This is a genomic window from Pseudomonas putida, assembly GCF_022627325.1.
GTDB classification, from domain to species: Bacteria; Pseudomonadota; Gammaproteobacteria; order Pseudomonadales; family Pseudomonadaceae; genus Aquipseudomonas; species Aquipseudomonas putida_X.
In genome coordinates this window covers 400,786-458,456 of the sequence record NZ_JAETZZ010000001.1, presented here as the reverse complement: position 1 = coordinate 458,456, position 57,671 = coordinate 400,786, and the positions used below count along the sequence as shown (strand labels likewise).

Below are 57,671 nucleotides of genomic sequence, written 5' to 3'. Positions count from 1 at the left end.
AGGTACCTACACCGCACATCGGGTCGGCCAGAGCGCCACCCTCGGCGGCGATTCGTGGCCACCCGGCACGGATGAGCACTGCCGCTGCCAGGTTTTCCTTGAGTGGCGCAGCACCCTGCTGCAGACGGTATCCGCGCTGGTGCAGGCTGTGGCCGGAGAGGTCGAGCGAAAGAATTGCCTCGCCACGGTCCAGGCGCAGGTGTACACGCACGTCCGGGTCGACCTTCTCCACCGACGGGCGCAAGCCTTCACGGTTGCGCAGCTTGTCGACGATGGCGTCCTTGACCTTCAGAGCGCCAAAGTGGGTGTTGTCGATGCCCGAGCCATGGCCACTGAATTCGACCGCCAGGGTACCGTCGGCCGCCAGGTGATCGGCCCAGTCGACAGCGTTCACACCGTCGTAGAGGTCGTCGGCGTTTTTCATGTTGAAGCGCTTGAGCACCAACAGCACGCGGTTGGCAAGGCGCGACCAGAGGCACAGGCGGTAGGCGGTTTCCATGTCGGCCGCGCCGCGGATGGCCGAGGTGTGCTCACGCACATCGTCAAGGCCCAGGGCCTTGGCCTCTTCGGCAAGCAGGCCTTCCAGGCCTTTGGGGCAGGTGAGATAAAGTTCGAAACGGTCCGACATGTGTATTCCAGAGCCTTGGGCTATTTGATTGACGAGGTGACGCATCGCCCCGCCGATGTTTGCCCGAACGCCCTTCCAGCAAGCGTCCGAGTGGCCTTTGGCTGCGCGACATGCTGCAGCTGATGGGCCGGGCCGCCTGATCGATCCACTCTCGCCGGTGGCAGAGAGAGCTTAGATCATCAGGCAGTACATTAAATTTCTACCGATTTCAGGGTTGATGTGACCCTTCGTCGCATTACCAGATATTTCTTTCATCGCAGCGCAACGCTGGCGAAATGACGTCAAGGTTCAGCAAACCCCGATCATAGCGGGCTCAACGTCAAACAAGGTTGAGTCGCATTTATTTACTTATCCCCTCACCCTTGGAAACGTTACGTCCTTATGACAAATCGATCATTCCCTCGGTGACTCGCATTCGTTAGAACTGGTCTCAGGCCGCTTCGCAACGAGGTGGCACTTTCAGCCCGCCACGCCGGCAGCGGGCGCAAACCGGCAGAAAGACTCTGCCCGGCCTCGGAGAGGCCGACGGGACATTACAGTCAACAAGTGAGGGCAACACCCTATGAGAAGACTTAAGCGTGATCCGTTGGAAAGAGCATATTCACGTGGCTACCAATACGGGGTCACCGGCAAATCCCGCGAACTTTGCCCCTTCAATCTTCCTTCTGTTCGCCAAGCCTGGATCAACGGCTGGCGTGAAGGTCGCGGTGATAACTGGGACGGAATGACTGGCACCGCTGGCATCCATAGACTCAACGAAAATCACGCCGTTGGCTGAACGAGGACACTGAATTCGAGTCACCATGCACGCCCCATCCGGGCGGCGGGCTAAGGCCCAGGGGCCCCTTGATGGGGCCCTTTTTTATGCCTGCGTGATCATGCCCGCGGCATCGCAGCGATCGCATCCACCGCTTCGCGGATCAGCGCCGGCCCTTTATAGATGAAGCCTGAGTAGATCTGCACCAGGCTCGCGCCAGCGGCGATCTTCTCTGCGGCGTGACGGCCTTCGGTGATACCACCGGCAGCGATGATCGGCATCTTGCCGTTGAGCTCGGCCGACAACACCTTGACGATATGGGTGCTCTTTTCCAGTACCGGTGCACCGGAAAGGCCGCCCGCCTCCCCGCCATACGGCAGGTTTTCAACGCCCTCACGGCCCATGGTGGTGTTGGTGGCGATCACCGCATCCATACCCGATTCCATCAGCGTTGCTGCCACGAGCGCAGTTTCTTCATCACTCATGTCCGGCGCGATCTTTATCGCCAGCGGTACACGCTTGCCATGCTCACCAGCCAGCTGCTCGCGGCGCTCGGCCAAGGCATCGAGCAGTTGCTTGAGCGAATCACCGAACTGCAGGCTGCGAAGGCCTGGGGTATTGGGCGAGCTGATGTTCACCGTTACGTAGCTGGCGTGGCCATAGACCTTGTTCAGGCAGATCAGGTAATCGTCGACCGCGCGCTCAACCGGGGTGTCGAAGTTCTTGCCGATGTTGATGCCCAGCACGCCGCTGTAACGCGCGGCGCGCACCCGCTCGAGCAGGTGATCGACGCCCAGGTTGTTGAAGCCCATGCGGTTGATGATTGCCGTTGCCTCTGGCAGGCGGAACAAACGCGGCTTCGGATTGCCCGGCTGCGCTCGCGGGGTCACGGTGCCGATCTCGACAAAACCGAAGCCCAGCTGGGCAAAGCCATCGATGGCCGCGCCATTCTTGTCCAGGCCTGCCGCCAGCCCAACCGGGTTGGCGAAGTTCAAGCCCATTACCGACACCGGCAATGCCGCCGGCTGCTTGCACAGCGCGCCGTTGAGCCCGAGGCGGCCACCGGCGCCGATCAGGTCCAGGGACAGGTCATGGGAGGTTTCCGGGGAAAGCTTGAACAGCAGCTGGCGGGCCAGGGTATACATGGGCGGGCAAGGCTCGGGGTAAGTGAGGGTGCGATTATAGCCAGCGCGCGGCCGGCATGACAGCGCCTTGGCACATGCGTTGCTACATCGCCTGCACACAGCCTATTCAGTACAGGCGAGGATCTACGTGAATACATCACCCCTGGCATGGGTCAACGGCAGCGACGCACCCGAAAAAACCAGCCTCGACATCGGTTTCATGGCATTGACCGATTGTGCGTCGGTGGTGGTCGCAGCCACCCAGGGCTTCGCCCAGCAACACGGCCTGACCCTGAACCTCAAACGCCAGGGCTCATGGGCAGGCCTGCGCGACAAACTGGCCAGCGGTGAACTGGATGCCGCGCATTGCCTCTATGGCCTGGTCTATGCCGTGCACCTGGGCATCGGCGGGGTACCGGCCAGGGACATGGCGGTGCTCATGGGGCTGAACCAGAATGCCCAGGCCATCAACCTGTCCCCCGCACTTCAACGCAAGGGCGTGACCACACCTGAAGCACTGGCACGCCAGGTGCACCAGCAGGGGGCAAAGCTGACCTTCGCCCAGACCTTCCCCACTGGCACCCATGCCATGTGGCTGTATTACTGGCTGGCAAGCCAAGGTATTCACCCCCTGCACGACGTCAACAGCGTGGTGGTGCCACCGGCGCAGATGATGGCGCACATCCAGGCTGGCCGTATCGATGGCTTCTGCGTCGGCGAACCCTGGGCCGGCGCCGCCGTGGCGCAGGGCCAGGGTTTTACCTTGGCCACCAGCCAGTCGATCTGGGCCGACCACCCGGAAAAGGTCCTGGCCTGCGCCCGCACTTTCGCCGAGCAATACCCCAACAGCGCCCGGGCGCTGATCAAAGCGGTCCTCGCCGCCAGCCGCTTCATTGAACAAAACCAGGAAAATCGCCACGGCACCGCGCAACTGCTCAGTAGCAGCGCCTACCTGGATACGCCCCTTGAAAACGTCGAACCGCGCCTGCTCGGGGTGTATCAGGACGGCCTTGGCAACCACTGGCAGGACCCGCATGCCCTGCGCCTGTTCGATCAGGGGCGGGCCAACGTGCCGTACCTGTCCGATGGCATGTGGTTCATGACCCAGTTCCGTCGCTGGGGGCTGCTGCGCGATGATCCCGACTACCTCGGCGTCGCGCGCCAGGTCCAGCAGATGGCGCTTTACCAGCAGGCCGCCGATGCACTCGGCGTGGCTTGCCCTGGCACGCCGATGCGCAGCAGCGTGCTGATCGACGGTATCGGTTGGGATGGCAGCGACCCCTACGCTTATGCCCGCAGCTTCAGCCTGCATGCCTTGGGCGATACGCCCGATGCCCGTATCGGCCTGTGAGGGGCACCGCCATGCTGCGCATCCTGCTGATCGACGATACCCAGAACAAGCTCGGCCGCCTCAAGGCTGCACTGCGCGAGGCCGGCTTCGAGGTGATCGAGGCGCCAGACTTAACCATCGACCTGCCGGCCTGCGTCGAAATGGTGCACCCGGACGTGGTATTGATCGATACCGATTCACCCGACCGCGACGTGATGGAACAGGTGGTGATGGTCAGCCGCGACCAACCACGGCCAATCGTGCTGTTCACCGACGAGCATGACCCCGGGGTGATGCGCCAGGCGATCCAGGCCGGGGTCAGCGCGTACATCGTCGAGGGTATTCACGCCGCCCGCTTGCAGCCCATCCTGGATGTAGCCATGGCCCGCTTCGAGAGCGACCAAGCGCTCAAGGCCCAGCTGCAGGCCCGCGACCAGCAACTGGCCGAGCGCAAGCGTATCGAGCAGGCCAAGGGCCTGTTGATGAAAATGAAAGACTGCAACGAAGAACAGGCGTACACCCTGATGCGCCGCCAGGCCATGAGCCGCCAGCAGAAGCTGATCCAGGTGGCTGAGCAGATCATTGCCATGCACGAGATGCTGGGCTAGGCAGCGGCCGTACAATGTTGGCCCAGCTCTTGCTGAAGATAGCGCACCGGTAGCCAACGGCGGTTGCCCACAAACCCCGACAAAGACGTCGCTCACCCCTCCACGCCAGTGGGCCGGGTAGCGGCGTCTTTTCGTTTCCGTTGCATTGCCGAGTGAGGTGTTCGATGAGTACCAGCTTCTGGAAATCCGGGCATGTGCCCACGCTGTTCGCTGCGTTCCTGTATTTCGACCTGAGCTTCATGGTGTGGTACCTGCTCGGCCCGCTGGCCGTCCAGATCGCCGCCGACCTGCAACTGAGTGCACAACAGCGGGGCCTGATGGTCGCGACACCCATCCTCGCCGGTGCCGTGCTGCGCTTTGTCATGGGCCTGCTGGTCGACCGCCTCTCACCGAAAACCGCCGGGCTGATCGGCCAGGTCATCGTTATTGTCGCCCTGGCCTGCGCCTGGTACCTGGGCGTGCACAGCTTCGAACAAGCCCTGCTGCTCGGCGTGTTCCTCGGTGTTGCCGGCGCCTCGTTCGCCGTGTCGCTGCCGCTGGCCTCGCAATGGTATCCGCCGCAGCATCAGGGCAAGGCGATGGGCATCGCTGGCGCAGGCAACTCCGGCACCGTCTTCGCCGCGTTGCTGGCCCCGGTGCTGGCTGCAGGCTTTGGCTGGAACAATGTGTTCGGTTTCGCCGTGATCCCGCTGCTGCTAACGGTGGTCGTGTTCGCCCTGCTCGCGCGCAATGCACCACAACGGCCCAAGCCAAAAGCCATGGCCGACTACCTCAAGGCGCTGGGTGATCGCGACAGCTGGTGGTTCATGTTCTTCTACAGCGTCACCTTCGGCGGCTTCATCGGCCTGGCCAGCGCCCTGCCCGGCTATTTCAGCGACCAGTATGGCCTCAGCCCGATCACCGCAGGCTACTACACCGCCGCCTGCGTGTTCGCCGGCAGCCTGATGCGCCCGCTGGGCGGTGCCCTGGCTGACCGTTTCGGGGGCATCCGCACCCTGCTTGGCATGTACAGCGTGGCCGCCATCTGCATTGCTGCCGTGGGCTTCAACCTGCCCAGCGCCACCGCGGCCCTGGCATTGTTCGTCAGTGCCATGCTTGGCTTGGGCGCGGGCAACGGCGCGGTGTTCCAGTTGGTCCCGCAACGCTTCCGCCAGGAAATCGGTGTGATGACCGGGCTGATCGGCATGGCTGGCGGCATCGGCGGCTTCCTGCTGGCAGCCGGGCTCGGCACCATCAAGCAGCACACCGGTGACTACCAGATGGGCCTGTGGCTGTTCGCAAGCCTGGGCCTGCTGGCCTGGTTCGGGCTGCACGGGGTCAAGCAGCGCTGGCGCACCACCTGGGGCTCTGCCGCGGTCACTGCGGCGCGGGTCTGAGGCGAACCGATGAGCCTGCAACTGAGTTTCGCCCAGGCCAGCGCCACCGGCCCGCGCGAGGAGAACCAGGACGCCTTGCGCCTGGTAACCCCGGCGCCCGAGCTTGCCGCCAGCAAGGGCTACCTGTTCGCCCTTGCCGACGGCGTCAGCCACTGTGCTGACGGAGGCCTTGCGGCCCGGGCCAGCCTGCAGGCCCTGGCCATGGATTACTACGCCACCCCCGCAACCTGGGGCGTGGCGCAGGCACTGGACCGCCTGCTGTCAGCACAGAACCGCTGGCTGCGCGCTCAAGGCAGCCAGCCGCTACTGACCACGCTCAGTGCGCTGGTGCTGCGCGGGCGCCGCTTCACCTTGGCACACGTCGGCGATTGCCGCGCCTATCGCTGGCACCACGGCCACCTGCAGTGCCTGAGTGAAGACCATGTGTGGGACCAACCCGGCATGCAGCATGTGCTCAAACGCGCGCTGGGCCTGGACCAACACCTGCTGGTGGACTACCTGGACGGTGAACTGCAGCCAGGCGAATGCTACCTGTTGGTCAGTGACGGAGTATGGGCCAGCCTGGGTGACCAGCACATCCAGGCCGTGCTGCGCGAGCAACCCGACTTGCAACTGGCTGCAGATACACTGGTCGCCAGCGCCCATCACCATGGCAGCCAGGACAATGCCAGTGCCCTGCTGGTACGGATCGAACAAGTAGGCACGGCCAACCTTGGCGACACCTTGGTCCAACTGCAGCAATGGCCGTTGCCCCGCGAACTGCGCGAAGGCCAGGTAATCGATGGCTGGCAGGTCGAGGCGCGGCTGGCGCACAGTCGCCAATCGCTGTTGTACCGCGTGCGCGACGGCCAAGGCCAGCCGTGGCTACTGAAAACCTTGCCTGCCGAACGCGAACAGGAGCCGGGCGCTGCACAGGCGCTGTTGCTCGAAGAATGGTTCCTGCGCCGCGTAGCCGGCCGCCATTTCCCCGAACTGCACGCCGCCAGCCAGCGCCAGCACCTGTACTACGTGATGCGCGAGCACAGCGGCCGAACCCTCGCCGCACAACTGGCCGAGCAGGGCCCGTTGCCGCTGGCCCAGTGGCTGGAAGTGGCCCGCCAGTTATTGCAGGCCGTCGGCGTGCTGCACCGGCGCAACCTGCTGCACCGTGACATCAAGCCCGATAACCTGCACCTGGGCACAGACGGCCAACTGCGCCTGCTGGACTTCGGCCTGGCGTACTGCCCGGGGCTGTCCGAAGACCCATGCCACGAACTACCCGGCACGCCCTCCTACATCGCCCCGGAAGCCTTCGAAGGCCAGCCGCCGAGCCCGCGCCAAGACCTGTATGCCGCGGGAGTGACGCTCTACCACCTGCTGACCGGGCATTACCCCTATGGGGAGGTCGAAGCCTTCCAGCGCCCACGCTTTGGCCAACCGGTCAATGCGGCGCGCTATCGCCCCGACTTGCCAGAGTGGCTGCAGCACAACCTGCAACAAGCCGTGGCCACGGACCCGGCGCAACGCTTCGAAACCGCCGAACAGTGGTTACTGCTGCTCGAACGTGGTGACCGCCAGACGCTGCACAGCCATCCACGCCCATTGCTGGAACGCGAGCCGCTGAAGGTCTGGCGCACCCTGGCCCTACTGTCGCTGTTGCTCAACCTGATATTGCTGTTCAGCCTGTTCAAGGGCTGAGCACGCCTTGCCGATGAGGAAACCCTGATGAATGCAAAAGTCTGGCTGGTCGGTGCCGGCCCCGGTGACCCCGAACTGCTCACCCTCAAAGCGGTGCGGGCGCTGCAACAGGCGCATGTGGTGATGATCGACGACCTGGTCAACCCGGCCGTGCTGGAACACTGCCCGCAGGCACGGGTGATTGCCGTGGGTAAACGGGGTGGCTGCCGCTCCACACCCCAGGCGTTCATTCAGCGCCTGATGCTGCGCCATGCGCGCCAAGGTCGCTGCGTCGTGCGGCTCAAAGGCGGCGACCCGTGCATTTTTGGCCGTGGCGGCGAGGAGGCTTCGTGGCTGCAAGGGCATGGCATCGAGGTCGAAGTGGTCAATGGCATCACTGCTGGCCTGGCCGGCGCGACCCAGTGTGGCATCTCGCTAACCGCTCGCGGGATCAGCCGTGGGGTAACGCTGGTGACCGCACACACACAGGATGACAGCGCGCTGAACTGGGCCGCGCTGGCACAGGGTGGCACGACCCTGGTGGTGTACATGGGCGTTGCGCGGCTGGAGCAGATCCGCCAGGGCTTGCTGGACGGCGGCATGGCGCCGGGGATGCCGGTGGCGATGATCGAGAACGCGTCACTGCCCGAGCAGCGCGAGTGGCGCAGCGACCTGCGGGGTATGCTGGAGGCTGCGAGAGCATTCAACTTGCGTAGCCCGGCAATCCTGGTGATTGGCGAGGTAGCAGGGAACGTGATGGCCCACCCGTGGATGGCGGCAGCCGGGTGATGCGGTGTTTTCAGGCCTGAAGGCTTGCCTGGAAACTACACATTGCAGATAAAGAAAAACCCGGCCGAGGCCGGGTTTTTCATTGAAGCTTCAACCAATTACTTGGCTTGGGCTTCTACCTGAGCTTCAACGCGACGGTTGATAGCACGGCCTTCTTCGGTGGCGTTGTCGGCAACCGGACGGGTTTCGCCGTAGCCAACCGAGTCAACGCGAGTCGACTCAACACCGTACTGCTGGGTCAGCACTTCTTTAACAGCGTTGGCACGACGCTCGGACAGCTTCTGGTTGTAAGCGTCTGGGCCCACGGAGTCAGTGTGACCTTCAACCACGGTGGTGGTTTGTGGGTACTGCTTCATGAAGTCAGCCAGGTTCTTGATGTCGCCGTAGCTGTTAGGCTTGACGACCGACTTGTCGAAGTCGAACTTGACGTCCAGCTCAACGCGAACGACTTCGGCAACAGCCGGGCAGCCATCAGCGTCAACGGTAACGTTGGCCGGGGTGTCTGGGCACTTGTCGACGTTGTCGCAAACGCCGTCGTTGTCGCTGTCGGAGCAGACTTCAGCAACTGGGGCAGGCGCCGGAGCAACTTTGCCACCGCTGCCACCGAAGTTCAGACCCACACCAACGGTCGGGCCCCACTCGGTGTTGCCGTTGTCGATGTTGTACATGGCTTCAACGCCGGCACGGGCGAAGAACATGTCGGTGATGTACCACTTGGCGCCAGCGCCAACGTTGGCGAAGGTGGAGTGGTCACGGCCGCTACGAGTGGCCTGGCCCAGGCTCTCGTGAGCGAAACCAGCGGAAACGTACGGACGCAGAGCGTCGCCAACGGTACCGAAGTGGTAGGTAGCGTCGAGCTTGGCTTTGGAACCTTTGATGTCTTTGTTGAAGACTTCGCCACGAGCGTTGTGAGTCTCGTTGTAGCCCAGGTCCAGGGAGACGTCATCGGTCAGGAAGTAACCGAGGCGAACACCAGGATTGGTGCCGTCGTTCTTGAAGTTACGCTCGCTGTCGTAGTACTGCTTGGTGACGTTGCCTTCAATCTCGACAGCGCCTTGGCCTTGAGCCAGAACGCCGAACGAAGTAGCTGCTACGAGCGAGCCAATGGCCAAGCCCAAGGTGTTTTTCAATTTCATCCGTTAAATCCCCATCTGGTGATAGTTAAGCAGTCCCACCAAAATCCGGCGGACAACTCGACGGCAAGTCTAGCAGACCTCGCCGATTCGTTAGAGATATTCGCAAGGGGCTAAGTTTCATCCAAACCTGCAAATTTCTCTCTAAGCTTGTCCAGCGCACGCTTGTAGCGCATTTTCGTTGCGCTCAGGCCCATGTGCATGATGTCCGCGATCTCCTGAAACTCCAGTTCCGCAACAAAGCGCAACACCAGAATTTCCCGGTCGATCGGGTTCACATACACCAGCCACTTGTCCAGACCGCCCTTTTCTTCGGGTTTCGGTGCCTTGTCTTCAGACGCCTCTTCAACAGGGTCAAGACTCAAGGCATCCATCAACCGACGTTTGCGGCGCTCCTTGCGGTACTGGGTGATGCATTCGTTATAGGTAATGCTGTAGAGCCAGGTCTTGAACTTGGATTTACCCTCGAAGTTCTTCAGACCGTAAAGCACCTTGAGCATCACCTCCTGACAGACATCGTCAGCATCCCGGTCGTTCCCCAAATAACGCGCGCACACGTTGAACAGGGTCCGCTGGTAGCGCCGCATGAGCTCTTCATAGGCGCGGGTAACGTGGTACAGCTCCTCATGCGAACGCGCCACCAACTCCTCGTCGGTGAGCTCGCGCGGGTCGTAACGCATGGGCGGCGAATGAACTTTATTCAAAACGGATCTGGCCGACAGTCAGGTCAATGTCACCGCTCGGCCACGTGGGCGGATTTCAGCGGCGGCATACATTAACAGCTTTTGGACAATTAGCGGCTATTGACGCGCTGCTCGAGCAACACTCGATTAGCCAGCGACACTAATTCGCCATCATCGGTCAGCAACGTCGTCTTGACCGTGCCGATCTCCTCGATCTGCCCCTCGACCTCTCCAATTCGCACCTGCTGGCCGACCTGGTAAAGCTCACGCACATAGATACCGGCCAGAATCTGCCCAGCGATTTCGCGACTGCCAAGCCCCATCGCAAGCGCAACGGCCAGACCAACGGTAATCAGCCCGATCACGATCACGTGGTTGAGCAGGTCGGTCTTGACCTCAAGCTGGCTGATCGCCACCGAGATGCTGATGATGATCACCAAGCCTTGGGTGATGCGCCCAAGGCCTGCGGAGTATTCCAGGCCGATGCCTTCGGCAGCACCACGCACCAGGCCATTGGCCACTTGCGCCAGCAGCACGCCAACCAACAGCACCAACGCTGCGCCAAACACCTTGGGCAGGTACAGGGCGAGCATGTCGAGGGTGGCAGACACCCGCTCAAGGCCAAGGGATTCGGCGGCAGAAACCAGGAAAATCAGCAAGACGAACCAGTAGACGATCTTGCCGATCAAGGTCGAGATCGGCACCTGAATGCCGCCACGGCTGAGCATTTTGGTCAGGCCGGTGCCGGCCATCAGGCGATCCAGGCCGAACTTGGCCAGCAGCTTGGACAGCAGCGTATCGAGCAGCTTGGCCACCACGAAACCGAGCAGCACCACCACCAGCGCGCCGAACAGGTTGGGGATGAAGTTCGCCACCTTGGTCCATAGGGCGGTCATGGCAGTGACCAGGCTCTGGGTCCAGAGATCGAGTTCCATATTCAATCGGCCTTATCAGCTTTGCTGCCAGCGGCAGCGTTACGGGCAGAAGTGCGGCGCACCGGCGCGACATGCGCCGAGCCATTGTTCACGGCGATCAGCAGCGCCTGGCTCCAACGGCCAAGCAGGCTGAACAGGTCACCGGCGCCGACCTGGCGGTTGGCGGTTTTCAGCACGCGACCCAGGCACGCAGCGTCGTCTCGGTCTTCACCGGATGGCGACGCGTTGAGCAGGTCACGCAGGGATTGTTCAAACGGATCGTGCATGTGCACCTCGCGCAATGTCAGTCAGAGACGAGAGCGGCGGGCGATGGGTCACACATCGGCCGATGTCGGGGCCCGCTTGCCGGCGATAAGCCCGGTACATTCCAATGAGCATTCAAACCCACCGCAGCCGTCTGAACAGCCACCACTGCCCCACCGCAAGGCCGAGCACGACGATGCAGGCAAGCAGGAAACCATAGGGGTTTTCCGCGCCCGGAATGCCGCCGACATTGATCCCGAGCAACCCGGTGACGAAGCTCATGGGCAGGAAAATGCAGGTGATGATGCCCAAGCGGTACATGGTTCGGTTCATCCGCTCGCTGCGCCGCCGGTCTTCGCTTTCCAGTAGCAGTGCGGCCCGCTCACGGGCCAGCTCCAGCTCTTCGAGGTAACGGATCAGGCTGTTGTTCAGCTCGTTCCAGTAGTCAGCGTCCGCATCGGCGAACCAACTCCACCGGCTGCGCGACAGCTGGGCATAGATTTCCCGCTGTGGGGCGAGAAAACGCCGCAGGCCAGCGGCCCGACGACGAATCTGTTGCAAGCTGCCATGTTCAGGACTGTACCGTTCGTCGGATTCGACTTTCTCTTCTTCCAGATCGACCAACTCCGACAGATCGTTGACCAAACCCTGGACTTTCTCGGTGAGCAATTCGCCCATCAACAGCAGCAGCTCGGAGGCCGACTTTGGGCCCCTGCCCTCGTCCAGCAAACGGAGAATTTCGTCACTGGCACGCAAAGGCCGCAAGCGCAACGAAATCACCCGCCGCGCCTGAGCAAAAATACGCACCGATACCATGTCCTCCGGCTCGGCGCCCGGGTTGAGGTTCACCCCTCGCAAAAACAGCAGCAGCTGTTCATCGGCCAGCGGCAGCAGGCGCGGACGGGTGTTTTCCTCCAGCAGCAGCTCGCAGGCGAACTCACTCAGCCCGCTCTCTTGCAGCAGCCAGGTACGGGTTTGGGGATGACTGCGGTCCCAGTGCAGCCACAGGCTCTGCTGTGGCTGCAACTGCAGATCGTCCAGCTCGGTCCGGGGGATCGAGCGCGCGCCGCCTTTACCATCGAGCACCAGGGCGTGCACCAACCCCCACTGCGCGTTGTCTTCCTCGAACATCAAAGCTCCATCAGCGCGTGCGGCGCATCACTGCGGCATTTCCAGCGGGCTTGGCGAGACGATCACGCCATTGTTGTCGGCATACACATACTCGCCAGGGCGGAACGTCACGCCGGCGAAGGTCACGGCCACATTGAGGTCGCCGATGCCGCGCTTGTCGGTCTTCATCGGATGGCTGGCCAACGCCTGCACACCGACGCTGGTCTGGATCAGCACATCGACGTCACGCACGCAGCCATAGATCACCAGGCCTTCCCAGCCGTTTTTGGCAGCCTTTTCGGCAAGCATGTCACCGAGCAACGCGCAGCGCAGCGAACCGCCGCCATCGACCACCAGAACCTTGCCCTTGCCGTCGAGCTCGACCTGCTCCTTGACCCGCGAGTTGTCCTCGAAGCACTTGATGGTAACGATCTGGCCACCGAATGAATCGCGGCCACCGAAGTTGCTGAACATCGGTTCCAGCACCTGGACCAGGTCGGGGTAGGCGTCGCACAGGTCGGGCGTTACGTAATGCTGCATGGGAAGCTCCTGTCAGTCACAACGAAAGCGGGTGTCTGCCAAGGCTACACCGGGGAGGCTGTCGCAGTCATCCGGGACTGCTCGGTCATCTGTATTTCGCCTGCCGTGGCCCGCACGGGCCACGACAACCAGCAGAAAATCAGCTTACCGGCACAGGCTCGGCAACCACGGTCGCCTCGTGCACCGGCAGCAACGGCTGGCGCAACCAGCGCTCCACCAATGGCCACACCTGCACCTGCGCCGCCTTGCTCACCAGCATGTCGACATGCCCGAACGCCTCGAAGCCTTCCTCGCGGCCAAGCCTGAGGAACTGCTTGCGCTCACCACCCAACTGATCGAACAGCTTGCGACAAGCCCATACCGGGTCTTGGAAGTCTCCCGCGCCAGCCACTGCCAGCACCGGCACATCCACCTCAGCGAGCCCCGCCCACCAGTCACTGTCCTTGTCACCGAAGCGGCCAAACAGGCCATGCCAACGCATGCTTTCCAGCGCCAGCCCAATCGGTTCGTCCTCAGGCCCGCGCTTGAACCGCGGCCCGGAAATCTGACCCCAACGCTTGAGCAGCAGCTTGGCGCCCCAGGCCACGGGCGGCACCTTCAACGGCCAGTACACCCGGCTGATCTGCGTGCCGAAAAACGCGGCACTGGCGACCTGCCTGGCATGCAGGAAACCACCGCCAAGCGCTGCCGCCAAGGTGGTACCGCCAAGCGAATGGCCAATCCAGTGAGGTGCGGTGCCGGACTGCTCCTCAACGAAGGCTGCGATCAGCGGCAAATCATAGCGGGCATAGTCAGCGACCCGGTTGTGCCGCCAATCGTGGTTGCGCGGCGACAGCCCGTGGCCGCGCATTTCGGGGATCCACACATCGAACCCCGCACGCACCAGGTAAGCCCCCAGGCCAATGCCCTTGGGCGAATACCAGAAGCGCCGATTGGAGAAACTGCCGTGCAGGAGAATCACCGGCACGCCTTGGGCGCCCGCCTGGTCCGCCAGGCCCAGGCGGGTCAAGGCCAGCTCCACGCTCGGATCAGGGCTGTTGCCGGCCTTGATCCGGTACACGTCTTCACTGAGGTCGCCGCGGCGCTCGGCACTGAGCAAGGCCACGGGAAATAGAACACTGCTGCTTTGCATAAGGTTTGCTTGGTGCACAAAAAAGGGCGGGGTCCATCGCTGGAGCTCGCCCTGGAAAAAACCAGGCGGGGGCACACCAGAGGTGCCCCCGCATTTACTGCATCAGACCGCGCCCTGGCCTTCGGCCAGGAAGAACCAGGTCTCGAGTACCGAGTCCGGGTTCAGCGATACGCTTTCGATGCCTTGTTCCATCAGCCACTTGGCGAGGTCCGGGTGGTCCGACGGGCCCTGCCCACAAATGCCGATGTACTTGCCGGCCTTGTTGCACGCCTGGATGGCATTGGCCAACAGCTTCTTCACCGCAGGATTTCGCTCGTCGAACAGGTGGGCGATGATCCCCGAGTCGCGGTCCAGGCCCAGGGTCAACTGGGTCAGGTCGTTGGAGCCGATCGAGAAGCCGTCGAAGTACTCCAGGAACTCTTCGGCGAGGATGGCGTTGGACGGCAGTTCGCACATCATGATCACGCGCAGGCCGTTGTCGCCGCGGGCCAGGCCGTTTTCGGCCAACAGGTCGACCACTTGGCTGGCTTCGCCCAGGGTACGCACGAACGGCACCATGATCTCGACGTTGGTCAGGCCCATCTCGTTACGCACGCGCTTCAGTGCACGGCATTCGAGCTCGAAGCAGTCACGGAACGACTCGCTGATGTAGCGCGACGCCCCGCGGAAGCCCAGCATCGGGTTTTCTTCTTCCGGCTCGTACAGTTTGCCGCCGATCAGGTTGGCATACTCGTTGGACTTGAAGTCCGACAGGCGCACGATGACCTTTTTCGGGTAGAAGGCGGCCGCCAGGGTGCTGATGCCCTCGACCAGCTTTTCGACGTAGAAGCCGACAGGGTCGTTGTAGCCGGCGATGCGTTTGTCGACGCTCTCTTTGAGTTCCGGCGGCAGGCCCGCGTAATTCAGCAGCGCCTTGGGGTGCACGCCAATCATGCGGTTGATGATGAATTCCAGGCGCGCCAGGCCGACACCAGCGTTGGGCAGCTGGGCGAAATCGAAGGCGCGGTCGGGGTTACCGACGTTCATCATGATCTTGAATGGCAGGTCGGGCATGGCATCGACCGAGTTCTGCTTGACGTCGAAGCCCAGCTCACCTTCAAAGATGAAGCCGGTATCGCCCTCGGCGCAGGACACGGTCACGCCCTGGCCATCCTTGAGCAGTTGGGTGGCGTTGCCACACCCTACCACTGCCGGAATACCCAGCTCACGGGCGATGATCGCCGCGTGGCAGGTACGCCCACCGCGGTTGGTGACGATGGCGCTGGCGCGTTTCATCACCGGTTCCCAGTCCGGGTCGGTCATGTCCGAGACCAGCACGTCGCCCGGCTGCACCTTGTCCATCTCGGACACATCCTTGATCACGCGGACCTTGCCGGCGCCGATGCGCTGGCCGATGGCGCGACCTTCGACCAATACGGTGCCCTTTTCCTTGAGCAGGTAACGTTCCATGACGTTGGCGCTGGCGCGGCTCTTCACGGTTTCAGGGCGGGCCTGCACGATATACAGCTTGCCGTCGTCACCGTCCTTGGCCCATTCGATATCCATCGGGCGCTGGTAGTGCTGTTCGATGATCATGGCCTGCTTGGCCAGCTCACTGACCTCGGCGTCGGTCAGGCAGAAGCGCGCACGCTCGGCGCGGTCGACTTCGACGGTCTTGACCGAACGACCGGCCTTGGCCTCGTCGCCGTAGATCATCTTGATCGCCTTGCTGCCCAGGTTGCGGCGCAGGATGGCCGGGCGGCCGGCCTGCAGGGTGTTCTTGTGTACGTAGAACTCGTCCGGGTTGACCGCACCCTGCACCACGGTTTCGCCCAGGCCGTAGGCACCGGTGATGAACACCACGTCGCGGAAACCCGACTCGGTGTCGAGGGTGAACATCACGCCGGCGGTGCCGGTTTCGGAGCGGACCATGCGCTGCACGCCGGCCGACAGCGCCACCAGCTTGTGATCGAAGCCCTGGTGCACGCGGTAGGCGATGGCGCGGTCGTTGAACAGCGAGGCGAACACTTCCTTGGCCGCGCGGATCACGTTATCGACGCCACGGATATTGAGGAAGGTTTCCTGCTGGCCGGCAAACGAGGCATCCGGCAGGTCTTCGGCGGTGGCCGAGGAACGCACGGCGACGGCCATGTTGTCGTTGCCGGCGGCCATTTCGGCGAAGGCCGTACGGATTTCCGAATCCAGCCGTGGCGGGAATTCGGCTTCCATGACCCACTGGCGAATCTGCGCGCCGGTCTTGGTCAGGGCATTGATGTCATCGACATCCAGCGCGTCGAGCGCGGCGTGAATGCGGTCGTTCAGCCCGCTTTGCTCGAGAAAATCACGGTACGCCTGAGCCGTAGTGGCAAAGCCGCCCGGCACCGACACGCCGGCACCGGCAAGGTTACTGATCATCTCGCCCAGGGATGCGTTCTTGCCCCCCACATGCTCCACATCATGGACGCCGAGCTTATCGAGGGAAACTACGTACTCTACCAAGGTGATCTCTCCACTAACTGTGTTGGAAAAGCTCAAGGGCGCCCGCCTGCCTTTTGACTGGGCCGGACGCTTGTGGCCTGTACCTGGAAAATAAGTGAGAATGCCGACAGCCGCATTCGGCAAACCGAACTTATCATATCCAAGAAACGTCATCAGCTTAAGGCCCAGATCGCAAATGAAACGAACCGCGTTCTTCATCTCCGATGGCACCGGCATCACTGCCGAAACCCTGGGCCAAAGCCTGCTTGCGCAATTCGATAGCATTCCGTTCAACAAATTCACGCGTCCGTACATCGATACGCCCGACAAGGCACGTACGATGGTGCAGCAAATCAATACCGCCGCCGAGCGCGACGGCATGCGCCCGATCATCTTCGACACCATCGTCAATCAGGACATCCGTGAGATCCTGGCGACGTCGAACGGCTTCATGATCGACATTTTTTCGACGTTTTTATCCCCGCTCGAGCAGGAATTGACTGCCCATTCGTCGTATTCCGTCGGCAAGTCGCACTCCATTGGCGGCAATTCCAACTACATGGAACGCATCGAGGCGGTGAATTTTGCCCTCGACAACGACGACGGCGCGCGCACCCATTACTACGACAAGGCCGACCTGATCCTGGTCGGCGTGTCGCGTTGCGGCAAGACCCCGACCTGCCTGTACATGGCGATGCAGTTCGGCATTCGTGCGGCCAACTACCCGCTTACCGAAGACGACATGGAGCGCCTGCAATTGCCGGCGGTGCTCAAAAAACATCACAACAAGTTGTTCGGCCTGACCATCGACCCCGACCGCCTCACCGCCATCCGCCACGAACGCAAGCCCAACAGCCGTTATTCGAGCTTTGCCCAGTGCGAGTTCGAGGTCCGCGAGGTCGAGAGCCTGTTCCGGCGGGAGAACATCCCCAACATCAACTCCACGCATTTCTCGGTAGAGGAGATTTCGGCGAAGATCCTGGTGGAAAAAGGCGTGGAGCGCCGCTTCAAATGACGCCCGGCCCTACCGGGGCCGCGCGCATCCGTCAGGTGGGACACAGACCAATGAAAAGCCCCGGCATCACTGCCGGGGCTTTTTCATTTCAGCTGACCAGCTGACCGATCAGGACGGCACCGCCACCGCCTGCCCGCTCATTGCCAGGTCGACCAGCTCGCGGTTGGCCACCGCATACATCGCGTAGTCGGTACCCGTCGCATTGCGCAGGTCGTCGAGCATGGCGCGCCAGCGCTCGACCATGACCCGATGCTGCTCGGCCCACAGCGCCACCCGGGCATCCATGTCTTGCGGGGCATCGGCCATCTGCAGCACCGAGATGGTGATGGCCCGTTGCTGCAGGTCGATATCGTCGCGGAACGCCTCGCGGGCCAGAGCCTGCCAGTTGTTCTCGACCGGCAGGTTGCTGATTTCCTGCAAGTACCAGGTCAAGTCCAGCGCACTGCCCACGGCGAAGAACGCCTTGGCCACCTGGGCCGGCTCGTGGCCGGTCACGTCTGCCGCCTCGATGATCGGCAGCAACGTGTACAGGTGGCTGGTACCCGCCACCATGCGTGCGAGCAATTCCGGGACGCCGGCATCGACGAAGCTCTGGTAGCGGACCATCCAGCGTTCGCGGGTCGGCCCCTCCAGCAGCTCGTCGAGCTTGAGCCCCAGCTGGGCGATTTTCGGCCCGAAGTGCGCGGTGTCGCGCCCGGCATCCTGCTCGTTGCGCCGGCTGCGCAGGAACCAGCGGGTCGCGCGGCGGCCCAGGCGCATCAGCTCGTCCATCAAGGTAAGCTGGATTTCTGCCGGCACCTGGTAGTCCAGCGCCTCGATCTGGCGGAACCAGTGCGGCAGATGGAAGATGTCACGCACGATCACATAGGCCCCGGCGACATTGGCCGGGCTCATGCCAGTCGACTCTTTCAGCCGCTGGACGAAGGTGATGCCCATGTTGTTGACCAGGTCGTTGGCGATCTGGGTGCTGACGATCTCGCGCTTCAGGCGATGGCGGCGCATGGCTTCGGCGAACTTGCTGACCAGCGACGGCGGGAAAGCGGTTTCCATGTCGCGGGTCAGGTAGTCGTCGTCAGGCACCAGCGACTTGAGCAACTGTTCCTTGAGGTCGATCTTGCTGTAGGAAATCAGCACCGAAAGCTCGGCACGGGTCAGGCCCTGGCCTGCCGCCAGGCGCTCGGCCAACTGCTCCTCGGTTGGCAGGAACTCGATCGCACGGTCCAGCTTGCCACGGCTCTCGAGGTCGGCCATCAAGCGCTTGTACTCGGCGATCCGCTCGCGGGCGCGACGCGCCGCCAACGAAAGCGCCTGGGTCTGCTTGTAGTTGTTGCCCAGCACCAGCGCGCCCACTTCATCGGTCATGCTGCCCAGCAGCTGGTTGCGCTGCTTCTCGGTCATGTCGCCACCCTGCACCACTTCGTTGAGCAGGATCTTGATGTTGACCTCGTGGTCGGAGCAGTCCACGCCACCGGCGTTGTCGATGAAGTCGGTATTGGTGGCACCGCCGTTGAGGCCGAACTCGACACGGCCAAGCTGGGTCATGCCGAGGTTGCCGCCCTCGCCCACCACCTTGCAGCGCAGTTCATTGCCGTTGACCCGCAACGCGTCATTGGCCTTGTCGCCAACATCGGCGTGGCTTTCGCTGCTGGCCTTGACGTAGGTACCGATACCCCCGTTCCACAGCAGATCCACCGGCGCCTTGAGCAATGCATGCAGCAGCTCGGTCGGCGTCAGGCGGTCGGCCTCGATGGCGAAGCGTTCCTTCATCTGCGCGGTGATGGCGATGCTCTTGGCACTGCGCGGGAAGATCCCGCCGCCTTCGGACATGATGCTGGTGTCGTAATCGGTCCAGGCCGAACGCGGCAGGTCGAACAGGCGCTGACGCTCGGCGAAGCTGCTGGCCGGGTCCGGGTTCGGGTCGATGAAGATGTGCAGGTGGTTGAACGCCGCGACCAGTTTCAGCTTGTCGGACATCAGCAGGCCGTTGCCGAACACGTCACCGGCCATGTCACCGACGCCGATCACCGTGATCGGGTCCTGCTGCACATTGATGCCGCGCTCGCGGAAGTGGCGCTGCACGCCCACCCAGGCACCACGGGCGGTAATGCCCATCTTCTTGTGGTCGTAGCCGGCAGAGCCACCCGAGGCAAAGGCATCGCCCAGCCAGAAGCCGTAATCGATGGCGATGCCGTTGGCGATATCGGAGAAGGTTGCGGTGCCCTTGTCGGCCGCCACCACCAGGTACGGGTCATCGTCATCGTGACGCACCACGTTGGCCGGCGGCACCACGCCGCCGTCCTTGAGGTTGTCGGTGATGTCGAGCAGGCCCGAGATGAAAATGCGGTAGCAGGCCACGCCTTCGGCGGCGATTTCGTCACGCGTGCCGCCCAGCGGCAAACGCCGTGGCAGGAAGCCGCCCTTGGCACCGACCGGCACGATCACCGAGTTCTTGACCTGCTGGGCCTTGACCAGCCCAAGCACCTCGGTACGGAAGTCCTCTTCACGGTCCGACCAGCGCAGGCCACCGCGCGCCACGTTGCCGAAGCGCAGGTGCACACCCTCGACCCGCGGCGAGTAGACGAATATCTCGAACTTGGGTACCGGCTTGGGCAGTTCGGGGATCAGTTTAGGGTTGAACTTGAAGCTGAAGTACGACTTGCTCTGGCCGTTGGCATCCGGCTGGTAGAAGTTGGTGCGCAGAGTGGCCTTGATCAGGTCCAGGTAGCGGCGCAGGATGCGGTCCTCGTTGAGCACCTGGACATCGTCCAGGGCGCTGAGGATGGCTTGCTCCAGGCGTTGCTGCTTGTCGTCCAGGTCATCGGCCGTGAGCTTGCGCGCCAGGTAGAAGCGGGTCTTGAACAGCCGGGTCAGCTCACGGGCGATGTCGGTGTGGTTGTTCAGGGTGCTGGCGATGTAGCCGAGGTCGAAGCCCAGGCGGATCTGCTTGAGGTAGCGGGCATAAGCGCGCAGCAGCGCCACATCGCGCCATGGCAGGCCGGCGGTGAGCACCAGGCGGTTGAAGGCGTCATTCTCGGCATCGCCCTGGACGATATGGATGAACGCATCCTGCAGGACGTCGTTGAGTTGCTGGATGTCCAGGCTCAAGCCTTCGCTGTACGTGAAGGCGAAGTCGTGGATCCAGTACTCACGACCACTGGCGTGACGCAAGCGGTAGGGGAACTCGCCCAGCACGCGCAGGCCGAGGTTTTCCAGAATCGGCAGCACATCCGACAACGCCAATGGCGTGTCCGCGTGGTACAGCTTGCAATGCAGCAAGCGTTCGCCCAGCCGCGTCAGCGGCTGGTAAAAGCTCATCGCCAGCGGCTTGCTTTCGGACAGTGCCAGCACATGTTGCAGGTCGACCACTGCCGAATGGGCGGCGAAGCGCTCACGGTAGCCGGCCGGGAAGCCTTTGGGGAAATCGGCGAGGATGTTGGTGCCCTGGGCTTCACCGAAGTTCTCCACCACCAGCGCGGCGTAATCGTCATGCCACGAGCGGCAGGCCTGGATCACTTCGTTTTCCAGTTGCTGCGGGTCGATGGCGATGCGGTTCTTCGGGTCGACGCGCAAAATCAGCTGCACGCGCGCCAGCACCGATTCGGAGAAGAACGTCCAGAACTCGCAGTCGCTGGCCTTCAGGCGCTCCATCAGCACCTGCTGGATCTTCTGCCGCACTTCGGTGGAATAGATTTCCCGTGGCACGTAGGCCAGGCAATAGCAGAAGCGCCCGTACGGGTCCTTGCGCAGGAACACACGGATCTTGTTGCGCTCCTGGATCTGCACGATCGACATGACCGTGCTGAACAGCTCGTCGATCGGGGTCTGGAACAGGTCATCGCGTGGCAGCACTTCGAGCACCTGCGCCAGTTCCTTGCCCAGGTGGGCCTTGGCGTCGAAGCCGGAGCGGCGCTCGACCTCGGCGACCTTGACCCGGATGTAAGGAATGGCGTGCACGCTCTCGCCGTACACCGAGGAGGTGTAAAGGCCCATGAAGCGGTGTTCCTTGACCACCTTGCCATCGGCGTCCAGCTGGCGGATCGAGACGTAATCCGGGTAGGCCGGGCGGTGGACCCGGCTGGGCAGTGCGGCCTTGGCGAACGACAACAGCAGCGGTTCGGCCAGGTAAGCCACCGCGTAGTCTTCGATACGCAGCTCTTCTGGCGTCAGGCCCACACGCAGGCGGCGCGGCAAGCCAAGGAACGACTGCTCGTCGTAGACCATCTGGCCGCCGGCGCTGTCGGCCTGCACGGTGAATTCTTCATAACCGAGGAAGGTGAAGTGGTTGTCCAACAGCCACTCGAGGAAGGCCTTGACCTCATCCTTTTCATGGTGAACCGGCGCAAACGCGGTTCGCTCCACCAGCTCCATGACTTCCTGCAGCTTGGCTTTCATCGGTTCGAAATCGGCCACCGCCACCCGCACCTCGGCCAGCACCTGCTCGATTTCGCGGGTGAGCACCGTCAATTCGGCAGCGTTGGCACAGCGGTCGATCTCCAGGTACATCAGCGACTCATGGCACACACCCTCGCCCTGGGTGCCCTTGGGCAGCAGTTCGAGCAGGTTGCCCTTGGCATCACGACGCACGCTCAGCACGGTGGTCTGCAGGGTATGGATGCTGTAGCCGCGGCGGTTGAGCTCGGTACGCACCGAATCGACCAAGAACGGCAGGTCATGGTGCAGCACCTCGACCACGGTGTGGGTCGACTGCCAGCCATTGCGCTCGTAATCGGGGTTGTACACCCGCACCACTGGATGCTCGGGGTCGAAGCGCTCGATGATGCGCCAGGCGGAAAGGGTACAGCCGGCGAGGTCCGACAGCCTGCGCTGGGTGAGTTCGTCCATGGAAATGATGCCGAAGAACTGCTCGGCGAACAGCGCCACTTGTGGCAGGGACTGCTCGCTGATGTGCTGCGCCAGGGCCGCTTGCAGTTGGTGCTGGAAGTCGGCTTTGCTGGCTGCGGTGAAGAACGCCATCTGTGGTACTCCGCTTGGGCTTTGTAATAGTTGAAGCGTCGCGTACATCCGACGATCACGGATCAACGATAGCCAACCCGTGGCAAGCCGGACGGTAATGTTCAGGGCTCGCGGAAGCTTAACGACTGATCGGTCATCACCGCTTGCAGCGCTGCGACAATTTCGGTCAAGGGGGGGAAACTTTACGTTTATCGATACCCCCAAGGCTGTCAGAATTCACTTTCGTTTCCATTTACCCGAGCCGCCCACATGCAAATCCACACCGCCCTGCTGTTCGCCACCCCCTGCGATGACGAGGAAGACAACATGGCGACCTTGTGCTGCCATAGCGACAAAGGGCAGATGTTCCTGCTCACCCGCTACCCGGACGAGGACACCGTGGACCTGACCCTGGACGATGAGCCGTCGACCCTCGATGGCCTGAAAGTGACCTTGAGCGCCCAGCGCCTGCTGATCGAAGTGGCGGCCGGGGATCGGGATGCGTTGAAGGGTGACGAAACCCTGGAGATCGTGCTGACGTCGGCGGGGACGGACCTGGAAGAGGTCGAGCTGACCTTGCGCACTATTCTGGATGGCACAGGGACCTTCGTCAGCGAGCTTCGATAGACGAAGGGCGCGTCGACCGCCCGGTGGGCGTGTCGGCGCATTCAAGCCCGCTTGAGACCTGCCCTTGAAATGGCCGGCAGGTACGTCAACCCACCGGGTTCCTGTGCAGCACCCTGCCCGCCTTGCCCGGCCGGTCGATGAACAATGCGTCCAGCGAACTGTTATCCAGCCCTTTCACGGCGTTCCAGTGCGCCGATGTGTGCACGTATTTCGCCTGCAACAACGCTCGCTCCTGGGGCGTCAGGTGCAATTGCGCACATTGACCGAGGGCAAACTCATGCAGCTTGCGACTGACAGGCAGCAACTCTGCCGGCAGGCGATGCGCTTCGTCACCGCCCAGAGGGGCGAACGCTACCCCACCGCGCACGGCCAGTTCACGCATGATGCTGAGGTAGACACGTGAAAGATGGCCACTGACTTCACGTTCTCGGTACACAGCGGCATACACCTGCTTTTCCGGCTCATCGCGCCTGGCTCGGCTGCCTTGGACCGGCACCTCCCAGCTGAGCAGCCGGGGCCGCGGATCGACCAGGCTTGCAAAGGTCGAGCTCAGCAGCCCAGTGACCGCCGCATGGGCGCGCGTGCAGTGGGCCGGTGTCGTGCGCGCGACCCGGCTCGAATGCGGTTTGCACAACAGAACCTGCTCGTGCATGTGCTCCAGATAGCCGCCACCGATATTCGAGTGCACACCCGGCACGACAATGTCGTTGTCGCTAAGCACCAGCGGGAAGTTGTGGCGCTGCTCATCACCTGCCACCAGTTGCACGACCTGCCGGGCGACACGCGTGTCCAGACCGAGACGCAAGCCGCCGTGGCGATCGCTGGCTGGGCCGAAGCTGCCTTGCAAGGGTGCAACGATGGCCGCCACGGTATCGAACAGGCCAATGAAGTTGATCGCCCTCGGCCCGTGCAGCTCAGCCGGCAGGCCCGTCTCATCCGTGCCCAGGCGATTGGCCAGATGCCTGGCCGCCGCCGCACCGCGGCTGAAACCGAACAGGTCGAATTCGATGCACGTGGGCACAAACTGCGGATGCTTTGCCCGATAATCGCGCAGCTGCCTGCCAACCTCTGCCAGCGCCTGCTCTACCCGCGCCGCCACCCCCGCGCTTCCGCGCCCCGTCGCCTGGGCGAAGGGCGAGTCAGGGCCACCGTGCGTTGTACCGATCCCTTCGACATACACGTTGAAATGGACCTGCCCGTGCACGGGCCCGCAGGGATATAGCGCGTGCAGCAGGGCAATGTTACTGCGGGCATTGGCGTAACTGCCCCCTGCGCAGCCGTGGCCGGTGGCGGCCAAGGGTGCAGCATTGCCCTGATTGTTGCCGGTGCCGTCGAAAAAAACGCCCACCCGCAGGGTAACCGGGGCAGGCACAGCGGACTGCTTGCTCATCATCATGCGCCTTCATGATTCGAAGAGCACAAGCAAGCGACAGATCACCGCCAGCGCAAATCAGAGAACACCGCAAAGGCATGCGGATAGTGCAACCTTTCGATGCGCATAAAAAACCGGGGCGTAATTGGTCGCCACCCCCCGGATAGATTAAAGTATCCACCCCTGCCAGGTCCGTCGCGCTACGCGCCCGCCCTGGCCCAATCCCAGGAACCGCCGCCGATGGAACACCGTGAAGCGCTGATCGCGCTACGCACCTTTCTTTCCTCCCAGATCCTAGGCCAGGAAAAACTGGTCGAGCGGCTGTTGATCGTGCTGCTGGCCGACGGCCACATGCTGGTCGAGGGCGCCCCGGGCCTGGCCAAGACCAAGGCCATCAAAGAGCTGGCCGAAGGTGTCGAAGCGCAGTTCCATCGCATCCAGTTCACGCCCGACCTGCTCCCGGCCGACATCACGGGCACTGAAATCTATCGCCCGGAAACCGGCAGTTTCGTCTTCCAGCAGGGGCCGATCTTCCACAACCTGGTGCTGGCCGACGAAATCAACCGGGCACCCGCCAAGGTGCAGTCGGCGTTGCTCGAGGCAATGGCCGAACGCCAGGTCAGTGTCGGGCGCAGTACGTACGACCTGTCGCCGCTGTTTCTGGTCATGGCCACGCAGAACCCGATCGAGCAGGAAGGCACCTACCCGCTGCCGGAAGCCCAGCTCGACCGTTTTCTGATGCACGTGAAGATCGGTTTCCCCGATGCGGCGGTGGAGCGACGCATTCTTGCCCAGGCCCGCGGTGAAGCGCTGGGAGGCGAAGTCAAACCTGAACGGCGTGTCAGCCAGCAGGCCATCTTTGCCGCACGCAAGGAAATCCTCGGCCTGTACATGGCCGACGCGGTGGAGGAATACCTGGTGCAACTGGTGATGGCCACGCGCACACCGGCCAAGTTCGATACCGAGCTGGCCGACTGGATCGCCTATGGCGCCAGCCCGCGCGGCTCCATCGCCCTGGATCGTTGTGCACGGGCGCATGCCTGGCTGGCCGGGCGCGACTTCGTCAGCCCCGAGGATATCCAGGCCGTACTGTTCGACGTGCTGCGCCATCGCATCATCCTGTCCTTTGAAGCCGAAGCGGCCGGGGTCGACCAGGATCGCGTGGTCCAGCGCATCCTTGACGTCGTCGCCGTTGCCTGACCCCATGCCCACCGCTCAGCAGGCCGAACCCGGCATCCGCATCGGCCTCGCCGAGCTGATTGACATGCGCCACCGCGTGCGCGAAATCCAGTTGTTCTCCCGCCCTGGCCAGCGCAGCCCGCTGGTAGGCTTGCACCACTCCAAGCTGCGCGGGCGCGGCGTGGACTTCGACCAGGTGCGCGTCTATCAGGCCGGTGACGACGTACGCAACATCGACTGGCGGGTCACCGCACGCACCCAAGAGCCGCATACTAAGCTGTTCCATGAAGAACGCGAGCGGCCGATCTTCATCCTCGTCGAGCAAAGCCAGCGCCTGTTCTTCGGCTCGGGGCTGATGTTCAAGTCAGTGCTTGCGGCCCAGGCCGCGGCGCTGTTCGGTTGGGCAGCGCTGGGCCACAACGACCGCATCGGCGGGCTGGTGTTCGGCGATGATGAGCACCACGAAATCAAGCCGCGGCGCAGCAAGCAGAGCCTGCTGCAGCTGCTCAACCGTATGGCGAAGGTCAATCAGGCGCTGCACACCGAAGCCGCGCCCCACGCCGACAGCCTGGGCCTGGCGCTGCGCCGCGCGCGTGAAGTACTGCGCCCAGGCAGCCTGGCCATCGTCATTTGCGACGAGCGCTCACTCAGCCCCCAGGCTGAACAGCACCTGGCGATGCTCTCGCGCCATTGTGACCTGCTGCTGATGCCAGTGTCCGACCCCCTCGACCATGCCTTGCCGGCAGCAGGCCTGCTGCGTTTCTCCCAGCGCGGCGCGCACCTGGAGCTCGATACCCTGGACACCAACCTGCGCCAGGCCTACCGTCAGCAGGCCGAAGCACGCATAGAACGCTGGGAGCTGATGGCCCAGAAGCTGCGCGTGCTGCTGATGCCCCTGAGCACCCAGAGCGAAATGATCGAGCAACTGCGCGAATACCTGAATGCACAGCGCCCACGGAGCGGTTCATGAAGAGCAGCGCCCAATGAACCCTCTGGACCAGTTGCAACCGCTGATACCCCCTTCAGCGATCGGCCTGTGGCCACCGGCACCTGGCTGGTGGCTGCTGCTTGGCGTCCTCCCCTTCCTGGCCTGGGGCCTGTGGCGGCTGCGCCGCTGGCGCCCCGGCAAGCGCAGGATAGTGCGTGCCGAGCAACCGCTGGACCCGGTACGCCTGGAAGCCCTGGCCGAGCTGGCCCTGCTGCCGCGCCCCTACGACGGCGCGCCGGCCGGGGCCTGGCTGCAACAGATCAACGCCTTGCTCAAGCGCCTGTGCCGCAACCACTACCCCGGCGCCAACAGCCATACCCTCAATGGCCGCCAGTGGCTGGCGTTCCTCGACAACCGCTGCCCCGCTGCCGGCCTGACCCGCTGGATGGTGCTGGTAGAAGGCGCGTACAAGCCGGAATGCAAGCTTGACGACAAGGCCATTGCCGGGCTCAGTCAGGCTGTCGAAACCTGGATCCGCAAACATGTTTGAACTGGCCTGGCCGTGGATCTTCCTGCTGCTGCCGCTGCCGTGGCTGGCGCGCCTGCTGCTGCCTGCCGCCGACAGCGGCGAGCCGGTGCTCAAGGTAGGCTTTCTCAATGAACTCGAAAGCCTGGCCGGGCGTCGGGCACGGCTGAACCTGCCGACCTTGCGCCAGCAGGCACCGTTCGCGCTGATCTGGCTGTTGCTGCTGCTCGCCGCTGCCCGTCCGCAGTGGCTGGGCGAGCCGCTACCGGTGGCCGCCAGCGGCCGAGACCTGCTGGTGGCGGTGGATGTGTCCGGCTCCATGGATTTCCCCGATATGCAGTGGCAGGGCGAAGAGGTCAGCCGCCTCGACTTGGTCAAGGCGCTGATGGGCGATTTCCTGCAAAACCGCGAAGGCGACCGCGTCGGCCTGATCCTGTTCGGCAGCCAGGCGTACCTGCAGGCACCCCTGACCTTCGACCGGCGTACCGTACGCACCTTCCTCGACGAAGCGCAGATTGGCATCGCCGGCAAGAACACCGCCATCGGCGACGCCATCGGCCTGGCGGTCAAGCGCTTGCGCGAGCGGCCGGCGCAGAGCCGGGTGCTGGTACTGATCACCGACGGTGCCAACAACGGCGGGCGGATCCATCCATTGACCGCTGCCCGCCTGGCCGCCCAGGAAGACGTGCGCATCTACACCATCGGCATCGGCGCCAACCCTGAGGCCAGCGGTACGCCGGGCCTGCTCGGCCTCAACCCCAGCCTGGACCTGGACGAGGCCTCACTGAAGGAAATCGCCGACCTGACCCATGGCGCCTACTTCCGTGCCCACGACGGCGCCGAACTGGATGCGATCGGCGATACCCTCGACCAGCTCGAACCGGTCGCCCAGCAGCCAACCCAGGCCCGCACGGCAACTGCTTTGTATGCCTGGCCACTGGCCCTGGCCTTGCTGCTCAGCGTGCTGCTGGTGGTGGCGGTGCAATGGCCAGACAACCTGCTGCAGCGTGCGCTGCGCCGGCCACGCTTCCTGCAGCCCCACCCGCAATGGCGTGAGCGCCTCAAAAGGCTGCGCCTGAGGAGGCGGCGATGATCGACCTCTGGCCGCACTGGTTGCGCCCACTCTGGCTGCTGGTGGTACCGCTGCTCGCCTGGCTGGTGTTCAAGCTCTGGCACCGGCGCAGGCGCGCCGGGCGCTGGCAGATGATCCTGCCGCCGGCCTTCCACCCGGTGCTGCTCGGTGGCGGCAGCGGCAGCCACAGCAAAATGCCCTGGGTCGCACTGGGCCTTGCCTGGTTACTGACGGTACTGGCGCTGCTCGGGCCGAGCTGGCAGCGCCTGGAAGAAACCCGCCAACGCCCGGCCGACCCGCTGGTGATCCTGCTGGAACTGACCCCGCAGATGCTTGCCCAGGACACGCCGCCCAACCGGCTGCAGCAGGCGCGGCGCAAGGTCCTTGACCTGCTCGAACACCGTCGCGACAGCCAGACGGCCTTGATCGTCTACGCTGGCAGCGCGCACACCTTGGTGCCGCTGTCCGACGACCTGAGCACCACGCGCAACCTGCTCGAGGCCATCGACCCGTCGATCATGCCGCAGCCCGGCCAGCGCGCCGACCTGGCCGTGCAGAAAGGCCTGGCCCTGTTGGCGCAAAGCGGCCTGGGCCAAGGTCGCCTGTTGCTGATCGGTTCGGCATTGAGCGACCCGGAACGCCAGGGCATTGTCCAGGCCCTTGGCCGCCAGGGCCCGAGCCTGTTGATGCTCGGCATCGGTACCAGCGAAGGGGCGCCGGTCCGCCAGGCCAACGGCGAGTTTCTCAAGGACGAGCAAGGCGGCATTCTGGTACCGCGCCTGGACAGCGGCGGGCTCAGGGCGTTCATCAACGGCACCGGAGGACGCTACCGTCATGCCCGGATCGACGACCTCGACCTGCGTGGCCTGGGCCTGTACGACAACCCGCGCATCCTGCGCAATGACGGCCAGAACCTGCAGCTCGACAGCTGGGCCGACCAAGGCTACTGGCTGTTGATACCCCTGTTGCTGCTGGCCGCCTGCGCCGGTCGGCGCGGCTGGCTGTTCTGCTTGCCGCTGCTGCTGGCCCTGCCGCAGCCGAGCCAGGCGTTCGAGTTCAATGACCTGTGGTTGCGCCCCGATCAGCAAGGCCAGCGCCTGCTTGAACAAAACCGCCCGGTGGAAGCCGCGCGGCACTTCCAGGACCCGCAATGGCGCGGCATGGCGCTGTACCAGGCCGGTGACTATGCCGCTGCCGCCACCGCCTTCGGCCAAGCCAATACCGCCGCTGCCCACTACAATCGAGGCAACGCCCTGGCTCGCAGCGGTGAGCTGGAAGCCGCCCTGGATGCTTACGAGCAGGCCCTGGAGCATCAACCCGACCTGAAGCCGGCGCTGGACAACCAGGCCCTGGTCCAGCAACTGTTACAGCAGCGTCAAGGCCAGGCCGAGGAACAACCGGCCCAAGACGATGCCCAAGGCACGCCGGGCAGCGAGACCGAGGGCAACAGCAGCTCGGCGAGCAGCCCCGCCCAGGGTTCGCCGGGCAGCGAAGAACAGACAAACACCGATCAACCCGTTGAAGGCAGTGGCAACAACCAGGCCGCACCCGGTAACCAGGTGGGCGACGATGACAGCATCACCCAGCCGCCCAAGCGGCCGGTATCGACCAGCCTCGATGCCGAACAACGCCAAGCCCTGGAACAATGGCTGCGGGAGATCCCCGACAACCCGGCGCAGCTGCTGCGACGAAAATTCTGGTACGAACAGCAATTGCATCAGGAATCCCAACGATGAGTCGCCTTGGCGTCTTTCTTCTCAGCCTGATTTGGGCCGTGCTCGCCCAGGCCGAACCGACCCTGCAGGCCAGTGTCGACCGCACCCGCCTGGAGGCCGGTGAAACCTTGGAGCTGACCCTCGAAAGCCAGGACGTGACCCAGTTCGGCAAGCCCGACCTGCGCGCCCTGGACGGCGACTTCGAAGTACGCGGCACGCGTCAGCTGAACAGCCTGCACACCCTCGATGGCGAGACCCGGGCCAGCACTCGCTGGATCATTACCCTGCTGCCGCGGCGCAGCGGCAGCTTGCGTATCCCTGAGCTGCAACTGGGGCAATCGCGCAGCCAGGCCATCGACCTGCAGGTGGTGCAAGCGGATGCCGACCGCCCGGACAGCGCGTCCCAGGTGTTCATCGAGGCTACCCTGGACACCAGTGATGTCTATGTCCAGGCGCAGGCCGTGCTCACCTTGCGCATCTACCATTCGGTGTCGCTGTACGACGACAGCAGCCTTAGCCCGCTGCGCCTGGAAAACGCCAAAGTCGAACCGCTGGGGGACTCGCGTACCTATGAGAAGGACATCAACGGCGTACGCCACGGGGTGATCGAGACACGCTACGCACTCTATCCGCAGCAGAGCGGCAGCCTGGACATCGCGCCCCTCACGTTCACCGCCACTGCTGCCGATAATGAGCAGCAGCCTGCGGGCAGCGCACATACAGGCCGCCAGGTACAGGTCAGTTCACTGCCGCTGCGCCTGAACGTTCGCCCTATCCCCGCCGCCTGGCCCGCAGCCGAACCGTGGTTGCCAGCCCGTAGCCTGGCCCTCGAAGAACACTGGAACCCCGACCCCGGCACACAGCCAACCCAGATAGGCGACTCCCTGACCCGCAGCATCACCCTGCGCGCCGAGGGGCTGTCCAGCACCCAACTGCCGCAATTGCCGGCCACCGAAATCGTCGGCCTGCGCCGCTACCCGGACCAACCGCTGCTGCGCAACGAAATCAGCGAGCGCGGCATGACCGCCAACCGCGAGGAGCGCGAAGCGCTGGTGCCGACCCACAGTGGCGAACTGGCGCTGCCGGCACTGGAAGTCACCTGGTGGAACACCCGTGAAGACCACCTGGAGCATTCCAGCTTGCCTGCACGCACCCTGAACGTGCAGGACAACCCGGCCCTGAGCGCCGAGAGCCCGGTCGGTGATGCCAGCACGGGCAGCAGCCGGCTCTGGCCCTGGCAGCTCGCCACCCTGGTGTTCGCCCTGACCACGCTACTGGGCTTCACCCTGTGGTGGCGCGCCCGCTCGCAACCGGCCGTGCTGCGCGCCGCCCAGACTGGCCCCAGCCCACGCACCCTGCTGGACGACCTCAAACGCGCCTGCCAGGCCAACGACCCACAGGCCACCCGCCAGGCGCTCGATGCCTGGGCGCGGCAACAGCCAGAGACCCTGGCGGAGATGGCCGCGCGGTTCGTGCCGCTGTCGGATGCTTTGGATGGTTTGAACGGGGCGTTGTATAGCGAGAGCGGCCAATATTGGCAGGGGGAGGATCTGTGGCGGGCGATAGGGACGATTCCACCGGCAGAACACGTGTTACTGCCGTCTGGGGAGCCAGGGGGCTTGCCACCGCTTTATCCGAAGTGATTGGGAGAGCGCGCGGGCCCGTCTAGCGTGCTGTAGCGCACGTCAGACAAGCCCGTCCAAACCAGGATGCGATCCTGGCTGCTCCCGCTCTGCGACAACCCTGAGCGATCAGATGAAGCGGTGACCCTGAAACGGGTTCCAGCCCTGCTCGCCTTTGGTCTGTTTCAGGTAATAAGCGTAATTGGTCAACATGCCGTACAACACGGCAAAGGCCACACTGAAGCCTTGATCCAGCGCCCGAGGCACTGCATTACCCGTGGCAGCCTCGTAAACGCCTTCAAGCAGCCCGACGCCAATGATGATGGCCAGCATGACCAGGTTCTTCTTCCACATGCCCAGGACGAACCAGTAGATCGGGCCAAAGAAGAATCCGAGGAAATTGTTGTTGATCAACAGTTTCTTGCGAAACGGCAAAGCGCGGAACGCCGCTTTGTAGGTCGCTTCACGTGGGCCGCCGTGCTGATCGAAGAAGGCGAACCGCTCCTGCCATTTAGGCTTGAGGTTGGCGTAGTCGGCCTGGATTTGTGGCGTGCTTTGCATAAAAATTCCTTTTCAGATGGGATCCGGTAGCCCACACCCGCAGCACTGCACGCGCCGCGGCCGGGGCAAGGGATTAGATCACCGGCGATGGCTGGCATCAAGCAAGCAGATGGCCACTATGTCGACCCGTTCACATAATTGAATGTTCCGTGCAGCACGCTGCTCACCCCTTTCAACGCATCGAACATGGCCAGGCTCCAGACAATCACCGAGCCACTTGGGTTACCAGATTCGGGCCAATACGTCCTCTTGCATTTACCCGCAACAAATCTGGTGCAGGGCACAATATCGCGCGGTACAAAAACGCATTATCGCGATGCATTTGCTTTAACGGTGAACACCAGCATCAGGCAGGCCTGCATGATTAAATAGATAGACAAATAAAAACAGAATTCATATTCACCCCTAGTGACGTAAAAGATAACCCACGAACAATAAGCCGCCGGAACCGACAAAATAAATGAAATAAAAAACTGATACTTAGGAATGCAAATCAAAGGTCGCTCCCCGCCAAATAAGAATACGACCACCTTAAAAGGAACGTAACAAGCCCCGGAAAGCAGGACCGCCAAAATCACCACAATAAATATATGCAGGAATAAATCTGACATTTGCCCTCCGCTATTTAAGTTAATACTTATACAGCGAACCCGATTTACATCACTCAAAATTTCTGGGTAAGACCAGTTTCTGGATCAAGATGTTTCTCTTCACTTAAACGCTTAACCAGACTCTCGCTGGGCTTCACCGGATCTGTTTTTGACGCACGTTCTTTCTGCCATTGAAATGAACCATCCCAAGCGGGTAGCTTGGCAGGCGGAAGAGGTACTATAGCGTCTATATCTGGCAACTTTGGCCCTAGCTGCTCATTATCCTCGAAGAATTTACTTATTTTATGATATCTTACCGAGCGCTCTTTATCGGGCCGCAAGGCCATATAATAAAGATTATCATCTGAGAGTGGCCCATCAAAAGCGTTTCCAAGCCTTCTGGCTGAAGCCGCATCCCCTGCTTTTACGCCTTGCTGATAAGCCTGTACCGCTTCTTCGTACTCACCCCCTACACGTAGAAGGCCCGCTAAATCTGCCGCAGCGCGCCTGTGCCCTTGATACGCAGCGCAACGACGCATCGCTACCATCACTTCATAGGCTCCCGCAACACGACCTAGCAACTTGGCAACGTAGTACTGCGCATCTGGATTTCCTAAGTCCGCCGCCTTACGAAAATAAGCGTTTGCTTTATCGCGATCCTGCTCAACGCCATAACCCATTTCCAGGTAATGCCCCATATCATAATAGGCGCCGGGTATGCCTTGAGCGATAGCGGCTTCAACGAGATCAATTGTTTCTCTTTGTGGCTCGGGAGAGCTAGCCAAGCCCTGAGAAATAAGCGCCTGCAAATTGGCAGAAGCCTTATAGTGACCATGAGACGCGGCAATACGGTAATATCTTGCAACTTGATTGAAATTCTTTGGACCTTCATACTGCTCCAGAAAAAGACCGTAATTATAGAGCTCATCAGCGTCTCGGTCCAATGGAGGAAGCACATCTGCGTCACGACGGCATTCAAATGCCAGGTCGCTATATATTTGTGACATATCGGCCTGGGATGGCACTGGACGCTCCTTGAAAGCTATAATTAAGCCAATAAAAATAACACACGCGATATAGAAATATTTATACATTTTAGTCCAGGTTTGTACGTGCTGGGCTGTCGCGATAGAATTCGATTAGCGAGGCGCAAGGGGGCTTTTTTTCAAATAGTGAACCTTTAGTATTTATCTCTTTGCGATGATTATTTTCATCAATAATATCTTGCCAGCTACTAAAGGCTTCGGCTGCATTGTCTTGCGCACCCATGCCCTTTGTATGGATATCCCAGAGATGCTTGCGAAGATGCTTTGACAAGGATGGACTCTCATGACATATATTGAGCTCGCTGTCGACCTCCATGCTGCGTATATTTATATTGGCAGAGCCTAACGTCGTGAATACATCATCGATTATCGCTAACTTGCTGTGAATATAGACGGGCATCCAATCGTCAGGCGGAGAATCAGGAGCGACTAATGTACAGATGTGAACCTTCAGCCCGGGAACCTCTACAGGAAGGATGGCGGCTTCTTTCTTGAGCGGAGTTGACGCCTCTAGCTCCTTCAACCGGGCTTGTGCCGCTTTGACTTTGGCTTCACGCTCTTCTTTCATCTTTTGCAGCAGCTTGGGGTCCATCAGGGGTTGTGCAACATAATTCAATGATGCCAAGGATTTCCTGGCATTTATCGTTTCCAAGCGCGCCTGCCTGAGCTGCTCATCTAACCTTTCATTGCGCTCAAGCTTAGAAACTGTAGGCAGAACATCTTTACGGCCCAAACTGCTCAACATTCTATAAGTGTTCATTGTGCCGGGCCCAATGCCTTCATCGTTTGAGTTAGCCGTAATCGCAATACGGGTGATCTGTGCATAGGGGATTTGCTGGTAAAAAAGGGGGCTGAAGGCGTAAAGGTCAGAATTCTAGGCTTCAAGCGCGAGCATCACGCTTTCGCGGGGCTGGCTGTGGGACCGGTAATCGACGCTGCGCCAGTTGAGCTTGCCGCTGAGCAGCTGCGAGCCGGTGCTCCACTGGGTGATGCCGTCCTGTTTTTCAGTGACGCTCTGGGTGTGGAACGGGACGCTCTGCGGGGCGAGGGCAGGCAGGGTGTCGACGCTGTCGGTGAAGACGATGCGGTGGCTGATGCGCTCAACGACGTGGGCGCGCAGGGCCTGGAGCGCGTCGGCCCCCAGCGGGGTGGTTAGCTGCAACAGGCGGCCGCTTTGCGAGAGCGGGGTGCCGAAAGTCAGGTCCATTGAAAAAAACTCCTGCTACTGGTAGCACACACCGAGTCAGCTTAAGGCGGCGCCAGTGCAAAGTACGGTACGCCCTTCCATGGGCCTAAGAATTTTTTTCGAGCATCGGAAAATAGGGCATCGGGGATAGACCGTCAATAGCCGAAATACCTAATGCAAAGGCACAGTTGTAGGCCCAAAATTACAACAGCCCAACGCCTATCGAGCCCGGCAATGCCAATTGCCAGCGCATGCGCTTACCTGCCCTAGCACCCTGGCTTGGGTTAACATACCCGGCTGCGCAAAACCCATCATTCACGCCAAGCCCCGGCTTGCCGACTCGACACCAACAGGTCATCCATGCGTCTGTTTCACACCTCCGACTGGCACCTGGGCCAAAGCCTGCACGGCCAGGAACGCGACTTCGAACACGCCTGCTTCCTCGACTGGTTGCTCGGCCAGCTGCGCTTGCGCCAGCCCGACGCGCTGCTGATCGCCGGCGACATCTTCGACACGGTCAACCCGCCGGTCAAAGCTCAGGAGCGGCTGTACGACTTCATCGTCCAGGCCCACGAGCAACAGCCGAAGCTGGACATCGTGATGATCGCTGGCAACCATGACTCCGGCTCGCGCATCGAGCTACCTGCCGCGCTCATGCGGCGTCTGCGCACCCACGCGCTAGGGCGCGTGCACTGGCTGGATGAGGGCCAGCTGGACGCCGAACGCCTGCTGATCCCGCTGACCAACGGCCGCGGCAAGGTCGCAGCCTGGTGCCTGGCGCTGCCTTTTTTGCGCCCAGCCGAGGTCACCGGCCCGCAGTTGGGTGACGACTACCTGCAGGGCATCAACCAGGTGCACCAGCAATTGATCGCGGCCGCGCAGAAAAAACGCAAGAAGGACCAGGCGCTGGTCGCCATCAGCCACGCGCACATGGCCGGTGGCGCGGTGTCCGAAGACTCCGAGCGCAGCCTGATCATCGGTAACGCCGAAGCCCTTCCGGCCAAACTGTTCGACAAGGCCATCAGCTACGTTGCCCTGGGCCACCTGCACAAGCCGCAGAAGGTCAACCGCGAAACCCGCATCCGCTACAGCGGCTCGCCGATCCCACTGTCGTTCGCCGAAATCAACTACCCGCACCAGGTGCTGGAAGTCGAGCTCGACGGCGCCGAGCTGGTCAGCGTCGAGCCGCGCCCGGTGCCGCGCGCCGTGGCCCTGCAGCGCATCGGCCCTGCGCCCTTGGGCGAACTGCTGGAGCAGCTTGCCGAACTGCCGGTGATCGACCTGCTCGACGACCCCAACCGCCAGCCGTGGCTCGAAGTGCGCGTGTTGCTGGACGAGCCGCAGCCAGACCTGCGCCAGCAGATCGAAAGCGCCCTGCACGGCAAGGCGGTGCGGCTGATTCGCATCAGCGCCGAATATGCCGGCCGTGGTAACGACGAAGAAAGCGAGCTTGAGTTCGTCGAACTGTCGCAGATGACCCCGCAGGACCTGTTCAGCCGCGCCTGGGAACAGGCTTACGGCAACCCGGCCGACGAGCAGGCCCTGGCCGACTTCGCCCTGCTGTTGCAGGACGTCCAGCTGGAAGAGGAACAGCCATGAAGATTCTCGCCATCCGCCTGAAGAACCTGGCATCCCTGGCCGGCCCGGTCGACATCGACTTCACCGCCGAACCCCTGGCCAGCGCAGGCCTGTTCGCCATCACCGGGCCTACCGGTGCCGGCAAGAGCACCTTGCTCGACGCCCTGTGCCTGGCGCTGTTCGGCACTGTGCCGCGGCTCAATGACATTGCCCGCGAAGCCAAGGTGCCAGATGCCGATGGCGAAATACCCACCTCGGACCCGCGCAACCTGCTGCGCCGAGGCACCGGCAGCGGCTTTGCCGAGGTCGATTTCGTCGGCATCGACGGCCACCGTTACCGCGCGCGCTGGGAAGCCAACCGCGCCCGTGACAAGGCCAATGGCAAGCTGCAGTCCAGCCGTCAGAGCCTCTATGACCTGGACAGTGAGCAGGTGCTGGGCAGTGGCAAGAACGAATACAAGCAACTGATCGAAACCCGTCTGGGGCTCAACTTCGAGCAGTTCACCCGTGCCGTGATGCTGGCCCAGAGTGAATTCGGCGCCTTTCTCAAGGCCGACGACAAAGAACGCAGCGAGCTGCTGGAAAAACTCACCAACACCGCGATCTACACGCGCCTGGGCCAGCGTGCCTTCAGCAAGGCCCGCGAAGCCGGCGAGGCGCACAACGCGCTGAAAGACCGTGCCAGCCACCTGCTGCCGATGGCCGCCGAAGCCCGAATCGAGCTGGACACGCGTCTGGAGCAGGCGCAGCAACACTTCAAGGCCGAGCAAGCCCGCCAGCGCCAGCTGGAGCAACAGCGCACCTGGCTCAACGAGCAACGCCTGTTGCAGACGCAACTCAGCGAAGCCGGCGCCGCCCTGCACGCTGCCGAGCAGAACTGGCAAGCCATGGCCGAGCAACGCCTCGACCTGCAGCGCCTGGAACGCCTGGCACCGCAACGGCACCAGTTCCATCGCCAGCAAGTACTGACCGCACAACTGACGCCGTTGGCGGCGCAGATTGCCGAGCAACAACAGCTGCAAGCTGAGCTGCAGGGGCACACCCAGGCGCTGGAGCAGGCGCTGGTAGCCGCGCGCCAGGCACTGGCCGACAGCCAGGCGAAGCACAGCGACAGTGCCCCGCGCCTGCGCCAGGCGTTTGCCGGCCAGGACAGCCTGGCGCGCCTCGACACTGAGCTGGAGGCGCAACGCACCGCCAGGGAGCAGGCCGACCTGCACGTCGCCGAAGGCCAGCAACAGTTGCAGCAACTGGATGAACACCAGCAGCGCAGCCTGCAACAGCTGGCGCAGATCGACACGGCCTTGGCAGACAGCCAGCACCTGGCCGGCCTGGCCAATGCCTGGCAGGCCTACCTGCCACAACTCAAGCAAGTCATGGTGATTGGCGGGCGCCTGAGCAAGGGCCGTGAGGAGCTGCCTGGCCTGCAGGCCCGCGCCAGCGAGGCCAACGCGCAGTGGCAGGCCCAGCATGACGCGTTCGAGCTGATGTTCCGCGAAGCCAAAGCCGAGCCGCAGGCGCTGGCTGAGCAAATCGACCTGCTCGGCAACATGCTGCAGGACAATCGCAAACAGCAGCGGGCGGTCGAAGAACTGTCGCGCCTGCATGGCCGCGAGCAGGAGCTGCGCAGTCAACTGGAGGGGCTGCGTGAACGTCACCAGCAGGCCATGCTGCAACGCCAACAGCTGATCGGTGAAGGCACCGCAGCCAAGGCGGAGCTGGAAGCGGCCGAGCAGGCGCTCAACCTCACACGCCAGTTGCTGGAGCGTCAGCGCCTGGCACGCAATACCAGCGTCGAAGAACTGCGCGGCCAACTGCGCGACGGCGAACCGTGCCCGGTCTGTGGCAGCGCTGAACACCCGTTCCACCAGCCTGAGGCTCTGCTGCAGAGTTTGGGCCGACATGACCAGGCCGAAGTGGATGCTGCGCAAAAGCACGTCGAAACGCTCAACGGCAAACTGGTGGAGCTGCGCACGCAGCTTGGCGTGGTCAACGCCCAGCTCAAGGACCATCAACAGCAACAGGCGCAGCTAGGCGAACAGTTGCAGCCGCTGGTTGCACAGGTACAGTCGCACCCCCTCTGGCCTGCCCTGGCGCCACAGGACGACAAGGCCCGTACCGCGTGGCTGGACAGCCAGCTGCAGCGCCTGGACGATGAGATCAAAAAGGACGAGAAGCGTCAAAGCGCCCTGCTCGCCCTGCAAAAAGACGCCGCCCGCCTCACCCAGCAATTGCAGGCCGCGCAGCAGGCGCAGCAAGAGGCCCAACGCCACCTGGAGCAACAGCACCAGGCCCTGGCCAACGATGAACAGCATCTGCAGCAAGGCCTCGATGACTTGGCCAATGTGCTGCCGGCTGATGTGCTGAAGGCCTTGAGTGATGATCCGGCCAATGCCTTCCTCAGCCTCGACCAGCAGATCGCGCAGCGCCTGCAACAGCTGGAGCAGCGCAAGGACGAACAGGACGAGCAGCACGCGCGCCAACTGCAACTGGACAAGCTACGCGACCAGCAGCAGACGCGCCTGCAGGCTCAGCAACACCTGCAGCACACCCTCGACGCCCTCCAAGCGCAGCGCCTGCAGGCCCAGGCGGAGCTGGCCACGCTGCTCGGCGAACACAGCAGCGCCGAAGCTTGGCAACACCACCTCGAAGCGCAGCTGGAACAGGCCCGCGCCCTCGATGCCGAAACCGCAGAGCGCCTGCAGGCGCTGCGCAACCAGGGCGTGCAACTGGCCGCGGAGTTGAAGGCCAATACCCAGCGCCAGCAGGCGCTGGAGCAGGAGTGCCAGCAGCTTCAGCACGCAGTCGCGCAATGGCGCAGCGAACATCCCGAACTGGATGACAGCGGGCTGGACCGCCTGCTGGCCATGGACGATAACCAGCTCAGTACCCTGCGCCAACAGCTGCAGGCAGCAGAAAACGCCATCGAGCAAGGCCGCGTGCTGCTCCAGGAGCGTGAACAGCGCCTGCAGCAGCACGCCGCTCAGGCACAGGGTGACCTGCATGGCGAAGACCTTGAGCAAGCACTGGCCGGCCTTGCCGAGCAACTGACCGCTCAGGAACAGCAATGCGCCGAGTTGCGCGCGCAGCAGGCTGACGACCAGCGTCGCCAGCAGGCGTACCAGGCCCTTGCCTGCGAAATCGAACAGGCCCACCAACAGTGGCAACGCTGGGCACGCCTGAATGCGCTGATCGGCTCAGCCTCTGGCGATGTGTTCCGCAAGATCGCCCAGGGCTACAACCTCGACCTGCTGCTGCACCATGCCAACGCCCAGTTGCGCCAACTGGCGCGGCGCTACCGCCTCAAACGTGGCGGCAGCGCCCTGGGGTTGCTGGTGCTGGACACCGAAATGGGCGACGAACTGCGCTCTGTGCACTCCTTGTCTGGCGGTGAAACCTTCCTGGTCTCGCTGGCGCTTGCCCTGGGCCTGGCGTCAATGGCCTCGAGCACCCTGCGTATCGAGTCGCTGTTCATCGACGAGGGGTTCGGCAGCCTCGACCCCGAGTCGCTGCAGTTGGCCATGGACGCCCTCGACGGTCTGCAGGCGCAGGGGCGCAAGGTCGCGGTCATTTCCCACGTACAAGAGATGCACGAGCGTATTCCGGTGCAGATCCAGGTGCGTCGCCAGGGCAATGGCCTGAGTGATGTCGAGGTGTGCGGGTGATTCTTTTCTCCTTCCGCCGCTGCCCTTGGGCCATGCGAGCGCGCCTGGCCCTGCACTATGCCGGGTGCAAAGTGCACATCCACGAAGTGGCGATGAAGAACAAGCCGGCCGAGTTGCTGGCCTTGTCACCCAAGGGGACGGTACCGGTGCTCGATACCGGTGAAGGCGTGCTGGAGGAAAGCCTGGACATCATGCGCTGGGCGCTCGAGCGCAATGACCCGCAGGACTGGCGGTTGCAAGCCGACCCCGCAGCCGCGCGACAGGCTGAGCGGCTTATTGCCCGCAACGACAGCGAGTTCAAAGCGCAGGTCAACCTGTACAAATATGCCGAGCGATACCCCGAGCACACGCGCGAACACTACCGCCAGCAGGCCGAGGCTTGGCTGGCCGAGCTTGAACAGTTGCTAGAGGGCCGGCCTTACCTGCTGGCCAGCCACGCAAGCCTGGTCGACGCCGCGCTGTTGCCCCTGATGCGCCAGTTTGCCGGGGTCGAACCGCAGTGGTTCGCCGAGGCGGCTTATCCGCGTGTGCGGAGCTGGCTGGAGAGGTGGCTGGCGTCTGAGCTGTTCAAGGCGGTGATGGCCAAGTGAGTTGGCCGGCGCCTGTCGCGGTTCGCGCAGGGCTCAATGGTTGGGTTTAGCGCTCAAGGCCGCATGAAAATGGGCACTCTGACGCAGGTACTGCTCGGTATAGCTGTGGGTGGCGGTTACCTTGTTGCGGGTATCAGCCTGGGCATGCGCCGGCAGCACGACTGAGGCGGAAAGGGCGGATGCGGCGATGACCGGGAAAAGATTGAAGTTCATCTGGGCTGACCTCGACTTCGGTGGTTTGACGTTGGCCCGTCTGGGCCTTGGGTCAAACTTACGCCGCTGAGGTCCGCCACAGAAATTCATTGCGGTGGTAGGGATTATCACGTCCATCGATAGTCAATCGATAAACTTCAGGTCCGAAGGCGCGTCCTGTGGCAAGGTCTGCACGGTTTCACCGAGCTTGCCAGTACGCGGGTCGCGGCGGATGACCACGATCTGGTTGCTCTTCTGGTTGGCCACCAGCAGGAAGTTGTCGCTTGGGTCCAGCGCGAACTCCCGTGGGTGGTCGCCCTCTACCGAACGGCGCTGCAAAAAGGCCAATTGGCCGTCCTCTTTGCCCACGCTGAAAACCACGATCTCGTTGGCTGTGCCACGGTTGCTGACATACAGGAAGCGCCCGTCTGCCGACAGGTGCAGTCCGCCCGCGGCCTTGGCCGCAGCGTCTTTCTGCTCGGTCAGCGGCAGGCGCTGGCGTTCGTGCAGCGCAGCGTCGTCGACATCGAACACGACCACTTCGGCGCTCATTTCCAGTGTCAGGTAGGCATGCCGCCCCTTGGCATCGAACAACAGATGACGCGGGCCGCTGCCGGGCGGCAACTCGACAGACGCCGGTATCGCAGCGCTCAGGGGCCGGTCGACGCTGGCGCCGTCGTAGCGGTAGATGAACACCTTGTCCGCGCCCAGGTCGCTGGCATACAGGTGGCTGCCATCGGGCGACAGCACCACGGCGTGCACATGGGCACCGGCCTGGCGCTCGGGGTTGACGCCGCTGGCCTTGTGCCGCGCTTGTTGCACCACGTCCTTGAGCTTGCCGTCCTTGGCCACCGGGATCACCACCAGGCTGCCGCCCGGGTCGGGGGCGACAGCATAGTTGGCGACGAACAGGTAACGCTGGTCGCGGCTCAGGCTGGCGTGTGTCGGTTCATCGCCACGGCTGGCCACCTGGTTGAGCGGCTTGATCTCGCCGTCGTCGTTCACACTGAAACTGCTGGCATGGCCTTGCGGCGTTTCGTTGACCGTGAACAGTTGCCGCTGGTCGGCCGAGAGTACCAGCCACGACGGGCTGACGCTCTTGACCACCTGCTGCGGCGTGGGGTCGATACGGCCAGTCTTGCTGTCGAACAGGTAGCGGTAGATACCTTGGCTGGCGCCATCGGTGTAACTGCCCACCAGCAGCGTGGCAGCCTGGGTAGTGAAAGTCAGGGTCATGAGGCTAGCGGTCAGCAGGCTCGTCCAAGTCCGGTTCATGGTGTTCTTCTTCATCCGGGGCGCGAAAGGCACTCATACAGACTAGACGATGCTCACCCTGGGCATCGTGCAGTTGCCACTCGTCACCGGCACCGATGGCGGCGGCGACCTGTTCGGCAGTGAAGGTCCAGCGACGGTGTTGGCGGCCGTCCATGCATTCGACCGTCAGGCCTGTTGCATCGAGGGTGAAGTCGAAGGCGTGGAGGCCGTCGATCAGTAGCATGTCGCAGGATGCGAGGGCGGTGGCGAGGGGGGACATGGGAGCACCAATTACAAGTGAGCCGGCATTATAGCCTTGGCGCTGCGTTGCATGGCACCGGCTTCACGGATGATCGCCGGCAAGCCGGCTTCCACAGGCCTTGTGGAAGCTGGCTTGCCGGCGATGGGCCGCAAAGCGGCCCCCCGCACTCAATGGGCGAAGATCGAACCGCCCTGCTTGCCTGCCATCTTCTCGGGCTTGATCAGGAACCGCGCCAGCGCCGGCAGCAGCCACAGCGCACCGAACATGTTCCACAGCAGCATGAAGGTCAGCATCAGCCCCATGTCGGCCTGGAACTTGATGGCCGAGAAGATCCAGGTGCACACGCCGATGGCCAGGCACAGGCCGGTGAACAGCACCGCCTTGCCGGTCGAACGCAGGGTCTGGTAATAGGCCTCCTGCAGCGGTAGGCCGGCACGCAGGAAGCTTTCCAGACGGCTGTAGATGTAGATGCCGTAGTCAACACCGATACCCACGCCCAGCGCCACCACGGGCAAGGTGGCGACCTTCACGCCGATCCCCATGAATGCCATCAGCGCATTGCCCAGCACCGAGGTCAGCACCAGCGGCAGGACGATGCACAAAGTGGCAGCAAAGGAGCGGAAGGTGATCAGGCACATCACCGCCACGCAGATGTACACCAGGATCAGGATGGTCAGCTCGGCGGACTTGATCACCTCGTTGGTCGCAGCCTCGATCCCGGCGTTGCCCGCCGCCAGCAGGAACTGCAAGCCGTCCTTGTCGTGGCTTTCGGCAAACGCCTTGGCAGCGCTGGTGACCCGCTCAAGGGTTTCGGCCTTGTGGTCGTTGAGGAACACCAGCACCGGTGCCAGCGAGCAGTCGGCGTTATACAGGCCGTCGGCGCGGGCGATGGAGTTGTTGAGGATGTCAGGGTTGCGCGACAAGGTTTCCCATTTCAGGCTGCCCTCATTCATGCCCTTGATCACCTGCTTGGACACCGTCACCAGGGAGATCGCCGACTGCACGCCGGGGGTGTTTTCCATGGTCCACATCAGCTCGTCGATCGGTGCCAGGGTCGAGTGGATCGAGCAGCTTTCGGCGGGCGTCTTGACCATCACCACCAACACATCGGAGCTGGTCGAGTAGTTGCTGATGATGAAGTTGTTGTCCTGGTTGTAGCGCGAGTCCGGGCGCAGCTCCGGCGCGCCCTGGTCGAGGTCGCCGATTTTCAGGTTCTGGCTGTACCACAAGCCGCCAGCGAAGGCGACCAGGGCCAGGGCAATGGACACCGGCGCCACCTTGGCACTGGCGAAATTCGACAGCAGGCGCCAGAACGGGTGCTCACGGGTGGCGTCCTTCTTGCTGCGCTCGATGGCCTTTTTGCTGATGCCGATATAGGAAATCGCGACCGGCAGCAGGATCAGGTTGGTGAAGACGATGACCGCCACGCCGATCGACGCACCGATGGCAAGTTCGCGGATCACGCCGATGTCGATGATCAGCAGGGTAATGAAGCCCACGGCGTCGGCGAGAATGGCGATCATCCCGGGCAGGAACAGCTGGCGGAAGGTGCGCCGGGCGGCGGTCAGGGCATTCTCGGCGTCACTGGACTGCAGGGCGATGCCGTTGATCTTCTGCACCCCATGGGAAATGCCGATGGCGAAGATCAGGAATGGCACCAGCATCGAGTAAGGGTCCAGGCCAAAGCCCACCACATGCATCAGGCCCAATTGCCAGACCACTGCCACCAAGGTGGTGATCAGCACGGCGATGGTGCTGCGGATGCACCAGGTGAACCAGTAGAGCAAGACCCAGGTGATGACCAGCGCGACACCAAAGAACATCGCCACCATCACCAGGCCGTCGATCAGGTCACCGACCTTTTTGGCGAAGCCGACGATGTGCACCTTCACATTCGGGTTCTGTGCCTGGAACTTGTCGCGGATTTTCTCCTCGAGCAGATGCGAGAACTGCTGGTAGTCCAGCTTGACCTGCTTACCGGGGTCTTGCGGATCGGGGTAGCTTTCCAGCAAAGGTACATCGACGATGCTGGACTTGAAGTTGTTGCCCACCAGGCGCCCGACCTGGCCGGACTTGAGCACGTTGTCGCGCAGTGAGTCGAGGCTGTCCTGCGAACCGTCGTACGTATTGGGGATGACTTCACCGCCGGAGAACCCCTCCTCGGTGACTTCACTCCAGCGCACGCTGGGGCTCCACAACGACTTGAGGCCCGCACGGTCGACGCCGGGGATGTAGAACACCTCGTCATGGATCTGGCGCAGGGTCTCCATGTAGTCCTTGTCGAAAATGTCGCCGTTGACCGCCTCGACCGAAATGCGCACGGTGTTGCCGAGGTTGGCCAGGTCGTTGCGGTGCGCCATCATCTGCTCGATGAACGGGTGTTCGAGCGGGATCATTTTCTCGAAGCTGGTCGAGGGGCGAATCTGCGAGGCCTGCCAGAACAGGAAGATGCTCACCAGCACGCACAGGGCGATGACCACCGGGCGGTTGTTGAAAATCAGGCGTTCCAGCAGCGTGGGCTTGTCCTGGTGGTGGGGATGCATGATGCTCTCTCGACTGGTCATGGGCGAGGCTCCTGGGCTGCCTGGTCGGCTCCTTCAGCGGTGGCCAGGTGGACACCACCCTGCCCTACCAGCAGCAAGCCACCATTGGCCAGGCCACTGACGCCGGCCAAGGCGATACGGTCGGCGCGGTTGTAGACCGTGAAGCGCTTCCCGTCATCGATGCTGCGCAGCACGCTGCCGCCATTACCGACCAATACCAGGCTGCCATCATCCAGAAGCGTAGCGCTGGCCAGGCCGAATTCGAGGTTGCCGCGTGCGGCCTTGAGTTCGATCGGCTGCCAGCTGTCGCCGAAGTCCGTGGAGCGGAACAGGTTGCCGCGCAGGCCATAGGCCAATAACGTCTGCGGCTGGGCGGTGCCGATCACGCCGAACAGCGAGCCCTCGTAGGGCCCGTCGACCTTGCTCCAGCTCTGCCCGCTGTCACTGGAGCGGAACATGCTGCCCTGCTCGCCGACGATGAACAGGCCGGCATCCCTGATCTGGGCAATGCCGTTGAGGTGCATCTGGTCGGGGTTGTCCAGGCGCTCGGCGACGTCCTGCCAGTGCTGGCCGCCGTCGCGGGTTTCCAGCAATGCACCGTAGGCGCCCACGGCAAAGCCGTGCTGGGCATCGAGGAAAGTGGCATCGAGCAGCGGGGCTTCACGGGCAAGGTCTTCGAACTGCTTGCTCCAGGTCGCACCGCCATCGTTGCTGGCGAGAATCTGCGCGTCGTGCCCGACTGCCCAGCCACGCTTGTCGTCGACGAAGAACACTGCGGTGAGCAATTGCCGGGTAGGCACCCGGGCCTGGGTCCAGGTCTTGCCCTGGTCATCGGAGAACAGAATGTGGCCGCGATCGCCCACCACCACCAGGCGCTTGCCAGCATGAGCGGCGTCGATCAGCAGGCTCTGGCTGGCCTTTGCTGATTCGGTGGAATACTCCTGGACAGCGGCGGCTTGCGTGCTCCCCGCCCACATCGCCAGTGCCAGCGCCAGCATTGCGCTGGCCGCCATCGGCCAGGCACTGCGCCTGGCATGCGTCATCACCCGCTCCCTCATGACCATCCCCTGTTTGTTGTTCTTGGTGGGTCTGTGCCTTGCAGGTACTGCGAAAACCCTGTAGTAGAGGCCTGCAATAGCTTCGGGCCATCGTAGCGGGGATGATTGCGGGAACACAACGAGCAGGACGTTATGTTTTGTTAACCAGACACGGGGGGCTGTTGCACAGCCCAATCGCCGGTGAAGCCGGTGCCATTCACCGTTGAACTGGATCGCTGGCAAGACAGTCGCACCCACAAGTAATGCACCGCACTGAAGCCATGTGCATTACTTGTGGGGCAGCCAAGGCTTCACGCCAGGCTCTTGCTCACCACCTCATAGACATCGCTGGACAGCGCCCCGGAAGCCAGAATCCGCTCCAGCTCGCCCTTCATCAACGCCTGACGCGCGTCGTCATACTTGCGCCAGCGGGTCAGCGGCGCCAGTTGACGCGAAGCGATCTGCGGGTTCAGCGCATTGAGCTCGATCACCAGGTCCGCCAGGAAGCGATAACCCGAGCCATCGGCGGCATGGAAGTTGACCAGGTTCTGCCCGGCAAAGGCACCGATCAGCGCCCGTACCTTGTTCGGGTTCTTCAAGGTGAACGCCGGGTGCTGCATCAGCGCTTTGACCCGCGCCAGCCCGCCGGGCAGCGTGCTGGCGGCCTGCACGCTGAACCACTGGTCCATGACCAGCGGGTTGTCCTTGAAGTGCTCGGCAAAGGTTTCCAGCGCCTTGGCGCGCTCCGCCTCGAACGGCGAGTTGACCAGCACGGCCAGCGCGGTCAGGCGCTCGGTCATGTTGTCGCAGTGCTCGAACTGCTCCAGGGTCGCTTCCAGCACCTGCGCCTTACCGCTGAGCATCAGGTACGACAGGGCGATGTTCTGCAGGCTGCGACGGGCGAAGTGCTCGGCCGCGGCGACGTAGGCGGTGTTGCGCGACACCTCGCGGTGCGCCTGGTAGCGCGCCCACAGGCCATCGAACAGCTGCTCGGCGATCTGCCGGCGGGCGAACTCGCGTGCCGCGTGGATCGCGTCGACATCGGCCACCTGGCTGATCTCGGTCAGGTAGGCTTCGCCTGGCAGCGACAGCATCTCGGAAACCATCGCGGCGTCCAGGGATTCGTTGCCCAGCACCGTGCCCAGTGCCGTGATCAGGCGTTGGTCAAGCTGCAGCGCTTCACCACGCTGATGCTGGCCGATCAGCTCCTGCAGCACCTGTACAGCCAACTGCTGGCCCGCTTCCCAGCGGTTGAAGCCATCGCTGTCGTGCTGCATCAGGAACATCAGCTGGTCCCGGTCATACGGGAAGCTCAGCTTCACCGGCGCACTGAAGCCGCGCAGCAGCGATGGCAGCGGCTTGGCCTGGATACCTTCGAACGTGAAGGTCTGCTCAGCCTCGGTCACCGACAGCACGCGGGCCGTGCCCACCGCGGCGGCCTCACCGGCCAGGCGCAGAGGCAGGTCGTTGCCCTCGGCATCGAGCAGGCCCAGCTCGACCGGGATCACGAACGGCAGCTTCTCGGCCTTGTCCGGCGTCTGCGGGCAGCTCTGGCGGAAGGTCAGGCTGTAGGTGTGTGCCGTGGCGTCGTAGACCTCGCTGACCTCCAGACGCGGGGTGCCCGCCTGGCTGTACCAGCGCTTGAACTGGGTGAAGTCGACGCTGTTGGCGTCTTCCATGGCCTTGATGAAATCGTCGGTGGTCACCGCCTGGCCATCATGGCGTTCGAAGTACAGGTCGCTGCCCTTGCGGAAACCCTCGGCGCCCAGCAGGGTACGGACCATGCGCACCACTTCGGCGCCCTTCTCATACACGGTGAGGGTGTAGAAGTTGGAAATCTCGATGAAGCTGTCCGGGCGCACCGGGTGGGCCATGGGCCCTGCGTCTTCGGCGAACTGGTGGGTCCGCAGGTAGGCGACGTCCTCGATGCGCTTGACCGTGCGCGAGTTCATGTCAGCGCTGAATTCGGCATCGCGGAACACCGTGAAGCCTTCCTTGAGCGACAGCTGGAACCAGTCGCGGCAGGTCACGCGGTTGCCCGACCAGTTGTGGAAATACTCGTGGGCAACCACACCCTCGACCCGCTGGTGGGCAGCATCGGTGGCGGTTTCGGCGCGGGCCAGTACGCAGCTGGAGTTGAAGATGTTCAGGCCCTTGTTTTCCATGGCGCCCATGTTGAAGTCGTTGACCGCGACGATCATGAAGATGTCCAGGTCGTATTCACGGCCATAGACTTCCTCATCCCAGCGCATGGACTTCTTCAGGCTGACCATGGCGTGGTCGCACTTGTCGATGTTCTCCGGCTCGACATAGATGCGCAGGGTCACATCGCGCCCGGACTGGCGCACGAAGGTGTCCTCGACGCACCACAGGTCACCGGCCACCAGCGCGAACAGGTAGGCCGGTTTCATGAACGGATCTTCCCAGGTCGCCCAGTGACGGCCATCTTCAGCCGGGCCAGTGCCGATCGGGTTGCCGTTGGACAGCAGCACCGGGTAGCGATGCTGCTCGGCGATCACCGTGGTGGTGAAGGTGCTCATCACGTCCGGGCGGTCGAGGTAGTAGGTGATCTTGCGGAAACCCTCGGCCTCACACTGCGTGCAGAACATCTTGCCGGACTTGTACAGGCCTTCCAGCGCGGTGTTGCTCTCGGGGTGGATCTTGACGCTGGTGTCCAGGGTGAAACGCTCGGCCTTGGGGTGCAGCGTCAGGCTGTCGGCTTCGAGCTGGTAGTCGCTGGCCTGCAGTTGCTGATCGTCCAGCGAGGCGCGCAGCAGTTCGAGCTGCTGGCCGTCGAGCACCAGTGGCGGCAGGCCGGCACCGCGTGCCGGGTTGCGGCGCATGACCAGTTGCGCATGGACCAGCGTGTGGTCCTCGAACAGCTCAAAGGTCAGGTGCGTCTCGTCGATCAGGTAATCGGGCGCCTGGTAGTCCTTGAGGTAGATCACTTGCGGTTGTTCGGTACGCATGTGCAGGTCCTTTTTACTGGAGCACGGCCATCTGGTAGGCCGTGTACTTGCGAATATTGATCACGCCGGTATCGAAGATCAGGTACTGCCCCTTGATGCCCAGCAGCGTGCCTTCCACCACCGGGTCCTTGTCGAGGTTGAAACTGACGATCTTTTTCGGGTAGGCATGGACCGGGTATTTCATGTGCACCACTTCGGCATCGGGCAGCGGCTGGATCGCCTGCAGGCCGAAGCGCGCCTGCAGATCGCGCAGGCCATCGGCGCAGGCATCGAAGATCTGCTCGCGAATGGCCACCAGGTCGAGCACTTCGGCATCGCCCTTGAGCAGCGCGCGCCAGTTGGTGCGGTCCGGCACCTGGCTGCGCAATACGTCTTCGACCAGGCCCGATTGCTGGCGGGTCGCCACACGCATGATCGGCAGCGCCTGGCTCGCCCCCTGGTCAAGCCAGCGGGTGGGCAACTGCGTAGCGCGGGTGATGCCAACCTTGACCCCGGACGAGTTGGCCAGGTAGACCACGTGATCGGTCATGCAGAACTGCTCGCCCCAGGACGGCTCGCGGCAGGTGCCGGCGTCGTAGTGGCAGCGTTCCGGCGCCATGATGCACATGTCGCACTGGGCCAGCTTGGTCATGCAGGGGTAGCAGTAACCCTGGCTGAAGCTGGTCTTGGTGCGTTTGCCGCAATGGCTGCAGTGAATGGCGCCGAGGTAATGCAGGCGCAGGGTCTGGCCGATCAGCGGGTTGACCGCCACCTGGGTGTCATCCAGGCGAAAACTGTACTGCACCACGGGTGCTTCCAGGCTTACCGCCATCTTGCTCAATGAGCCACGAGCGAGTTCGATCAATGTACCGAGTCCGACTTGAACAGAATGTTAGGGATCGGCGCAGACTTCGATGCGCACTCCTGAGGCCCCATGTAGCCGGTACGCTGGTCTTCTGGCAGGTTCTTCATCTCCCAGGCGATCACCGCCTGCAGCGACAGCTCCTTCTGCTCGGGGGTGAGCTTGCGGCCATCGGACCATTTGCCGATCTCCACGGCCGTTTTCAGGCTTTCGTAGATTTCCGGCGTGATGTTTTCGATCATTTGCGCGAACGTGGACATAGCGTCTCCTAAATCAAGCGGACAGTTTACGCCGCGCCAGCGCACCACCCAAGAGGCCCGTCAGGCATCCGATGAGCAGCCCGCCGACGTGCGCGGCGTTGGCGATCTGGCCAAAACCGAGTTGGCCGACCACACCGGTCAGGCAAATGACCAGCCAGATGAGCATCATCACCAGCACGCCCTTGGGCAGGCTGAAGTGTGGGTTGGGCGCCAGCCACTGGTACAGCCAGACATGCCCGAGCAAGCCGTACAGCACCCCGGACAGGCCGCCGAACAGGCTCGGGCCACTGGTGTAGTGCTGGGCAAGGTTGGATACCAGGCTGAACAGCAAGGTCAGGCCAGCCAGCGCCCAAGGGCCCTGGCGCAGTTCGATGCGCTTGCCCAGTTCCCAGTACCACATGCCGTTCATGGCCAGGTGCAATACGCCGAAGTGCAGCAGCATCGGCGACACCAGGCGCCACCATTGGCCTTCGGCGAGGCCTTGGGCCAGCGGGGTGAAGTGCAGGTAGTCACCTTGGACGCGGTAGTCGAGGAAGGTGAACCAGCTGATGGTGGTGAGGTTATCGCCCAGGCCGGTCAGGCCGGCGACGATCAGGCACAGGAAAAGGACGGCGGCGGTTACCTTGCAGGCTTTCGCCTGCTCGGCCAGGGTCGGCCCTTTCGCCGGCGAGCCAGCGCCCACAGGCGGCTGTGCAAGCTCGACATCAGCATTGCCGTCAGGGTAGCGCTGGTACAGCTGAAGAACATCTTCAGCCATGGTTTCCGGGGCCCAGAGCACCTGCACCTCGCCTTCTTCGCTGACCCGGTGCGGCACCTGCAGGCGCTGCAACAGGTGGACGAAGCCGCTGAGGTCGACCGACAGCGGCAGGCGTATCACTTCGACGATATTCATTGATTGGCCTGCGGTCGATCGACGTCGACCCAGACGAACTTGTGCGGGTCGATCCGGGTTTCATCATCCAGCCGATAGGCCGCCAGCTTGCCGTACAGCACCGCACTGTAGTCCAGGCAGGCCAGGTTGGGGCGGATCGGTGCCGGGCGGCCGCTGCGCCAGTAATGGCCGACGAACAGCAGCGGCTCCTCTTCGCCATAGCGTAGCAAGGCATTCTTCTCGGTGTGGCTGAGCGGCGTGCGGGCGACCTCATCGGGCAGCGCGTCAGGTTGAAAGACGATATCGCCGTAGGTCTTCGGGTCTTCTTCCCAGAACTTGGTCCGGAAGAAGGCGCGGGTCAGGCCATCGCCGCCGGTCAGTGTCAGGCCGTCCGGCAGGCGCATGTCGGTGCCGCGCAACAGACGGTTGCAGACCGTGGAGGCGAAGCTGCCGGGCACGGCCGAGGCCTGGATGAAGTGCTCGTCGATGCGCCCGTCCGGGTATTGCTGGCGCAACGGGTCGATCAGCCGCGGGTCCCAGCAGGCATGCACCAGGCGGAACCGCCCGGCGTCGAGGAACAGCGGCATGTCGTAGAACCACTGCAGAAAATCGTGCCAGTCACCGGGGTGGTGGGCGAACTGGGTCAGGGTCTCGTCGATCAGGCGGGCGTGGCGCGGGGTGTGCTCGCGCACATAGGCCTTGCCGCTGCCGGGCAGCGCCGGGGTTACCCAGCCCAGGGCGTTGTACTCATGGTTGCCCATGATGCAGAAGGCCTGGCCGGCCTCGACCATGTCGTGGACGATGTGCAGCGCCTCGCGGATACGCGGGCCGCGGTCGACGATGTCGCCGAGGAACAGCGCCTGACGCCGCGGGTGGCACCAGACGCCGCCGACACGCTTGTAGCCGAGGGTGTCGAGCAGGCGTTCGAGGGTCAGCGCACAGCCATGCACGTCACCGATGATGTCGAAACTTCGCGCCGGATCGAACATCAGTCGTCCCTGCCCCCCAAGCGGCTGCCCCAACCGAGCTTGGTGCGGCAGACCTCGTAGTAGTTGTGGCCCAGCGGGTGGATCAGGCGCAGTTTCTGCGGTTTCTTGCTCACGGTGATGGTATCGCCGGGGGCACAGGTGAAGTGGTTCTGGCCGTCACAGGATACCTGCGGGTAGATCTGCAGGTCCTTGGACACCACGATCTTCAGCTCGCTGTTGCCGTCGACCACGATCGGGCGGCCGGACAGGGTGTGCGGGTACATGGGCACGATGACGATGGCGTCGAGCTTGGGGTGCATGATCGGGCCGCCAGCCGACAGCGCGTAGGCGGTCGAGCCGGTCGGGGTGGCGACGATCAGGCCGTCGGCCTTCTGGCTGCAGACGAACTGGCCGTCGATGTAGATCTCGAACTCGATCATCCGCGTCGACTTGCCCGGGTGCAGCACCACATCATTGAGCGCATCGCCCTGGCCGATGGCCTCGTGGTGGCGGCGCACCTCGGCTTGAAGCAGGAAGCGGTTTTCCACCAGGTAGTGGCCGTCGAGCACTGCGGCGACCTTTTCTTCCAGCTCGTCCGGGCGGATATCGGTGAGAAAGCCCAGGTTGCCGCGGTTGATCCCCAGGACCGGGATGTTGTGCCGGGCCAAAGCACGGGCGGCGCCGAGCAGGCTACCGTCACCGCCGACGACGATGACCAGGTCACAGACTTCGCCCAACAGCTTGCGTGTGGAAGTCTGCAGGCCGTGGCCAGGCAGCACTTCGGCAATGGTGTCCTCGAGGATCACGTGCAGGTGGCGCTCGATGAGGAATTTTTTCAGTCGGCGAATGGTGTCGAGCACCTGCGAGCTGCCAAGGCGGCCGATGATACCGATATTGCGAAATTGCTCCATGGGGCTCCTGCAAGGCTCTGCGGCGGGTGACTATGCCGCGATTATGGGCGAAACGACCAGGCAGCGGCAAACCGGCTATGCTCGCAGCATGATGCCTTTCGCTGAACTCCATGACCTGCCTCGCCAATTGCGCCGCCCCGCCGTGCGCGACCTGGCCTGGACGCTGCTGTCGCCACCGCTGCTGAGCACACCGCCCTGCCCTCAGCGCCATCCGCTGGCAGGCAGCGCCTGGGCGGCAGAACCGCAGCGCCTCAAAGACTGGCTACAGGCGCTGGATGCCGACGACCAGCCCCTGCGTGAGTGGCTGGCAAACAGCACCAGCCGGCGCCTGGGCCTTTATTACGAAGGCCTGTGGCAGTTCGCCCTGGGCCAGGCGCCTGGTGTCGAGCTGCTGGCGGCCAACCTGGCGATCCGCAGCAGTGGGCGCACGCTGGGCGAGTTGGACATTGTGCTGCGCGACGCCGACGGTACCCACCACCTGGAGCTGGCCATAAAGCTTTACCTGGGGCCCACGGACGGCCAAGGCCATGACCCAGCGCAGTGGCTCGGGCCGGGTTGCCATGACCGGCTGGGCACCAAGCTGGCGCACCTGGCCGGGCACCAGTTGCCCATGTCGGGCGACGCGCAAAGCCGTGAGGCGCTGGCCGGGCTGGGCATTGGCCAAGTCCAGGCCCACCTGTGGCTGGCAGGGTATCTATTCTATCCGTGGCCCGGGCACGCCGAATCGCCTGAGGGGGCCAACCCGCTGCACCTGCGTGGGCGGTGGTTGCGCCGGCGGGATTGGGCAATGGCCGAGGCGCAGCGCTGGCAGCCCCTGCCCCGCCATGCCTGGCTGGCGCCGGCAAGGTTCGAGGCCGATCAAGTCTGGACCCTGCCACAGTTCGCGCAATGGCTTGAGCTGCTTGACCCGCAGGCACCGGCACAGATGCTGGTCAGGCTCGAACCCGGCCCGCATGGCGATTGGCAGGAAGTGGCTCGGGTGTTTCTGGTGGCAGACAGCTGGCCGCACCTAGCCCTGCGCGGGTAACTCGCCGGCCCAGGCCGCAAACACGATTTCATCGACCCAGCGCAACGATTTTATTCCAACAACGATTACAGTTACCTCTGAGCGCCGCCAAGAGCGCCACTTTCGACCTGATGACGAGGACCACCCATGGCTTCATCCAGCCCCGCGCCCCACTACGCACGCCTGTCCATCGCCCTGCACTGGCTAATGCTGGTGCTGCTGGCTGCTGTCTACGCCTGCATCGAGTTGCGTGGCCTGTTCCCCAAGGACAGCGCCGAGCGCAACCTGATGAAGGACCTGCACTTCATGCTCGGCCTGACGGTGTTCATGCTGGTCTGGCTGCGCCTGGCCGTGCGCCTGGTGCGCCCTGCGCCGCCCATTGTGCCCAAGCCTCCCGCCTGGCAGACCGGGCTTGCCCACCTGATGCACCTGGCGCTGTACCTGTTGATGATCGGCTTGCCGCTGGCCGGCTGGCTGATCCTCAGCGCCGCCGACAAGCCGGTGCCCTTCTATGGCCTGGAGCTGCCACATCTGATCGGCGCGAACCCGGACCTGGCCAAGTTCATCAAGGGCTGGCATGAACGCGTAGGCAGCTGGGGGTATTGGCTGATCGGCCTGCACGCGCTGGCCGGGCTTTATCACCACTACGTCGTGCGCGATAACACGCTGCTGCGCATGCTGCCCTACAAGTAACCGCGTCGGCCCTGCAGGCCACCGGTGTGCACGAAGATCAGGCGAGTGCCAGGCTCGAACAGCCCGGCCTCGGCCTGCGCACGCAGGGCCATCAATGCCTTGCCGGTGTAGAGCGCCTCGAAAGGTATCCCCGTGCTGCCTTCGGTGTTTTCGATGAACGCCAGCAGCTCATCGTCGAGCCTGGCAAACCCCTTTCGGCAAGCCTCGTGCAACTGGTAGCCGCGCGTACCGGCGAGCGCCGTTATGGTCTGGGGCACACCATGGTCCAGGGGCACTGCCAGGGCGCCATGCACCCTGTGCGCGCCGCCTTCGGCCAGCACCAGGCCGGCCAGGGTGGTCCCGGTGCCAGCGGCCAGCCACCAGGCGTCATAGTCCGACCACCCCACTGTGCCCAACTGGGCCTTGGCCTGCTCGACGATCAACGCACACCCCTGCGCACCGGCCTGCCCGCCACCGCCTTCGGGGATGCAGTGCCAGCCGGGGTACCGTGCTTGCCAGGGTGCCCAGAAGCCGGCGTCATGCCGGGCACGGTAGCCTGCGTAGCCAAGCCAGTGCAATTGCATCCCCAACGCCTGCAGATCAAGCACCGTGGGGGTGTCCTGGGGATGGCCGCGCAACAGGCCGACGGTGGCGAAACCGAAGCGCTTGCCGGCAGCGGCCAGGGCATGGAGGTGGTTGGAATGGCTGCCGCCCAGGCTGATCAGCCCGGCGGCGCCCGACGCGTGAGCGTGCAGCAGGTGGTGGCGCAGCTTGAACCACTTGTTGCCGCTGACCAAAGGGTCGATCAGATCCAGGCGCAGGATGGCGGCATCAATGCCGGCGCTTTTCAGCCAAGCAAGCTCGAAGGGCTGTAATGGCGCCTGGGGAAGGTCATGGAAGCGGGTAGACATGTTCGAGTGCCTGATGCGAGGCCGCCAGTCTACCAGTGGAAAGCTGGGGCCGCTTTGCGGCCCCGGCTGGCTTACAGCTCTGCCGCCAAACGCGAGCCCTGGTTGATCGCCCGTTTGGCATCCAGCTCCGCCGCCACATCCGCGCCACCGATCAGGTGCACCGACTGCCCCGCAGCCAGCAGCCCATCGTGCAGCTCCCGCAGCGGCTCCTGCCCGGCGCAGATCACCACGTTGTCCACCGCCAGTACCTGCGGCTCCCCTTCAGCGACACGAATGTGCAGGCCCGCATCGTCGATCTTCAGGTACTCCACGCCGTTGAGCATCTGTACCTGCTTGTTTTTCAGGCCCGTGCGGTGGATCCAGCCGGTGGTCTTGCCCAGGCCATCGCCCACCTTGGACGTCTTGCGCTGCAGCAGGTACACCTGCCGTGCCGGTGCATGCGGCTCGGGCTTGATGCCTGCCACGCCGCCGCGCGCCTGCAGGTCGCGGTCGATGCCCCACTCCTTCCAGAACGCCTCCCGGTCCTGGCTGCTGGCCACGCCCTGGTGCACCAGGTATTCGCTGACGTCAAAACCGATGCCGCCAGCGCCGATCACTGCCACCGACTCACCCACTGGCTTGCGCTGGAGCAGTACGTCCAGGTAGCTGAGCACCTTGGCATGCTCGACACCGGGAATGGCCGGTGTACGCGGCGCGATGCCGGTGGCCAGGATGATCTCGTCGAATTTGCCATCGAGCAGGGCCGGCACATCGACCCGGGTGTTCAAACGCAGCTCGACCCCGGTGTTCTTCACCTTGTTGCCGAAATAGCGCAGGGTCTCGAAGAACTCCTCCTTGCCCGGCACTCGCTTGGCCACGTTGAACTGCCCGCCAATTTCGCTGGCGGCATCGAACAGCGTCACCTGGTGGCCACGCTCTGCAGCCACGGTGGCAGCCGCAAGGCCAGCCGGGCCGGCACCCACTACGGCAATGCGCTTGACCGTGTTCACTGGCAGGTAATTGAGTTCGGTTTCGTGACAGGCCCGCGGGTTGACCAGGCAACTGGTCAGCTTGCCGCCGAAGGTATGATCCAGGCACGCCTGATTGCAGCCGATACAGGTGTTGATTTCATCGCCGCGCCCCTGCGCCGCCTTGTTGACGAATTCCGGGTCGGCCAGGAACGGCCGGGCCATCGAGACCATGTCGGCATCGCCCTCGGCCAGCACGGCTTCAGCCACTTCGGGGGTATTGATGCGGTTGGTGGTGATCAACGGAATGTTCACCGCCCCGCGCAGCTTGGCGGTGACTTTGCTGAACGCGGCGCGCGGCACCTTGGTGGCGATGGTCGGGATGCGCGCCTCGTGCCAGCCGATACCCGTGTTGATCAGGGTCGCGCCAGCCCGCTCGATGGCTTTGGCCAGCAACTCGATCTCATCCCAGGTGCTGCCACCTTCTACCAGATCGAGCATCGACAGGCGGAAGATGATGATGAAATTAGGGCCCACGGCGTCGCGCACCCGGCTGACGATCTCGACCGCCAGACGCATACGGTTTTCATAGCTGCCACCCCAGCGGTCAGTACGGTGGTTGGTATGGGCGGCCAGGAACTGATTGATGAAGTAGCCTTCCGAGCCCATGATTTCGACGCCATCGTAACCGGCGCGCTGTGCCAGCACGGCGCAATTGACGAAATCAGCGATCTGCTTCTCGATCCCGGCCTCATCCAGCGCTTTAGGCTTGAACGGGTTGATCGGCGCCTGGATAGCACTCGGCGCCACCTGCCGAGGGCTGTAGGCATAGCGCCCGGCATGCAGGATCTGCAGGCAGATCTTGCCGCCAGCGGCATGCACGGCCTCGGTGACGATGCGGTGCTTGTCAGCCTCCTCCTCGGTGCTCAGCTTGGCTGCGCCGGAATACACGCCACCTTCATCGTTGGGCGCGATACCGCCGGTGACCATCAGCCCAACGCCGCCACGGGCTCGCTCTGCAAAATACGCAGCCATGCGCTCGAAGCCACCGGGGCGCTCCTCAAGGCCTGTGTGCATCGACCCCATCAGGGTGCGGTTGGCCAAGGTGGTGAAGCCCAGGTCGAGCGGGGCCAGCAAGTGCGGATAGCGGTCGGCAGCCATGGAACGGTTCCCCATGTGGCGTGATCACGGAATGCGGGTGCCTCGGCGGGCCCCGTCGTTTATCTGCCCACGACATTAAACAGCCGTTTGAATGCGCTCAATGATCGAAACTTACAAATTACTGATCATAGTGCACAGCCAGG

Annotated in this window: 48 protein-coding genes and 1 pseudogene (1 of these 49 running past the window's edge); 19 read left to right on the top strand and 30 right to left on the bottom strand. The window is 63.1% G+C overall.

Annotated elements, in window-relative coordinates; translation table 11 throughout:
* Positions 1-628 carry the 5' portion of a bifunctional 23S rRNA (guanine(2069)-N(7))-methyltransferase RlmK/23S rRNA (guanine(2445)-N(2))-methyltransferase RlmL gene (gene rlmKL, locus JNA92_RS02065; RefSeq protein ID WP_241803114.1) on the bottom strand. The gene continues 1,565 nt to the left of window position 1, outside the view, so the window shows 628 of its 2,193 coding nt (coding positions 1-628); the start codon lies at positions 626-628; the stop codon falls past the left edge of the window.
* Between the two features lie 562 nt (positions 629-1,190).
* Here rlmKL and rmf point away from each other — a divergent pair.
* A complete protein-coding gene (gene rmf / locus JNA92_RS02060; RefSeq protein WP_003248687.1) occupies positions 1,191-1,406 on the top strand; it encodes a ribosome modulation factor in 216 nt (71 codons plus the stop codon).
* A 98-nt stretch (positions 1,407-1,504) separates the two neighbouring features.
* Here the strand turns inward: rmf and JNA92_RS02055 are convergent, their stop codons facing one another.
* The gene (locus JNA92_RS02055) at positions 1,505-2,530 is read right to left on the bottom strand and encodes a quinone-dependent dihydroorotate dehydrogenase (RefSeq protein ID WP_241803113.1); all 1,026 of its coding nucleotides are present in this window, start codon (positions 2,528-2,530) and stop codon (positions 1,505-1,507) included.
* A 127-nt stretch (positions 2,531-2,657) separates the two neighbouring features.
* On the opposite strand from JNA92_RS02055, the gene JNA92_RS02050 reads away from it, so the two are divergent.
* The 5 genes from JNA92_RS02050 to cobA all read left to right on the top strand — a co-directional run bounded on the left by JNA92_RS02050 (position 2,658) and on the right by cobA (position 8,268).
* Entirely contained in the window at positions 2,658-3,860 is a 1,203-nt protein-coding gene (locus JNA92_RS02050; RefSeq protein ID WP_241803112.1) for a CmpA/NrtA family ABC transporter substrate-binding protein, read from the top strand.
* Between the two features lie 11 nt (positions 3,861-3,871).
* Positions 3,872-4,447 carry an ANTAR domain-containing response regulator gene (locus JNA92_RS02045; RefSeq protein ID WP_039602393.1) on the top strand — a complete coding sequence of 192 codons (576 nt, stop codon included), beginning with the start codon at positions 3,872-3,874 and terminating at the stop codon, positions 4,445-4,447.
* A 164-nt stretch (positions 4,448-4,611) separates the two neighbouring features.
* Positions 4,612-5,823, top strand: a complete 1,212-nt coding sequence (locus JNA92_RS02040; RefSeq protein WP_241803111.1) for a nitrate/nitrite transporter — start codon at positions 4,612-4,614, stop codon at positions 5,821-5,823.
* A gap of 9 nt (positions 5,824-5,832) precedes the next feature.
* Complete coding sequence (locus tag JNA92_RS02035; RefSeq protein WP_241803110.1) at positions 5,833-7,500, top strand: bifunctional protein-serine/threonine kinase/phosphatase; 1,668 nt, start codon at positions 5,833-5,835, stop codon at positions 7,498-7,500.
* Between the two features lie 27 nt (positions 7,501-7,527).
* Positions 7,528-8,268, top strand: a complete 741-nt coding sequence (cobA, locus tag JNA92_RS02030; protein ID WP_241803109.1) for a uroporphyrinogen-III C-methyltransferase — start codon at positions 7,528-7,530, stop codon at positions 8,266-8,268.
* A gap of 98 nt (positions 8,269-8,366) precedes the next feature.
* On the opposite strand, the gene JNA92_RS02025 is transcribed toward cobA, so the two are convergent.
* The 8 genes from JNA92_RS02025 to ppsA form a co-directional block, all read right to left on the bottom strand.
* Positions 8,367-9,404, bottom strand: coding sequence for an OmpA family protein (locus tag JNA92_RS02025; protein WP_241803108.1), 1,038 nt, complete (start codon positions 9,402-9,404; stop codon positions 8,367-8,369).
* Positions 9,405-9,514: 110 nt separating this feature from the next.
* Positions 9,515-10,081: an RNA polymerase sigma factor SigX gene (gene sigX / locus JNA92_RS02020; RefSeq protein WP_012313514.1), complete on the bottom strand. Its 567-nt coding sequence runs from the start codon at positions 10,079-10,081 to the stop codon at positions 9,515-9,517.
* Between the two features lie 113 nt (positions 10,082-10,194).
* Entirely contained in the window at positions 10,195-11,019 is an 825-nt protein-coding gene (locus JNA92_RS02015) for a mechanosensitive ion channel family protein (RefSeq protein ID WP_241803107.1), read from the bottom strand.
* Between the two features lie 2 nt (positions 11,020-11,021).
* Positions 11,022-11,285 (bottom strand): hypothetical protein, encoded by a 264-nt coding sequence (locus JNA92_RS02010; RefSeq protein WP_012313512.1) that lies wholly within the window; start codon positions 11,283-11,285, stop codon positions 11,022-11,024.
* A gap of 112 nt (positions 11,286-11,397) precedes the next feature.
* Complete coding sequence (locus JNA92_RS02005) at positions 11,398-12,393, bottom strand: zinc transporter ZntB (protein WP_241803106.1); 996 nt, start codon at positions 12,391-12,393, stop codon at positions 11,398-11,400.
* Between the two features lie 27 nt (positions 12,394-12,420).
* Positions 12,421-12,912 (bottom strand): ribonuclease E activity regulator RraA, encoded by a 492-nt coding sequence (gene rraA, locus JNA92_RS02000; RefSeq protein WP_012313510.1) that lies wholly within the window; start codon positions 12,910-12,912, stop codon positions 12,421-12,423.
* A gap of 139 nt (positions 12,913-13,051) precedes the next feature.
* Entirely contained in the window at positions 13,052-14,044 is a 993-nt protein-coding gene (locus JNA92_RS01995; RefSeq protein WP_241803105.1) for an alpha/beta fold hydrolase, read from the bottom strand.
* Positions 14,045-14,146: 102 nt separating this feature from the next.
* Entirely contained in the window at positions 14,147-16,522 is a 2,376-nt protein-coding gene (gene ppsA / locus JNA92_RS01990) for a phosphoenolpyruvate synthase (RefSeq protein WP_241803104.1), read from the bottom strand.
* 175 nt (positions 16,523-16,697) lie between these two features.
* Between ppsA and ppsR the strand changes: the two genes are divergently transcribed.
* A complete protein-coding gene (gene ppsR, locus JNA92_RS01985; protein ID WP_241803103.1) occupies positions 16,698-17,516 on the top strand; it encodes a posphoenolpyruvate synthetase regulatory kinase/phosphorylase PpsR in 819 nt (272 codons plus the stop codon).
* A 108-nt stretch (positions 17,517-17,624) separates the two neighbouring features.
* Here the strand turns inward: ppsR and JNA92_RS01980 are convergent, their stop codons facing one another.
* Positions 17,625-22,490, bottom strand: a complete 4,866-nt coding sequence (locus tag JNA92_RS01980; protein WP_241803102.1) for an NAD-glutamate dehydrogenase — start codon at positions 22,488-22,490, stop codon at positions 17,625-17,627.
* A gap of 249 nt (positions 22,491-22,739) precedes the next feature.
* Here JNA92_RS01980 and JNA92_RS01975 point away from each other — a divergent pair, with 249 nt between their 5' ends.
* Positions 22,740-23,096 (top strand): hypothetical protein, encoded by a 357-nt coding sequence (locus JNA92_RS01975; RefSeq protein WP_241803101.1) that lies wholly within the window; start codon positions 22,740-22,742, stop codon positions 23,094-23,096.
* Between the two features lie 85 nt (positions 23,097-23,181).
* Here the strand turns inward: JNA92_RS01975 and JNA92_RS01970 are convergent, their stop codons facing one another.
* Positions 23,182-24,492, bottom strand: a complete 1,311-nt coding sequence (locus tag JNA92_RS01970) for a T6SS phospholipase effector Tle1-like catalytic domain-containing protein (RefSeq protein ID WP_431312435.1) — start codon at positions 24,490-24,492, stop codon at positions 23,182-23,184.
* Positions 24,493-24,708: 216 nt separating this feature from the next.
* On the opposite strand from JNA92_RS01970, the gene JNA92_RS01965 reads away from it, so the two are divergent.
* Genes JNA92_RS01965 through JNA92_RS01940 form a run of 6 tightly spaced genes read left to right on the top strand, consistent with a single transcriptional unit; the run spans position 24,709 to position 31,531 of the window.
* Positions 24,709-25,668, top strand: a complete 960-nt coding sequence (locus JNA92_RS01965) for an AAA family ATPase (RefSeq protein WP_039601915.1) — start codon at positions 24,709-24,711, stop codon at positions 25,666-25,668.
* Positions 25,669-25,672: 4 nt separating this feature from the next.
* Positions 25,673-26,617: a DUF58 domain-containing protein gene (locus JNA92_RS01960; RefSeq protein ID WP_241803100.1), complete on the top strand. Its 945-nt coding sequence runs from the start codon at positions 25,673-25,675 to the stop codon at positions 26,615-26,617.
* A gap of 13 nt (positions 26,618-26,630) precedes the next feature.
* Positions 26,631-27,125 carry a DUF4381 domain-containing protein gene (locus JNA92_RS01955; RefSeq protein WP_241803099.1) on the top strand — a complete coding sequence of 165 codons (495 nt, stop codon included), beginning with the start codon at positions 26,631-26,633 and terminating at the stop codon, positions 27,123-27,125.
* On the top strand, positions 27,118-28,194 hold the full coding sequence (locus tag JNA92_RS01950) for a vWA domain-containing protein (RefSeq protein WP_241803098.1): 1,077 nt from the start codon (positions 27,118-27,120) through the stop codon (positions 28,192-28,194). The genes JNA92_RS01955 and JNA92_RS01950 overlap by 8 nt, the downstream gene beginning before the upstream one ends.
* Positions 28,191-29,909: a tetratricopeptide repeat protein gene (locus JNA92_RS01945; protein WP_241803097.1), complete on the top strand. Its 1,719-nt coding sequence runs from the start codon at positions 28,191-28,193 to the stop codon at positions 29,907-29,909. The genes JNA92_RS01950 and JNA92_RS01945 overlap by 4 nt, the downstream gene beginning before the upstream one ends.
* Complete coding sequence (locus tag JNA92_RS01940; protein ID WP_241803096.1) at positions 29,906-31,531, top strand: BatD family protein; 1,626 nt, start codon at positions 29,906-29,908, stop codon at positions 31,529-31,531. The genes JNA92_RS01945 and JNA92_RS01940 overlap by 4 nt, the downstream gene beginning before the upstream one ends.
* A 108-nt stretch (positions 31,532-31,639) precedes the next feature.
* Here the strand turns inward: JNA92_RS01940 and JNA92_RS01935 are convergent, their stop codons facing one another.
* From JNA92_RS01935 to JNA92_RS01915, 5 genes and pseudogenes are all read right to left on the bottom strand, one after another.
* Positions 31,640-32,071: a DUF2628 domain-containing protein gene (locus JNA92_RS01935; RefSeq protein ID WP_241803095.1), complete on the bottom strand. Its 432-nt coding sequence runs from the start codon at positions 32,069-32,071 to the stop codon at positions 31,640-31,642.
* A 308-nt stretch (positions 32,072-32,379) separates the two neighbouring features.
* A complete protein-coding gene (locus JNA92_RS01930; RefSeq protein ID WP_241803094.1) occupies positions 32,380-32,682 on the bottom strand; it encodes a hypothetical protein in 303 nt (100 codons plus the stop codon).
* Between the two features lie 53 nt (positions 32,683-32,735).
* Positions 32,736-33,755 carry a DUF6396 domain-containing protein gene (locus tag JNA92_RS01925; protein WP_431312434.1) on the bottom strand — a complete coding sequence of 340 codons (1,020 nt, stop codon included), beginning with the start codon at positions 33,753-33,755 and terminating at the stop codon, positions 32,736-32,738.
* A gap of 1 nt (position 33,756) precedes the next feature.
* Positions 33,757-34,452 carry a phospholipase D-like domain-containing protein gene (locus JNA92_RS01920; RefSeq protein WP_241803093.1) on the bottom strand — a complete coding sequence of 232 codons (696 nt, stop codon included), beginning with the start codon at positions 34,450-34,452 and terminating at the stop codon, positions 33,757-33,759.
* A gap of 132 nt (positions 34,453-34,584) precedes the next feature.
* Positions 34,585-34,914 (bottom strand): annotated as a pseudogene (locus JNA92_RS01915) (contractile injection system protein, VgrG/Pvc8 family); the annotation flags it as partial.
* Between the two features lie 339 nt (positions 34,915-35,253).
* Between JNA92_RS01915 and JNA92_RS01910 the strand changes: the two are divergent.
* Genes JNA92_RS01910 through JNA92_RS01900 form a run of 3 tightly spaced genes read left to right on the top strand, consistent with a single transcriptional unit; the run spans position 35,254 to position 40,723 of the window.
* Positions 35,254-36,492 carry an exonuclease SbcCD subunit D C-terminal domain-containing protein gene (locus JNA92_RS01910; RefSeq protein ID WP_241803091.1) on the top strand — a complete coding sequence of 413 codons (1,239 nt, stop codon included), beginning with the start codon at positions 35,254-35,256 and terminating at the stop codon, positions 36,490-36,492.
* Positions 36,489-40,133 (top strand): AAA family ATPase, encoded by a 3,645-nt coding sequence (locus JNA92_RS01905; RefSeq protein ID WP_241803090.1) that lies wholly within the window; start codon positions 36,489-36,491, stop codon positions 40,131-40,133. Before JNA92_RS01910 ends, JNA92_RS01905 begins: the two co-directional genes overlap by 4 nt.
* The gene (locus JNA92_RS01900; RefSeq protein WP_241803089.1) at positions 40,130-40,723 is read left to right on the top strand and encodes a glutathione S-transferase; all 594 of its coding nucleotides are present in this window, start codon (positions 40,130-40,132) and stop codon (positions 40,721-40,723) included. Before JNA92_RS01905 ends, JNA92_RS01900 begins: the two co-directional genes overlap by 4 nt.
* Before the next feature lie 33 nt (positions 40,724-40,756).
* On the opposite strand, the gene JNA92_RS01895 is transcribed toward JNA92_RS01900, so the two are convergent.
* The 11 genes from JNA92_RS01895 to JNA92_RS01845 all read right to left on the bottom strand — a co-directional run bounded on the left by JNA92_RS01895 (position 40,757) and on the right by JNA92_RS01845 (position 52,831).
* Positions 40,757-40,936 (bottom strand): hypothetical protein, encoded by a 180-nt coding sequence (locus tag JNA92_RS01895; RefSeq protein ID WP_241803088.1) that lies wholly within the window; start codon positions 40,934-40,936, stop codon positions 40,757-40,759.
* 123 nt (positions 40,937-41,059) lie between these two features.
* Entirely contained in the window at positions 41,060-42,190 is a 1,131-nt protein-coding gene (locus tag JNA92_RS01890; RefSeq protein ID WP_241803087.1) for a lactonase family protein, read from the bottom strand.
* Positions 42,156-42,449, bottom strand: coding sequence for a DUF5629 family protein (locus JNA92_RS01885; RefSeq protein WP_241803086.1), 294 nt, complete (start codon positions 42,447-42,449; stop codon positions 42,156-42,158). Before JNA92_RS01885 ends, JNA92_RS01890 begins: the two co-directional genes overlap by 35 nt.
* A 149-nt stretch (positions 42,450-42,598) precedes the next feature.
* Positions 42,599-44,995 carry an efflux RND transporter permease subunit gene (locus JNA92_RS01880; protein WP_431312433.1) on the bottom strand — a complete coding sequence of 799 codons (2,397 nt, stop codon included), beginning with the start codon at positions 44,993-44,995 and terminating at the stop codon, positions 42,599-42,601.
* Entirely contained in the window at positions 44,992-46,032 is a 1,041-nt protein-coding gene (locus tag JNA92_RS01875) for a WD40/YVTN/BNR-like repeat-containing protein (RefSeq protein WP_241803085.1), read from the bottom strand. Before JNA92_RS01875 ends, JNA92_RS01880 begins: the two co-directional genes overlap by 4 nt.
* A 290-nt stretch (positions 46,033-46,322) precedes the next feature.
* Positions 46,323-48,980, bottom strand: coding sequence for an aminopeptidase N (gene pepN, locus JNA92_RS01870; RefSeq protein ID WP_241803084.1), 2,658 nt, complete (start codon positions 48,978-48,980; stop codon positions 46,323-46,325).
* A gap of 13 nt (positions 48,981-48,993) precedes the next feature.
* A complete protein-coding gene (locus tag JNA92_RS01865; RefSeq protein WP_241803083.1) occupies positions 48,994-49,824 on the bottom strand; it encodes a DUF2797 domain-containing protein in 831 nt (276 codons plus the stop codon).
* On the bottom strand, positions 49,821-50,081 hold the full coding sequence (locus tag JNA92_RS01860; protein ID WP_241803082.1) for a YeaC family protein: 261 nt from the start codon (positions 50,079-50,081) through the stop codon (positions 49,821-49,823). The genes JNA92_RS01865 and JNA92_RS01860 overlap by 4 nt, the downstream gene beginning before the upstream one ends.
* Positions 50,082-50,094: 13 nt before the next feature.
* On the bottom strand, positions 50,095-50,973 hold the full coding sequence (locus tag JNA92_RS01855; protein WP_241803081.1) for a rhomboid family intramembrane serine protease: 879 nt from the start codon (positions 50,971-50,973) through the stop codon (positions 50,095-50,097).
* Positions 50,970-51,944: a metallophosphoesterase gene (locus JNA92_RS01850; RefSeq protein WP_241803398.1), complete on the bottom strand. Its 975-nt coding sequence runs from the start codon at positions 51,942-51,944 to the stop codon at positions 50,970-50,972. Before JNA92_RS01850 ends, JNA92_RS01855 begins: the two co-directional genes overlap by 4 nt.
* Positions 51,941-52,831, bottom strand: a complete 891-nt coding sequence (locus JNA92_RS01845) for an NAD(+) kinase (RefSeq protein WP_241803080.1) — start codon at positions 52,829-52,831, stop codon at positions 51,941-51,943. The genes JNA92_RS01850 and JNA92_RS01845 overlap by 4 nt, the downstream gene beginning before the upstream one ends.
* A 43-nt stretch (positions 52,832-52,874) precedes the next feature.
* Here JNA92_RS01845 and JNA92_RS01840 point away from each other — a divergent pair, with 43 nt between their 5' ends.
* Together JNA92_RS01840 and JNA92_RS01835 are read left to right on the top strand one after the other, a co-directional pair.
* Complete coding sequence (locus JNA92_RS01840; protein ID WP_241803397.1) at positions 52,875-53,858, top strand: DUF1853 family protein; 984 nt, start codon at positions 52,875-52,877, stop codon at positions 53,856-53,858.
* A gap of 126 nt (positions 53,859-53,984) precedes the next feature.
* Positions 53,985-54,530: a cytochrome b gene (locus JNA92_RS01835; protein WP_241803079.1), complete on the top strand. Its 546-nt coding sequence runs from the start codon at positions 53,985-53,987 to the stop codon at positions 54,528-54,530.
* Here the strand turns inward: JNA92_RS01835 and JNA92_RS01830 are convergent.
* Positions 54,521-55,420: a 1-aminocyclopropane-1-carboxylate deaminase/D-cysteine desulfhydrase gene (locus JNA92_RS01830; RefSeq protein WP_241803078.1), complete on the bottom strand. Its 900-nt coding sequence runs from the start codon at positions 55,418-55,420 to the stop codon at positions 54,521-54,523. The genes JNA92_RS01835 and JNA92_RS01830 overlap by 10 nt on opposite strands.
* A gap of 71 nt (positions 55,421-55,491) precedes the next feature.
* The gene (locus JNA92_RS01825; protein ID WP_241803077.1) at positions 55,492-57,528 is read right to left on the bottom strand and encodes an NADPH-dependent 2,4-dienoyl-CoA reductase; all 2,037 of its coding nucleotides are present in this window, start codon (positions 57,526-57,528) and stop codon (positions 55,492-55,494) included.
* Positions 57,529-57,671 lie beyond the last annotated feature (143 nt).

Excerpts from the sequence above, each read along its gene's own strand:
- rmf (WP_003248687.1), top strand. The coding sequence starts at position 1,191 with ATGAGAAGACTTAAGCGTGATCCGTTGGAAAGAGCATATTCACGTGGC.
- JNA92_RS02055 (WP_241803113.1), bottom strand. The coding sequence starts at position 2,530 with ATGTATACCCTGGCCCGCCAGCTGCTGTTCAAGCTTTCCCCGGAAACC.
- JNA92_RS02045 (WP_039602393.1), top strand. The coding sequence starts at position 3,872 with ATGCTGCGCATCCTGCTGATCGACGATACCCAGAACAAGCTCGGCCGC.
- JNA92_RS02040 (WP_241803111.1), top strand. The coding sequence starts at position 4,612 with ATGAGTACCAGCTTCTGGAAATCCGGGCATGTGCCCACGCTGTTCGCT.
- JNA92_RS02035 (WP_241803110.1), top strand. The coding sequence starts at position 5,833 with ATGAGCCTGCAACTGAGTTTCGCCCAGGCCAGCGCCACCGGCCCGCGC.
- cobA (WP_241803109.1), top strand. The coding sequence starts at position 7,528 with ATGAATGCAAAAGTCTGGCTGGTCGGTGCCGGCCCCGGTGACCCCGAA.
- JNA92_RS02025 (WP_241803108.1), bottom strand. The coding sequence starts at position 9,404 with ATGAAATTGAAAAACACCTTGGGCTTGGCCATTGGCTCGCTCGTAGCA.
- sigX (WP_012313514.1), bottom strand. The coding sequence starts at position 10,081 with ATGCGTTACGACCCGCGCGAGCTCACCGACGAGGAGTTGGTGGCGCGT.
- JNA92_RS02015 (WP_241803107.1), bottom strand. The coding sequence starts at position 11,019 with ATGGAACTCGATCTCTGGACCCAGAGCCTGGTCACTGCCATGACCGCC.
- JNA92_RS02010 (WP_012313512.1), bottom strand. The coding sequence starts at position 11,285 with ATGCACGATCCGTTTGAACAATCCCTGCGTGACCTGCTCAACGCGTCG.
- JNA92_RS02005 (WP_241803106.1), bottom strand. The coding sequence starts at position 12,393 with ATGTTCGAGGAAGACAACGCGCAGTGGGGGTTGGTGCACGCCCTGGTG.
- rraA (WP_012313510.1), bottom strand. The coding sequence starts at position 12,912 with ATGCAGCATTACGTAACGCCCGACCTGTGCGACGCCTACCCCGACCTG.
- JNA92_RS01995 (WP_241803105.1), bottom strand. The coding sequence starts at position 14,044 with ATGCAAAGCAGCAGTGTTCTATTTCCCGTGGCCTTGCTCAGTGCCGAG.
- ppsR (WP_241803103.1), top strand. The coding sequence starts at position 16,698 with ATGAAACGAACCGCGTTCTTCATCTCCGATGGCACCGGCATCACTGCC.
- JNA92_RS01980 (WP_241803102.1), bottom strand. The coding sequence starts at position 22,490 with ATGGCGTTCTTCACCGCAGCCAGCAAAGCCGACTTCCAGCACCAACTG.
- JNA92_RS01975 (WP_241803101.1), top strand. The coding sequence starts at position 22,740 with ATGCAAATCCACACCGCCCTGCTGTTCGCCACCCCCTGCGATGACGAG.
- JNA92_RS01970 (WP_431312435.1), bottom strand. The coding sequence starts at position 24,492 with ATGATGATGAGCAAGCAGTCCGCTGTGCCTGCCCCGGTTACCCTGCGG.
- JNA92_RS01965 (WP_039601915.1), top strand. The coding sequence starts at position 24,709 with ATGGAACACCGTGAAGCGCTGATCGCGCTACGCACCTTTCTTTCCTCC.
- JNA92_RS01960 (WP_241803100.1), top strand. The coding sequence starts at position 25,673 with ATGCCCACCGCTCAGCAGGCCGAACCCGGCATCCGCATCGGCCTCGCC.
- JNA92_RS01955 (WP_241803099.1), top strand. The coding sequence starts at position 26,631 with ATGAACCCTCTGGACCAGTTGCAACCGCTGATACCCCCTTCAGCGATC.
- JNA92_RS01950 (WP_241803098.1), top strand. The coding sequence starts at position 27,118 with ATGTTTGAACTGGCCTGGCCGTGGATCTTCCTGCTGCTGCCGCTGCCG.
- JNA92_RS01945 (WP_241803097.1), top strand. The coding sequence starts at position 28,191 with ATGATCGACCTCTGGCCGCACTGGTTGCGCCCACTCTGGCTGCTGGTG.
- JNA92_RS01940 (WP_241803096.1), top strand. The coding sequence starts at position 29,906 with ATGAGTCGCCTTGGCGTCTTTCTTCTCAGCCTGATTTGGGCCGTGCTC.
- JNA92_RS01935 (WP_241803095.1), bottom strand. The coding sequence starts at position 32,071 with ATGCAAAGCACGCCACAAATCCAGGCCGACTACGCCAACCTCAAGCCT.
- JNA92_RS01930 (WP_241803094.1), bottom strand. The coding sequence starts at position 32,682 with ATGTCAGATTTATTCCTGCATATATTTATTGTGGTGATTTTGGCGGTC.
- JNA92_RS01925 (WP_431312434.1), bottom strand. The coding sequence starts at position 33,755 with ATGTATAAATATTTCTATATCGCGTGTGTTATTTTTATTGGCTTAATT.
- JNA92_RS01920 (WP_241803093.1), bottom strand. The coding sequence starts at position 34,452 with ATGTTGAGCAGTTTGGGCCGTAAAGATGTTCTGCCTACAGTTTCTAAG.
- JNA92_RS01910 (WP_241803091.1), top strand. The coding sequence starts at position 35,254 with ATGCGTCTGTTTCACACCTCCGACTGGCACCTGGGCCAAAGCCTGCAC.
- JNA92_RS01905 (WP_241803090.1), top strand. The coding sequence starts at position 36,489 with ATGAAGATTCTCGCCATCCGCCTGAAGAACCTGGCATCCCTGGCCGGC.
- JNA92_RS01895 (WP_241803088.1), bottom strand. The coding sequence starts at position 40,936 with ATGAACTTCAATCTTTTCCCGGTCATCGCCGCATCCGCCCTTTCCGCC.
- JNA92_RS01890 (WP_241803087.1), bottom strand. The coding sequence starts at position 42,190 with ATGAACCGGACTTGGACGAGCCTGCTGACCGCTAGCCTCATGACCCTG.
- JNA92_RS01885 (WP_241803086.1), bottom strand. The coding sequence starts at position 42,449 with ATGTCCCCCCTCGCCACCGCCCTCGCATCCTGCGACATGCTACTGATC.
- JNA92_RS01880 (WP_431312433.1), bottom strand. The coding sequence starts at position 44,995 with ATGACCAGTCGAGAGAGCATCATGCATCCCCACCACCAGGACAAGCCC.
- JNA92_RS01875 (WP_241803085.1), bottom strand. The coding sequence starts at position 46,032 with ATGAGGGAGCGGGTGATGACGCATGCCAGGCGCAGTGCCTGGCCGATG.
- pepN (WP_241803084.1), bottom strand. The coding sequence starts at position 48,980 with ATGCGTACCGAACAACCGCAAGTGATCTACCTCAAGGACTACCAGGCG.
- JNA92_RS01860 (WP_241803082.1), bottom strand. The coding sequence starts at position 50,081 with ATGTCCACGTTCGCGCAAATGATCGAAAACATCACGCCGGAAATCTAC.
- JNA92_RS01855 (WP_241803081.1), bottom strand. The coding sequence starts at position 50,973 with ATGAATATCGTCGAAGTGATACGCCTGCCGCTGTCGGTCGACCTCAGC.
- JNA92_RS01845 (WP_241803080.1), bottom strand. The coding sequence starts at position 52,831 with ATGGAGCAATTTCGCAATATCGGTATCATCGGCCGCCTTGGCAGCTCG.
- JNA92_RS01840 (WP_241803397.1), top strand. The coding sequence starts at position 52,875 with ATGGGCGAAACGACCAGGCAGCGGCAAACCGGCTATGCTCGCAGCATG.
- JNA92_RS01835 (WP_241803079.1), top strand. The coding sequence starts at position 53,985 with ATGGCTTCATCCAGCCCCGCGCCCCACTACGCACGCCTGTCCATCGCC.
- JNA92_RS01830 (WP_241803078.1), bottom strand. The coding sequence starts at position 55,420 with ATGTCTACCCGCTTCCATGACCTTCCCCAGGCGCCATTACAGCCCTTC.
- JNA92_RS01825 (WP_241803077.1), bottom strand. The coding sequence starts at position 57,528 with ATGGCTGCCGACCGCTATCCGCACTTGCTGGCCCCGCTCGACCTGGGC.